Below are 57,671 nucleotides of genomic sequence, written 5' to 3' on the forward strand. Positions count from 1 at the left end.
CTTGTCAAATAAATTTAGTTGTTTGAAATCGACCATCTTTCTTATTTCTTCCGATAAAATATATTTATCTCCATCTTTATGAAAATATTTTTCAAGATAATTCTTGGGAAGATTCCTTATCGAATAATCCTTAAAGATTCCCCTCTGTGCGGAATCGATAGTCTGTGTATTTATGTCGCTCCCGATTATCTCGAATTTTATCTGTGGGAATGATGGCAGGATTTTTTCCGCAACGATCATCGCAACCGTGTAAGGCTCGTCACCCGTCGAACACGCGGCACTCCATATTTTCACCTTATTCGTGCCTTCTTGTTTGCGCTTCCTTGCCAGCTCAGGCAGTATTGTCTCCTCAAGTGCCTTAAATTGAGGCTCATTGCGGTAAAAGAAGGTTTCATTTATAGTGATCGAGTTGATAAGATGCGAGAGTTCGGCGGAGCTCTGTCCATTGGTCAGCGACCTGCAATAACCGTCGAAACTTTCCATGCCGAGCGCTGCAAGCCTGCGGCTTACTCTGCTTTCCAGAAGATATTTCTTGTTGTCGGCAAAGAATATCCCAGTTCGGGTATATATAAACTCCCTCAAGGTCCTGAAGATGTTGTCGGGCAGCTTTTCGCCCTGTGAAGGAATTATACTTGTCTGAGAAAGATAGCTCATCTTACTATTGTTGTTTTTGAGTGCCGGCTTTGAACCGGGCTAATAGCTTGACTGCCGCATCCCGGATCTCCTCATCATAATCCTCTTTAAGCTTCTCGAGTTCTTTGTCGAAGAAGAGAGGTCCAATCCTTGCTGCTAAATCGAGAGCGTAACTCTTGACCGCAGACTCCGCATCTTCTAACCCCGCCTTGACGACCTTTACCGACCGGTGCGGGTTCTGTCCTTCACAAGTACTCAGTGCGGCAATCTTGGTATCCATGTCCAGATCTGAAAAGTTCGTTGAAATGAAATCCGCTATCTCGTCCATGACTTTTGCACTCAAGCTGAGATTGTACGTTTGAAGAAGATTCTGTATGAGCCCGATTATCATTTTGACTTTGGAGGTTCTGTCTTTCCCGTTCTTGGCCGACTCTAATATGATGCCGATTGATTTCTCTGCATGTTCTTTTAAAACTGAAAAGATCGCGTCGTCGATGGATTCGGATCTTCCGAGGCAGCCGACCAGAGTCTTTATGACATCCTCGTCGATAAAATTGCGCAAGCCTCTGATCGCAGCGCGGACGTAAACCGGCTCGCTGTCGTTCATCATTTCGATAAGGTGATGTTTCAGGGCGCGTGGAACTTCCCCGTCAAAAGTGGCCGGATCCAAGAAAGATACCACCGAATGAAGTACGACCGGTTTTGCCAAGTCGGATAGCGAGTCCAGTTTTTTTATAAGTGCGTTTACGACTTCCTTGTCCTTGCGAATCGCAAGAGCTTCTGCTGCAGCCAGCTGAACCACCGGGTCCTGATCGGAAAGTGCGCCGAGGAAAAATTGTGTGCTCACTTTATCGGGGAATTTCGCTGCTGCGTTTACAATGTTAGGTTTTGCAAATTCGAGCTTGTTAAACAGTTGAATGACCTCCAATATCGATTTCTCAGAATGCAGAGCGCCGAGCGCATCGATGCACGCGCAAACAACGTTCTGATCGGGGTCAGAAAGGTGAGACTTTATTTTTGCAATTATCTCCGGTGTCGAAGAAAGCTGGGCGAGGATGTCGATCGCGAACTTTCTAACATCTTTGTTAGGCGAATCAACGTAAGGCAGAGTAACCTTGGTGGCGACCGCGCCCATCTTCACGAGTATATCGCCTGCGAGATTACGCACCGCAATATTGTGACTGAGGATGTGAATGGCGGCCAGCGACGCCGCTTTTTCATTCGAGCAGAGGATCAGCAATCTTGATGCGGCCTCGCGAACTCCGCGGTCTTCGGCATTGAGCATCGTGGCGGCGGCCTCCAATACGCGATTGTCACACGCAAAATCGGATAAAGCCTCCAGCATATCTCGGATTCCGGAAGGATCCGAAGCGTAAAGTTGTTCAATTAATTTTTCTATCATAGGCCTTCAGATGTTTTTAGTTCTGACAATTTCGTTTTTTGATTCTTCGAAGGTTACGTTGTTGAAACTCTGTTTGAGTCCGCAATGGACGCCACTGATTTCCATGACCACGCTCGGATGAATCGTGCCGAGTACTATCAGCTTCGGACTTTTTCTTCTTGACATCTCTATTGAAGTTTCCTGCTTTTTCGAAGCCAGCGATTTAATTTGATCCGTGATTTCCTGGAGCTTGTTTTGTGATAGCTTCAAATTCTCAGCCTTCTCCTCAGTAAAATTGCTTCCATCTATCCTGTCGCGCACCAACAGGTAAATTTTATTTTTTATTTCTTCTATGATCTTTTTTTGAAATTCAATTTCCTTGTCGATGGCTAAAGCATCTTCAGTTGCCAGTTCTCTTATCCCAAGGCGAACTCTCGTTGTGGAATAGAGTTCTCCGCCGAGGGTCCGGACCTCGATTTTGTTTCCGGCAGTCACGACGCCCCCCATTATAACCGCATGCGGTGCATAAACTGTATCTGCCGCAACTAAGCGGCCGTTGACGCTTTCTTTGGTGATGGTTATGGATTCTCCTGCCTCCAACGTCTGGTTGAGGATCACGTGCGCTTCGATGTTTCCTTTGGAACGAACAATGCCGTCGCCGCGCCCTACGAAGCTTCCTTTTACAACCACATCTCCGCCGGATATTATCTTTGCATCTTCGACCGAACCTTGAATGAATACGTTGTGCTTTACGTTCAGGTTACCGCTTCCTTTGACGTCTCCCATTATACGTAGTGACCCTGCGAACTCGATCTCGCCGTCCGAGTAATCTATGTCCTGGCGTATTGTATGTTCGGTGATGACTTCAATGCTTGCATTTCCGATTTTTAGATTTCCGTCGGCTGCTGCCTCGAGAGTTATTTGAGTTTCCGTCTCCGTTCGCTTGATGTTGGGACTTGTAAAGAAATTTATCCTTTTGCCCTGCTTTGGCTGAATTTTCTTTCCGAACACATCAACACCGACGCTTCCCTGCGTCGGTTTATGAACAATCCCTATGATTTCACCTTCACAGATATTACATATTCCAAATTTTTTTTCTGCTTCGGTTTGAGGATGATTTTCTACCCTTTCAAACCAGCCGTCTTTTCCATCTGTGTGTCTGGAACCGATTGCGGCAAGTGTCCGCATTCCCTGATTTTTGAGAGCTTCAAGGAGTGCGTTGTCATCTATTCCATAAACCACGCTGTTTGCTTCAAGAGAAGCTCGAACTTCTGAAAGTTGAGCATCGGGCTCGTCAACTATGATGTAAGCTTCGTAATTATCGCCCGACACTTCTGTCTGGATTTTCTTTTTGATCTCTTCTCTGTGGTATGTCTGGCCGCTTTCCTCGACGTGAAGCATCAGTTCATCCCCTTGGATACTTCATGGGTTCGAAAGGTTTGTTGGGTCCCATCGGGCCCTTTCCTGACTGCGCATTTCCGTGAGAACTCTCCGAGAGGGAGGCAGAATGATCGGCGTTTTTATCTTTAATCAGCTTGAACTTTGTGATGAGTGTCTGGAGATTGGTCGTCATCCTGTTAAGATTGTCTGCCGCTCTTGCTATTTGTGAAATCCCTCCCGCGGACTCAGACGAAACGGTGGAAATCAGCGAGATGTTTTTCGATATTTCTCCGCTCGTCGAGGACTGCTCCTCATTCGCCGCCGCAATCCGTGCGATCATGTCCACGATGTCATGAGCCTTGCCGACAATGTTATTCAGTGAAGAACCCGCCTGGTCTGCAAGCGTAAGTCCCGTTGTGACTTCTTGAATCCCTGCCCGCATTGCATTCACTGCTTCGCTCGTGCTGGCCTGGACATTTTTTATCATGTGAGAAATCTGCTTTGTTGCCTGCGTTGTCCGTTCTGCAAGCTTTCGTACCTCGTCTGCAACAACTGCGAAGCCTCTGCCTTCTTCGCCGGCCCGGGCAGCTTCGATTGCGGCGTTTAACGCAAGGAGGTTTGTCTGATCCGCAATATCGTCGATGACGGAAATTATTTCGCTTATCTGTTTGCTCAGGTCGCCAAGCTGGTTCACTGTTTCCGATGATTTCTTGACGACTTCGGCGATTTCTTTCATCTTTTGTACAGTCCTTTGGACTATCTCGCCGCCGTTTTGTGCAACGGTTCCATTTTCTCGCGCGGCGCGCTCCACGTTTGCTGCATTTCGAGCATTGTCCATGACGGATTTCGCCATTTGTTCAACCGAAGCCGCAACATCATTTGCTTGGGACGACTGTTCGCCTACTCCTGCCGCGAGTTCCTCTATGGAGCTGCTTATCTGAGCAGACGCACTCGCCGTAGATTCAACTGCCTCGATCAACTGCTCTATTATGCCCCTGATATTCCTGATCGATTTATTAAAGCCTGCATAAAGATTTCCAATCTCATCCGAGGTTCCCTCAGTTAATTCTATGGTGAGGTCTCCATCTGCGAAATCGGTCATCTTCTCGAGGAGCAAATTGACGCTTTCAGAAAGATACTTGCGCTCGGCGTCTATCTCGCCAGAAACTTTTTTCATCTGTGAGATGTCCGTGAGCACTTCTACGCCGCGGGAGACTTCTCTGTTTTCGTTCACCGCAGCCGCTTGATAGAGGATGGGTATCTGAATATTTCGTGGGTTTGCAGTGGTCTCACCCGTGATTATCCTCTGTTCTTTCCATGCTTTATTTACCGGACAATCTTCGGTTTGACACAACGGGAGCTTGAAAACTTCGTAGCATTTTTTCTTTGCTATCGCATCTTCTCTTTCTATTCCCGCGAAATTTAGAGATGCCGAGTTGGCAAAGTGAAGTGTAAATTCCCTGTCCATCGAATAGACCGGCGTACCGACAGCGTTAAGAGACGACAAGAGCCTTGCTGTAACCGAAGACATCTTGTTAAAGGATTCCCCTAACTTTCCGAATTCATCTCTCGAATTGAGCTCGACTCTTGTACCCCACTCGCCTTTTGATATTCTTCGAGCCGCTTCAGATAGGACATTTAAAGGTGAAATTACTGATCGGTACAGGAAAAATCCGGCAGCGGCAAGGATAATCGTACTCGCACAGGTTATATACCAAGGATTATTTCCGATCGTCAGCAGAATGAGGACTAATGCGGTTGCTCCGAAAGTTGCCGTTATTCGCATTGGATTCATCGAATTCATCTGTCGCCGATTTTGTCCTCAATCGATTCTTATGAATTTAGTTTCGCTCCGCTAGCAATATAATCAACCGGCCTTTTCCGTCCCTATGTCGGCCAAATGTTCCTGCTCGTCCGATGACAGGACTTTATCAAGATCAAGGAGAATCAGCAGCCTGTCTTGTAGTTTTGCAACGCCGGTTATGTAATTCGCATTTATGTTAGTTGTCAACTCGGGAGGCGGTTCGATTACACTCTTTTCAACCCGGATGACTTCTTTCACCATGTCGACAAGAAACCCGACCACTTTGTCGGGCAGCTCCACGACGATTATCCTGGTCTCATTGTCATGGGTTTTCTTTTCTATGCCGAAGCGCGTTCTCAGATCGATAACAGGGACTATCTTCCCGCGCAAATTTATTACCCCTTCGACAAAAACCGGAGACTTCGGAACACGAGTGATTTCGACTGTGCGAATTATTTCCTGTACCCTAAGTATGTCGACTCCAAACTCCTCGTTCTGAACCACGAAACTTACGAGCTGATAGATTGTTTCGTTCGTTTGTGAGTTCGCATTCATCTTGATTCTCCTCTTGGTGATCTCCTACGATTTATGCATGCCGTGAAGATTTACAAGTTTTCCGTTTTGTCGTACGGCATAGGAACTTTTCTGCTGAATCTTAGAATTAAGCTGGAACCGCTCGATCAACACTCTCAAATGTTCTGTGAGCTTGTTGAGGTCCTCCGCGGTATGTGCAAGGTCAACGGTTGCCTGTGACACGTTGGTTGCAACGGATGAAATACTTTCGACATTGTGTGAGATCTGCTCGCTTGCCGATGATTGTTCCTGCGCGGCGACGGCAATCTGGTTGATCATGTTGACGACGCCGTTTACGGAGGCGATAATCTCCGATAGCGATTCTGCTGCCTTGTCGGCAAGTCTCATTCCATTTTCAGCCTGTGAATTACTCTCCGTCATGGCGGACACAACCTGTGTTGTCTCCTGTTGAATTCGCTTGATCATCCCCGCGATTTCTTTCGTTGCGGATGTAGTACGCTCGGCAAGTTTGCGAACCTCGTCGGCTACTACGGCAAAACCACGACCCTGCTCGCCGGCTCTCGCCGCCTCGATTGCCGCATTGAGGGCCAGTAAATTCGTTTGATCGGCAATATCGTCAATGACTTGTATGATTTCCCCGATCTGTGCGCTCGATTTTCCGAGGGTATCGACAATTTCAGCCGACTTCTTGACAAGCTGGGCGATTTTTGTCATGCCGCCGATCGTTTCCTGGAAGACTTTCTCTCCGTCGTTTGCTAGTGTTGCGGCTTTCTTCGCCATGTCTGCCGCCTCTGTCGCGTTCTTAGACGAGTCTATAACCGTTCTTGACATTTGCTCGACTGCCGTCGCGACCTCGTGTGTCTGGTTGGCCTGGTCGGCGGCACCGGTCGACATTTCTTCCGCCGCTGTGGAAATTTGACTTGCCGCCTCCGCAAGAGAATTACCGGCGGTGTGCACTTCTCCGATGAGCGAATTAAGATCCTGGATCATCTGATTAATCTTAGACATCAAAAGCGCCACTTCGTCGCTCTTCTTGACATCGAGTTCCTTGGTCAGATCGCCTTTTGTCACAGCTTCGATCACTTCTGAAATTTTTCCAAATTCTTGTTTTAAATATTTCTGTTGCTGCTCTGATTCTTGTTGCATGCTTTCGGCAAGTTTTCGCGCTTCTTCCGCCTGGTGCGTCTTCAGCTTTATTTCATCGAGCGATTTTTTATTGTCCTCGACCATTATGTTGAATGCCGCTGCGAGTTCACCGATCTCGTCCTCGCGATTAAGTTCGACTCTCGTGTTAAAATCTCCGGCTGCAACTTTCTGGGCCGATTGCTTGAGTGATTCAAGCGGTAATATCAGAGTTTTTCTCATGAGGATCATCGCAATCCATCCGAAGATCGCAAAAATCAAAAAGGATGCGATTGAAATAAAAAGGCTGTTAGATTGTTCCGCGCGGAGAGACCTTGATGGAAGGGCAACAGCTACATAGCCGAGATTCTGATGGGTTGCCTGGTTGGTAATCTTTGCAATTGCAACGACCACGGGAGTTCCGTTGTTAGTCTCAGCACTTTGTACCAACTTTGTAGTCGACGATAAGTTAGGTGGATTCCAATCGAGAGAGCTCAGGTTCATCTCCGCAAGCTGCCTGCCGTTCGGATCATAAAATGCGCCAGCCACCGCATCGCCGGCGCCGATCACGTTCCTAAGTGCATCAGTAAGTCCGCCGGCATCGCTCATCATCAGTCCGAACTGCGATTGGGCTCCCATGGTTTGGGCAAGCAGGTTGGCTCTTTCATTGAACTCGTTTTCGGTCGTGCTCAAGGAATATCTTGAGTAAATGAAGAGCAAAGCCCATGCAAAAAGCATGATCACGGTCAACATCACAGAAAACTTTTTGCGAAGGCTTAAGTTCGCGAGGTTTTGGTTGACACTCATATTATTTGCCTCAGTTTGTTGCTATGAACTGTGTGTCTTGTAGATATTTATCGGGCACTTTTATCCCGAGTGCGTTAATGGTCTTTTTATTAACATATAGCTTCACAGTACTCCCGTCTGAAAGCAGAGAGGCACAAGCCCCTGCTGAAACCCAGTCGGTGTTCGGGGCGAAAAGGGCGATTCCATTTACGATAGTGTTCTTTATCAGGAAATCTTTTGCTATGTTGCTGTTAAGCGGGTCGCTATTGTCGAATACCCAAACTGCCTGGACATGGTAATTATCTTTGAGGTCCCTGAATTTCTGCGAGATATCGCTCAATTCCTCGACATCTTCAACTATGACTTTAACGCCCATCGAAGCCGACGCCCTCTCTATTTTCGGCAGATATTCGCCCGAATTAATTTTGGTTTGATTCCACAGCAATCCGAGCGCCTGCGTCTGAGGAATGAGCTGTTTAATCATGAAAATCATCTGAAGAGGAGTCACATTCGAGTCGACCGCACGCGGCGTTTTAACCGATATAAGGATAACAAAAATCACGACGCAGATCGGCTTAATGATGTTGTAGAAGAATCGCATCACTTTCTGCCTCGGATATTTATAGGAGTAGCGATCACGATTTTCAATCTGCTGAATGTAATTGGTGAATTCAACTGCATTGAAGTAGCTGTTGTGGCGTATTCCGCTGTCGTGGGCGAAATATTACCCGATCCAAGCCGATCCTCCAACGCTGACATGGCGTATCTACCTTCTGATGAACATGATCCACATGCGGCTAAAGGGTCATAGGCTTGTGTATATGCTGATACAGTGTTCATGGCATCATATTAAATGTCAATTGATGTGCCGCGCTGATTCTTCGGATTTCCTTACATTTTCCGTAATGAAATTTGCCGGTATGTGGTGAATGGGGAATATTGGCCACGCAATTGAGTAATAGTCGCCAGGGGATTTATGGAATTTTGCCCTTGATCTTATTGAGTTTCGAGTCGCCCCGAAGGACTTCAGCGGGTAAGTGTCGTGAACTATTTCATGCTGATCAAGATTCTTTTCGGTCACGAGATATTTCTCCATCATCATGAGCTGAGATATTAAAACCGTTTCTGTTACCGTTCACCCTCGCACACACGCCAACACCGACCTGCGTGCAAGCCTTCTCACCATCTCCTGTATCCTACTTGATCAGGGCTAAACCACCTAGAGGATATCAGCCCTCCACAATCTGGACTACAAAGGTAATACTTTGGCGAATAGTAAGCAACTGTGGAGAATATTAATCATTTCTTACGTTCTTACTTCGACGGAATTCTTGAATTTCTGCGATTTTCGACAAAATTGTACGATTTTTCTTGGCTGGCCAATTGGCACAAACGTTGACGCTCATCTGCGGAGTTAAGGAGCGTTGAGATGAAAAAGATTCTGATACTTATCGCAGCATTGCTGGCTGCGTCTGCGCTGGCAGCGTTGGTGACAGCCCGGCGGAATTCTAACGGAAACATCGTCGATCCCTTCGAAGATTCTTCGATGGATTGCTTGGGAGTGTAGCCATGAAAATAGATTTGTTTGACCGAAGCAGGATCCCGCTTCTTGAGAAACAGCTAGATGCGCTTTCCCTTCGCAACAAAGCGATTGCCAGCAACATTGCAAACATTGGAACTCCAAACTATAAGCGGCTTGACGTGAGTTTTGAGAATGAGCTTTCGGACGCTATCTCGGAAGCGAATAACTCGGTTGATCTCAGCAACAACGTGGAACAAGTTGAGCCGGAGATGGGAGTTGATCGGGCAAGCTTGTATTTCAATGGAGCGAACAATATCGATATAGACCACGAAATGGCGGAGCTCGCAAAAAATCAATTGCAATTCGGCCTGGTTTCAAAATTAGTCGCCGGAACATTTCAATCGATAGACAAAAGTATAAATGGTGAAGGTCAATGAAGATCGGGAAAATATTTTCGGCAATCGATATAAGCGCTTCCGGTCTCGCACTTCAACGAAAAAAAATGGACGCGATTGCGTCAAATCTTGCAAACGTGGATTCAGTTGGACCGGATGGGAAACCCTATCAGCGGCAGGAAGTTCTCGCTGTGCCCGGAAAAAGCGTTCCATTTGCCGATGAATTGAAAAATCAACTTATCCCTCTCGTTACGTCGGATCAAAGTCATATTGCGAGCCTGCCGGACAATTTCGTCGGCCGCGATTATACCGTGCGTGAAGTCGAGGGAAAGGTGGTGCAGGATTCTTCGGCAACGAAAACTGTATACGATCCATCAAATCCCAATGCTGACAAAGATGGATATGTGACTGAGCCGAAGGTAAACGTAGTTACTGAGATGGTCGATATGATTGCAACGACCCGCACCTACGAGGCGAACGTCACCGCAATTGACGCGTCGAAGAACATCATAAAAGATTCACTTGATATTTGAGGAAAGCATGAGAATAGATTCGATCTCCAATCCCCTGAACGGGACAGGTTTGACTCATGTACATAATGTTTCGAACACCAGCCGTGCATCAAACGCACAGCAAACTTTCCAGGGCAAAGATCAACAGGTAGAGATTGCTCCTCCTGAAAACGGACTGACCGGGGCAGAACGAGCTTACTTCGCCGGATTATTCCCCGGTTCAGTCCTTCAAATCAATACACACAAAACTTATTCCCCGACGGGCATCAGTGCAATGGTTGAGCCTGGGCAAATAGTGAATAGGAAGGGATAATATGCAGGTTGGCGATATTCAGTCGGCGATGAGTCAGATAAACACAGATATTTCTGCTGGCAAGAGCGCCGAAGACGTTACAAAGAGTTTTCAGGAAACTCTCGAAGGGTTCATAGGCAACGTTAACGATTTGCAGAACAGCGCTAACGACGCCATCGATAAGATGGCATCAGGAGAGGCAGCGGATGTCCATGAAGTCATGGTTGCCGTCGAGAAAGCTAAGGTAAGCTTCGACCTCTTGCTTCAGGTTAGAAACAAGATGCTGGATGCCTACAAACAAATAATGCAAATGCAAATATAGATTTTTGAGACATGGCTAATTCGGTTTCGGGCTACACTTCACAAGTGAATACGGTTTTGAAGAGGCTGACTCTCGGTCAAAAGGTCGGTATCGTACTTGCGGTAATCACATCGGTTGTTGCTCTCTATATGCTGATAACGTGGGCGAACAAGCCGACCTTTGGAGTCCTCTTCTCAAACCTTGATGCGCAGGACGCTTCAAAAATAATTGACAAACTGAAACAGAGTTCGGTGGAGTACCAGATCGGCGACGACGGGAAGGCTATACTTGTACCGAAGGATAGAGTTTATGAACTGCGTCTTCAGATGGCAGGTCAAGGACTTCCACAGACAAGCGTCGTAGGTTATGAGATTTTCGATAAGCCGTCGTTCGGCATGACAGACTTTACACAAAAGGTAAATTTCAAAAGGGCGCTTGAAGGCGAATTGGAAAAGACCATACTCCAGCTTGACGAGGTTGATGGATCGAGCGTCCACATCGTTATTCCGGAGAAGGCTCTTTTTGAAAGTGAACAGAAGAAAACTACGGCGTCGGTGTTTTTGAAACTGAAGGATGGAGCTCACATCAGCCCGGACGCGGTCAGCGGAGTCCAGCGATTGGTGGCAGCAAGTGTAGAGGGCCTCGATGCTAACGACGTTACCATTGTAGATTCAAGAGGGAATTTGTTGTCGACCAAGAGCGACGGTCTCGAAGGCATGTCGGCGTCACAGTACGACATACAAAGTAAAGTCGAATCTTATCTGGCAAATAAAACACAAACGATGCTGGACGGCGTTCTAGGATCGGGGAATGCAATAGTCAGGATCACAGCGCAACTCGATTTCAATCAAGTGGAGAAGACAACCGAGCAGTATGATCCCAACAGTGTCATCCTGAGTGAGCAAACCATGCAAGAACGCTCATCTGCACCCAGCGACAGCACCGCGAATAATTCGACCCGAACAAACTCAGTGACGAACTACGATGTCGGCAAAACCGTCGAAAAAATTGTCGGAAATACAGGGGGAATAAAGAAACTCTCTGCTGCAGTCCTGGTCAATGGGAAATACACGTCGATAGAAAAGAACGGCCAGAGCAGCGTATCCTACACGCCGAGAAGCGAAAGTGAAATTGTTCAGCTGACTAACATCGTAAAAACGGCGATAGGCTTTGATGCGACACGCGGAGATGACGTGTCATTGATAAATATTCCGTTCGAAAACAGTGAACAGGTTTTCACGCTTAAACCGAAACCGGGATTTCAGATTCAGGATTATGCGAACAAGCTGATTATCCTTGCAGCAATGATAGGGGCGGTGGCAGTGTTTCTTTCTATTTTCAAGAAGCTGCGAAAAAGTGAACTTGCGATACCGCAGCCGATCCTGTTGCATTCGAAGCCGACCTTGCAGGCTTCTCCGTCTGGCGCAGCTCATATCCCCGATCAAATGGAGAGAATCCAGGCAGCAGAGTATTCAGAAGATGTATTGCGGGCTAATAAAGTCAGAGAGGACGTCAGCGGCTATATTCAGAGCAAACCGATGGATGCTGCTAACCTTCTCAAGGTTTGGCTAACGGAAGGTGAATAAGGAACTGCACGGCACGTGACAAGAAGAAGAAGGCAGAATAATCATAATGTCTAGAGAAATTGCGCGGGCGATCACATACGAGCAGTTGACGGGAAGACAGAAGGCGGCTGTGTTGATGATCGCTTTGGACGTCGAAAGTGCAGCTCACATATTCAAACATCTCGATCAAACCGAGATCGAGAAGCTCACCGTAGAAATCACGAACATGCAGGGAGTTCATTCGAATGTCATAAACAAGGTAATGGAAGAATACCAGCAACTGGGTCTCGCACAGGAGTATATCGTCAAGGGAGGGATTGAGTATGCGCATTCTGTTTTGGAAAAAGCGTTGGGTTCGGTAAAAGCAGGTGAGATAATAGAAAAAGTGAAAGAGCTTACGACGATAAAAGGCTTTTCGGTTTTGAAGAAAGCGGAGCCCAAACAGCTTGCCAACTTTTTGCAGAAGGAACACCCGCAGACAATTGCATTGATATTGAGCAATCTTGCCTCCGAGCTTGCGGCGGACGTGTTAGAAGCGTTTCCGGAAGAGCTTCGCGCGGACGTCGCATTTAGGATTACCACGCTCGGAAGGGTGGCGCCGAGCCTTGTAGGAGAGATTGAAAACGTCGTAGACCAGGTTGCAGAAGAAGTAATAAATGAAAATAGTACTTCCAGCGGCGGCGCCAGGCTAATGGCAGCGATCTTGAACAAGGTTGGCGTCATTCAAGCAAAGTTTCTCATGGGTTCGATCGAACAGCGCGACCCGCAGGCTGCCACCGAGGTGAAGAGGTTGATGTTCATGTTTGAAGACGTCCTTTATATCGACGACCGGAGTGTCCAGAGAATCCTCCGTGAAGTTGACAAAAAAGACCTTACACTCTCGCTTAAGATTGCAGACGAGAAGCTGAAGCAAAAGATATTTTCGAACATGTCAGAGCGTGCTACCGACATGATAAAGGAAGAATTGCAGTTCATGGGCCCTGTCCGGCTTCGCGATGTTGAAGCTGCACAAACAAGGATCATAGAAGTAATTCGTCAATTGGAAGAAAACGAAGAGATAGTAATCGGCGGAAGAGGAGGGCCGGAAGATGTCTTTGTCTAAGGAAAAATACGACCGCAAAAATTTGAATGTCATAAAAGTAAATTCGGTACCGGCCAGGATGAAGATAGCGGACTATAGAAGCTTCCTGGAAGAAATCGACGCCGATAAAGTATTGAAGTTCGATGCTGAAAATTCTGTTGCCAGAGAAAGATCGGAAGATGATTTTGAAAAATTCGGCCGCGCTGACGGCTCTTCACGAAACGAAGTTACGATAGCGTACGAAGAAGGGTTCGAGGCAGGAAAAACGGAAGCTACGAAACTGCTCCAGGCCGAGTACGAAAAAAAGGTCGAAGGCATCGTGGGCGACTTCGTTGCCATGGTGCATGAGTTTTCCGGCGAAATCGAAAAATACAACAGAGAATACGACAAAGCGATCGTGACGCTTGCGCTGGCGGTTGCCAGACGACTCGTGGCACGTGAAATCGCCCTGGATGAAAGCGCCGTTCTGGCCCGCTCGCGTGAAGCGATCAGAAAAATCATCGGAGTTGAACGAATAAAGATTCACATTAATCCTTCCGATGAAGAATATATAAGAGAACATCGAAACGATCTCAGCAGCTATGCCGATTCCGTCAAGGAAATCGCTATAGAATCGGACAACAAGGTTGAGCGAGGCGGATGTATTATCGAAAGCGAGCTTGGAAATATCGACGCGAGAATTTCAACGCAGTTTGACCTCATAGAAGAGGCTTTTTCAGAACTGGCTAAATAATGAGCGCGGTTTTGGAACACATCGACAAATATATCGAGCAGCTGGACAGACTCGATTTGATCAAGGTGAATGGCCGAGTATCGGATGTAATCGGACTGGTAATTGAATCCGTAGGTCCGACATCTTCACTCGGTGATGTCTGCAGCATCAAATCGCGGGAGGGCGAGGATCTGTGCCTTTCCGAAGTTGTGGGATTCAGGAGTAACAAAGTTTTGTCCATGGTCCTCGGAAGTGCATCCAGCATAAGCCCCGGCAGCGAGATAGTCGCGAGCGGGAAGAGTTTTTCCGTCGGCGTCGGCATGGGACTGCTGGGCAGAGTCCTGGATGGACTGGGGAAACCGATGGATGCGAACGGACCGGTCGAACCTGAAGAGATTCGATCAATCCATCATGCTCCGCCAAATCCTTTAGAAAGGAAAAGAATAACCAATCCGATTTCGACTGGAATCCGTTCCATCGATGCACTTCTGACAATTGGGAAAGGTCAGAGGATAGGGATATTTGCAGGAAGCGGGGTTGGAAAAAGTGTCGCCCTTGGCATGATCGCTAGAAAATCGAGTGCCGATGTAAATGTGATTGCACTCGTCGGAGAGAGAGGAAGGGAAGTAAGGGATTTCATAGAAAAGGAACTTGGCGAGGAAGGTTTGAAAAAAAGCGTTCTCGTCGTGGCGACAAGCGATCAGGCATCTCTCATCCGCGTGAAGGCAGCAATGATCGCGACCACAATAGCAGAATTTTTCAGGGACAAAGGACTCGATGTTCTTTTGATGATGGATTCGGTTACTCGTGTCGCCATGGCACAAAGAGAAGTCGGATTGACAATTGGCGAGCCGCCGACCACAAAAGGCTACACGCCGAGCGTATTCGCACTTCTTCCTCGCCTGCTCGAACGGGCCGGAAACGCAAAAAATGGCAGTATCACCGGATTATATACCGTGCTGGTCGAGGGCGACGACATGAATGAGCCGGTCGCCGATGCCGCCCGTTCAATTCTGGACGGACATGTCGTTCTTTCGCGAAAGCTGGCATCGGCGGGACATTATCCTGCGATAGATGTCCTCGAAAGCGTCTCGCGCGTTATGCCCGATATTACAACCGCGGATCATCGAAGAGCCGCGGGCTGCATAATGGATCTCCTTTCAACTTACCGCGAAGCTGAAGATCTCATCAATATAGGAGCCTACGTGAAGGGAAGTAATCAGAAAATTGACAAGTCTATTTCTATGATCGAGCCGATCAGGTCGTTCCTTAAGCAGGGAATGGATGAATCGTCGGACTTGGACGGTGCGATAAACAAGCTGGCGGAACTTGCCACGCTTTGATTCGGGCCAATCATGGATGAGGAGCCGCAATGCAAGTGAACGGAATCAGGATGTGACCAAAATGGTGAGGATGATATAAAATGGCGCGATTCAAATTCAGGCTTCAATCAGTAATAAGAGTCAAAGAAATACAGGAAAAGAAAATTCAGCGTGAGCTTGCTCAGGTGAAGAAACGCATACTGCAGGAGCAGGAAAATCTTGAGACACTTGAAGATGAACGCGAGAGACTACTCTCTGCCTCTCCGCTGAACGGTAAAATAAAAGCCGCCGACATCGTAACACACCACGACTACATCAAGAAAATATCGGAAGAGATCCGGTTCGAGAATGCCAGGATCGATAGCCTGACGGAATTTGAGACAAAAAAGATAGACGAGGTTCTTGAGGTTAAGAAAGATCGTGAAGCGATTGAGCATCTGAAGGAGAAACGGCTGGAAGAAGCCAGAAGAGAACTAGATCGAAAAGAGCAGGTCCTAATTGATGCCATTGCCCAGCGAATGAGTGCCTAGATATGAAAACTGCCCTCGGATACGTTCTCGGATTTTCAATGACTTTCACTGTCATTACGGGTGGAATGTATTTCGTCTCCGAGAAATATCCATGGATGTTTAACGGAGGAGATTCTGACACTAATGATGGCAAGCTGAAGTCAACCGTGACGCCTCCACCGAGTGTACCAGCAGCGGAGACTCCTGTTGAGCCGAGTGATTCTACGAAGGGATCGAACGAAACCATAAATACTTTAAAAACAATGCTGGCGGAGAAGAATGACTCGATATCAATGAGGGACGATTCAATCAGGCAGTTGAATTCTGTGGTATCTCAACTTCAGAGGAAAAATACCGATGATAATGTGGTGATTACACAGCTTCAGGGTCAGGTCAATTCATGGAACAGCGAACGCCGAAAGGAGCTGGCAGGCGCTTATAGTGACATGGACCCGGCAGCCGTAGCGAAAATAATGAGAAATTTAGACGACAAAGACATCATATTCATCTTGTCGAGCGTTCAGAAAAAGCAGGCTGCGAAAATTCTCGGTGAGCTTGATCCAGCACGTGCTGCTAAACTTATGACCAGTTTGGGCAAGGGAAAATAAATATGCAGTCTCAAGCAATGTCTTCCTATGTTGATCCGGCTCAAAATCCATCAATGGCAATCTCGACCATGAAAAGCCAGTGCACTAATAACACCGTTGGCGATGGTTCCCCATCGGATCAACCGTTTGCAAAATTGTTGGACAATCTTCTGATAGGCACCTCCGGCTGCCCAATGGGTGTGATGAATGGAAAATCTCGACCTGGTGAATATGCTAACGTGTTCCCGCATAACGGATCACTTACCTCCGAGAGCGAAAACCCAAGAAATGAGAAGACAAATAACACAGACTACTCTGAGTTGGCATCGTTAATTCTCGGGATTTTTTCCGCAGAATCACCTGCACAAGTTGCCTGCAAGCCCGATGTCGGCACGGGTAACGATAAATCAGATTCCCCAGAGTCTTTTAAGGTTACTGCGAAGATAGAACAGCAGTTGGCCGCACTTCTGACAAGCTCGCGAGGTTATTTAGATGATAATTCTGCAAGTTCGTCCTCGCGATTTTCCGGAATCAGCTTCATGTCGATGCTTTCAAAGAAGGCAGGAGAAAATCCAGTGATGAAAGAAAGTCTCCTGAAAATCTTGTCCGACTCATTGAACAGTTCGGTAAATAAGAAATCGTCGAATGAGCTGGAAGAAATTTTAGCTGATCTTTCGCGTTCCGGATCGCAACCCAACAAAGGTAATCCGCAAACTGTGTCCTCGCGAACAGTAGCTGAAATCACTCCTCAAGCATTCAGAGTTCTGCAGACCTCAACAAAGAACGGAATTACTCAAGCAAAAGATGCTCAGCCGTCTCAGAGTTCAACTGGGAAGATACCCGCAGCGGAAATTCCTTCCGCGCTGGTTGGTAAAGATTTGTCGAATGCATCCGCATTGCAGCCAGCGGTGAAATCATCCGAGGAAGCAGGCAAACCTTCTATAGACCGTGACAATCAAACTGGCATTAAGGTCGAGAACATTTCTGCAAATCCCGACAAATCTCCCTCAAAGGTTTCACCTGACGCGGAAAGACAAGGGTCTTCAAAGGACAGTTTTGCTGACCTGACGAAGCATGACGGTACTGATATCTATGCTGGCATTTCAACGGATCCTAAGAACGATGTCCGGTTCAAGCAGGACTTTTCAAGCGCCGTCGAAGAAAGCCGTGATGCAGCCCCATCAAAGCCGGACATATCCCAAGTCGCACAGAATATTATACGCGAAGCAAAGATGATGGTGCAGGAGAACAAAACTGTCGTGAGTGTCAGGCTGGAACCGGAATCCCTTGGATCGGTTGTTCTCAGGGTTGCAAGTGACAACGGTAAGATCAGCGCAGAGTTTAATGTGAGGACCTCCGACGCGCGCACTTATTTGGAGTCGTCTATTCCCCAAATGAGAGAGATGCTCAACTCGAACGGCGTGTCATTGTCTCATCTGTCAGTGAATCTAACGGGAGGCGAATCGCAGAGGCAGCAGCAGCAGTCGAGAAAAAATCCTCAGAAATTTTCAGCTGAAGGCAATTCCGTAGAAGCGGCGAGGAGCTTCGGCTATAACACAATCGAAGTGAAAGTATAATATGATCGGAGACCGGAAAGTGGATGCGAGAAGTCTGAAAAATAAGTTGTCGGTTGCAGTCTCCGATCCTGCATATTCTATAAGAATGAGGAGTTGACATGATACTTAATCAAATCGATTCCACGACCGGCGCAGCTGCGTCAGCCACGGCAACATCGTCATCGTCTTCTTCACAATCGGCGGGGTTATCTTCGGCGGCAAATCTCAATGAGAATGATTTTCTTAACATGCTGATTACCGAACTGAAGAATCAGGATCCGACGAATCCTCTTCAGAGTACGGATCTCGCCGCTCAGCTTGCCCAGTTCAGTCAAGTCAGTGAGCTGCAGACGATGAATACGAATATCCAGAATGCAACGAACGCAAACCTGGTATTGACGCAATCCATAAACAATACCATGGCAGCAACATTGATCGGCAAACAAATCAAAGCGAACTCATCTACGATAGTTTACGACGGAACCGCTCTCCCGTCCGTAGGTGTTACGCTGAACGGAAACGCCGCCGACGTCAAGGTGCAAATTAAAGATTCCGCTGGCAACGTGGTACGTACGATAGACGCCGGCCCTAAGTTGGCCGGTGACAATACGATCTCGTGGGACGGAAAAGATGACTCTGGGAACAGTCTGCAAGCAGGTGATTACACCTTTTCTGTCAGTGCGACCGACTCCGCCGGGAACTCAGTTTCCACATCGTCCTATTCTCTCGGAGTTGTGCAAGGAGTCAAGTACAGTTCAAGCGGCACGGTGCTTATCGTGAACGGCGAGGAGATCAATTTATCCGATGTCGAAGAGATTTTCGGCAGCGGTAATTAAGAGTATAGGAAAGTCTTTATGGCACAGGAAATTGACGGCATAAAAGTTCCGTTCGTTCCGATTGGAGGAGTGGATGGACTGCGTTCGACCCCGCCAGTCGGACAGCCGACCGGGAAATCATTTGACGAAGTCCTGCGCGGGGAAATCGACCGGTTGAAGTTTTCTCATCATGCCCAATCCCGTCTGGAATCTCGAAATATCCAATTGTCCGATGATGACGTCAAGCAACTCGCAGATGCGGTCGACCGGGCAAGCCAGAAGGGCGCGCAGGATTCACTTGTCATCATGAAGAATGTTGGTTACATCGTCAACGTAAAGAATCGCACTGTCGTGACTGCCGTTGACGGGGATAGTCTAAGTGAAAATGTTTTTACGAACATCGACAGTGCAGTTTTAATTAACAAATAATAAACAATCGGGGCTGGACTCCGTATTCGTACGGAGGAGCCCTCTAGGCGCCGACTGACTGAAGCGCTTAAACAAAAAAACATAGGAGGGTTATAAAATGCCATTCAGCGGTTCTCTCACCTCAGCTGTTTCCGGTCTAACGAATCATCAAACAATGATGGACACGATCGCAAACAATATCGCGAACGTTGATACGATCGGTTTCAAGTCAAGCCGGGTCACGTTCAGCGAAGCGTTTGATCAAATCCTGCGAAACGCGACCGGACCGACCGCACTCAGCGGCGGAACAAATCCGATTCAAGTCGGTCTCGGAATGACCGTCCAATCTATTGACACACTAATGAGTCAGGGAAATCTCGAAACCACCGGCCAGACCACCGATCTTGCTCTACAAGGAGATGGTTTCTTCATCGTAAACTTGAACGGCGATCAATACTATACTCGCGCCGGTGCGTTCCAGTTCGATGGAACGGGAAGATTGGTCGATCCCGGTACAGGCGCCATCGTCCAGGGAAAGGTTGCCGATGCTCAAGGCGATTTGCCTGTCGGCTCTGCGGTCCAGGATATATCGATTCCTTTTGGACAGAAGTCACCTGCAAAAGCGTCGACCTACATAAAACTTACGGGAAACCTTGATTCCTCTCAGACGCCACTTGGGACAATCCTTAAATCAAATTCGGTCTTTGCTATCGACAACGGTAGTTATGATGTCGAAGGACTCTTAGCTGCGGACAACGGCGGTGGAAACAACCACATCGTAACCGGCATGGTGCCTGATTCAACCACCCTGACCGTGACTGTTGATGGAACAGCAAACACATATACCTATGTCTCCGTGGATTCCGGGAATGGGAAAGGGGACTTTCACACACTGCAGGATCTTGTGAATGAAATAAACTACAGCTTGAATCAGCAATTTGGTGGTACATCGCCTCTTACCGCTTCAGTTGATGCCGCGACGGGTACGATTAAAATAGTGAACGGTGATGCTACCAACACACATTCGGTACAGATAACAAGCACCAACCCGGTGCTTCAATCTGCAATGGAAGCTGCGAATCCGAAAACATTGGCGGTGAACGGCGGAACTCTTACCACGCAGGAATTCTCGCACGTAGCGACGTCCGCAGACCTTCTGACAGATTTGAGAAATGCTCTGGGTAAAAGCATGGGGATTCAAAACAACGACGATATCGACATTAATGCAAAAGTAAACGACACTTCCGTTACACAAGGCGTGCTGCAGGTAACCGGTGCGAGCACCACCTACGGTGACCTCGCTAAAAGTGTCAATGCCGCTTTCGGAATTTCAAATTCTACCGGCACGACGATAGATCCTGATACGGGTGCATTGACAATCAACGGAGATGGCGGCTCGGCTCATGCGATTACTAACGTCGATATAACCGACGGGACAACTCCTTCAACCGGATTCGACGGCGTTTTCAGCGCGAGTCCGGGAGACTGGAGCCAGACCCAGGCGGCGACAGACGTCCAGCAGAATATTTCCACGACGATCTACGATTCGCTCGGCGATCAATATAACGTTACACTTGCATTCACGCGCGACGTTACCCGTCCGAACACTTGGACGTGGAAAGCTTCCGTTAGTGATCCAGCAGAAATAACCGGCGGCGGAAGCGGCACAGCGGTCTTCAACAACGATGGTTCATTGAACACTTTCACATTTGACGACGGCTCTACAACTCTACAGATCAATCCCCGTAAAGTTGGCGATGCGGCAAACTTAAGTGCAGATCTGATAAGCCTTAGTCTTAATGTCGGTGCGAAAGGAGACTTTTCTGGCTTGACACAGATGAGCGGCGCGTCGACAACCGTTTCCGGTCAGCAGGACGGTTACGGGCTCGGCACGCTTACGAGCGAATCGATTGACCAGAACGGTAAGATCATTGGCGAATTCTCAAATGGAACCACAAGGACGCTTGGTGAAGTAATGGTCGCAACTTTCGACAACCCCGGCGGGCTCATCAGAAAGGGCGGAAACTTATACGGAGTCTCTGCGAGTACCGGCAATGCGATAATCGGTGAAGCAGGAACTGCCATACCGGCGCAGGTAGTCAGTGGCTCGCTTGAGCAATCGAACGTCGATCTGGCAACCGAGTTGTCCAACATGATCGTGGCCGAAAGAGGATACCAGGCAAACGCACAGGTGATAACGACAAGCAGCTCGATGCTGAGCGACTTGGTCAATAGTATAAGGTAAAATCTAAATGATAGACCTCACCCGACCCTCTCCTGAAGTAGGAGAGGGAAGGGCAAGGTCAATGGTGAGGTGCAACATGATTCGACTTACTCAGATAAATGGAGAGGAAATCGTCGTCAATGCGGAGCTGATAGAAACAATTGAAAAAGCTCACGACACAATTGTCACTCTGACGACGACACGGAGGATCAGGGTCAAGGATGAAGTCGATGTTATTATTGACAAGGTAGTTGAATACCGACGAAGAGTGGCATTGCCAAAGGTGGAAAACAAGTCGGAGAGTTAGAAAGCGGGGGACTCGCCGCAAGCTTATCCGCATCCACAGTTCAAGCACTCGATTCTTAGAACATATCAAGTTTCACAAGCCCTTTCCAGTCCTCATCACAATATTAACCACTTGCTCAATATTAAGCACTTCAAAGATCTGGACCTGTCCAAAAGCCTCTAATTTTTTCGAATTCGCGCAATCATATCGGCATACCGGTTGAGTTCAATGGTGCTGTGGATAATAAAACTATGAATACGAGGCTTAGTTAAAATGGCGGAAACAGTTCAACAAATCGCAGATGCTGCACGCGGGACGATTGCCGAAAAACCCGCGGCCAAATCCAAGAAGCCATTCATGATAATTTCCGTCGTGGCTTTACAATTGGTAGGTGCATATTTCCTTGTCGGATTCCTGCTTCGACATGGTGGCACGGACTCTCAAGGGGCGACGCCATCGACCAAGCAGGTGGCCGTTACTCAGAGAGGTGGAGCCGATCCAAGTTTTGATCATGTTTATATCGTGAAAGATCTGATCGTAAACCCCGCGGGGACAAACGGGTTGAGATTTTTATTGACCACGGTCGGATTGGAAGTAACTTCGGAGGAGACCGTCAAGGAATTGGAAAAGCGGGATGTTCAAATTCATGATTCGATCATAGGGATTTTGTCCAGTAAAACCTTGCCGGAGCTTGACGAGGCGGTATCGAGGGACAGCCTGAAGATTTCCATAAAGTCACAGGTCAACAAAGAGTTGATGACGGGTTCGGTGATCAATGTTTATTTCAGCAAGTTCATAATTCAGTGAGAAGAAAATGCCTGAAGTACTTTCGCAATCAGAAATAGATAGTCTCCTTGCCGGAATCGGGAAAGAATCTCCCGCAGAGACGAAGGAGGCCGTTCAGAAGGAGGAACATGAAGTCCAAGGCTTTGATTTTCGCAGACCGAACCGTGTGTCAAAAAATCAATTGAGGATTCTTCAAGCCGTACATGAGACATTCGCAGAGCTTTTCAGCTTTTACCTCGCTTCGAAACTTCAAACGCAAGTTTCTATTTCAGTAAGCTCCGTTGACCAGCTCTTCTATTCCGAATATCAACTCTCGATCGGCAGTCCTACCTGTCTCTATGTGTTCAACATGGAAAATGCTGAGGGGCGAGGGGTGCTGGAGTTTTCTCCCACGTTGGTTTTTGCGATTGTCGAAAGGCTGCTCGGCGGCGGTGCGGCGGAACCGAACAGAAAACTCCGCGCCGTTACTGAAATTGAGAAGAGCCTGGTGAAAACCACGATAGACAAAGCTCTCTCTGATCTGCAGAATGCCTGGAGGTCTATCAGCAACCTGAAGTTCAAGCTGGAGCGATTCGAGAGCGAAGCAGATTTCCTTCAAATTGCCCCCGCAAGCGAAATAGTCCTCATCGTTTCTTTCGATGTCCAGATTGCGAACACAGGCTACCTCATGAACGTGTGCTTCCCGACGTTTTCTCTGGAGGATATTATCCAGCGGCTGAATTTGCAGTATGTTGCTCCTCTCGCGGGCGGTGCGACCGGACAGAGAATGAAATCAGAGGCAACGTTGAAGAATATTTCCACGACGGAGCTTCCGGTAAGCGTAATTTTGGGAAAATCCATGATAACGCTGCGAGATTTGATCGGGCTCCAGATGGGAGACGTGATAATTCTGGACTCCAAGCGGGACGGCTTGCTCCCGGTGAAGATAGCTTCGCGTACAAAATTTTTTGCGAGAGTCGGCGTCCACGATGATCATAAGGCAGTTAAAATAGTCAGAACGGCTTCCGAAGAGGAACAAAACGGAGAATAATTAAATGGCAGACGAAAAAAAACAGGCATCCGAAATCGTAAAGCAACCCAAAGAAAGCAGTCCTTCCGCCAAAAGCATAAAGGACCCTGCATTTGAAAATTTGTCCGATGCAAACCGCGGTGACTCTAACGGTCCGAGCGGGAAGGAAAATAAGATCGATCTACTTCTCGATTTAAATCTCAACGTGAGTGTAGAACTCGGGAAGACCTCCATGGTCATTAAAGATATCCTTGAATTGGGACGCGGATCAATTATTGAGTTCGACAAGCTTGTTAGCGAGCCCGTCGACATCCTTGTTAATGGGAGGAAAATGGCGGAGGGTGAAGTTGTGGTAGTCGATAAACATTTTGGAATTCGGATAACCAGCATGGTTGATCCTGTCGAGAGGCTGAAAGGACTGAAGAAGTAGAAGAATGCAAGTAAAAGGAAAGATTGGATAGAATAATCATGGACTGGCTCATCTTGAAGACTTTTCTGACCCTTGTTTTTATTATTGCGCTCATGTTCGGAGTTCTGTTTGTCGTTCGGAAATATTTCCACGCCAGACCCCATTTTGTAAATAATAATTTGAAGGTCCTGACCTCTCTCCACCTCCAACCGAAGAAAGCAATTTATCTGGTAAGGGTGTTCAACAAAGTCATGCTGGTTGGCGTAAGCGACAATAATATTGCCACCCTCGGGGAAATAACCGACTCCGAAATATTGAATAAACTTGAAACTTCCGAGGCTGCCGGTCATGGAAAAGGCTTTGCAGAAATCCTGAAAGGGTTTTCGCTCAGATGAAAAAGATTATTGCCTTGTCCTTGATTCTTGTTTGCTTCTCGGTGGTCGTGCCCTCCTTACATGCGCAGACTTCCATCCCGATTCCCAAAGTCACGCTTGGAGTCGATAAGGCGACGAAGCCGCAGGACGTCGCGGTCACTCTTCAAATACTTTTCTTCATGACGGTACTTTCTCTTGCGCCGGCAATTCTGATTATGACTACCGCTTTTCCAAGGATAGTCATCGCTCTTTATTTCCTCAAACAGGCGCTCGGCACTCAAACTATGCCTCCTTCGCAGCTTCTGATCGGGCTGGCGATGTTCCTGACCTTCTTTGTCATGGCACCGACCTGGAGCAAGGTTAACGATTCGGCTTTCCAGCCTTATTTGAAGAATGAAATCTCAATCGACTCGGCTTACAATGCCGGCGTTAAACCTATCCGCGTTTTTATGCTCAGGCAGACCCGCGAGAAAGATCTCGCCATGATGGTACATCTGGCAAACTTGGACCGCCCGCAGACTCCCGACGATCTACCGACCTATGTGATAATTCCTGCGTTCGCGATCAGTGAAATGCGGATCGGATTTGAAATAGGCTTCCTGATTTTCATCCCTTTCCTGATGATAGACATGATCGTTGCAAGCATTCTCATGTCCATGGGAATGATGATGCTTCCGCCAATGATGATTTCGCTTCCCATGAAAATACTTTTGTTTGTCCTGGTCGACGGCTGGTATTTGCTGGTCGGCTCGCTTGTGCAGAGTTTCAAATGAGGAAGAAATGACAGAAGAATTTGTAATTGGAATAGCACGGGACGCTTTTTATACGGTTTTCATAGTGGCCGCACCGGCACTTCTGGTTTCCGTCATCGTCGGCTTAATGATCTCGATCTTCCAGGCTGCAACTTCGATCAATGAGATGACGCTGACGTTCGTTCCGAAAATCATAGCGATCGGAATTGTCTGCATCATTCTTCTTCCTTTCATGATGGAGAAGGTTCTTGATTTCGCTAAACACATATTCGAGATAATTCCGACATTGAAATGAAGACAAGAAGTTTACAGGTAGAGTGCCGCGAAAATAGAAAAGCAAAGAAACTAAGATGAATTTCTACGCAGAAAAATTCGTGATCTTCTTGCTGGTCTTTATCAGAACTGCATCGATGTTTGCCACTGCGCCGTTGTATGGTAACCAGGCAATCCCCGGACAACTCAAGATCTGGGCGGCGGCATTTTTCGCATTTGCAATTTTCCCGTTGATCGCATCCGCCAATCCGACGATATCGCTTGATCTCGGCTCGCTCATTATCCTGGGAATCCAGGAAGCCATCGTGGGCTCGGCAATAGGATTTTCCCTTGGAATTATTTTTCACGGCGTCGTTTATGCCGGAGACCTTTTCGGGATTGTCATGGGTTTTTCAATATCAAGCGTGATCGATCGCCAGAACGGGTTCAACGTTCCGGTCATCGGCCAGTTTGAGTACATCGTCGCGATATTCATCTTCCTCATTTTGGATGGGCACCTTTTCCTCGTGGAAGCATTGAAGATGAGCTACACTGCTGTACCAGTATCTGGATTGAAGATAAGCGAAGGGGTCGTGAGTACGTTTGTTCATCTGACGGGCATGGTTTTCCTGACGGCAATAAAAGTCGGAGCGCCGGTTATCGTTTCCCTGTTCCTCACCGATGTCCTGATGGGAATAATTTCAAGAATGGTTCCGCAGCTTAATGTGTTTTTTGTCGGAATGCCGCTCAAAGCCGGCATCGGGCTCTTTACGATTATGGCTTCGCTTCCTTTTTTCGTTTTTGTTTTTGGAAAACTGTTGGGCGCTTTCGAGAGAGATGTAATCGAAATGGTTAGGCTGATGTGAGGGTATCCGCAATGCAAATGACTATGCGAAATATGGACAATGACTAATGGCTGAGCAGAGTTTTCAAGAAAAAACCGAACCGGCAACGCCGAAACGGCGTCGGGAGTTGAAACGTGACGGCAGAGTTGCCAAGAGTATCGAACTCACCACAGCAGCAGTGCTTTTGATTGGAACGGTGATCATGTATATGCTCGGCAGACAATTTGTTGCACAGATTGCGGACATCATGAGAGATTTCCTCTCTCTTTCTCATGGATACGATCTGAACGAAGGTAATCTCGGTGCACTTGCATTTTCTCTTTTGCTGAGGTTTGTCTTGATCGTCGGGCCCATTCTTCTCGTGGTAATGATTGCGGGCGTCACAACGAACTTATTGCAGTCGGGCTTTCTTTTGACTTTGAAACCTCTCCGGCCCAAAGGAAACACTTTCAATCCGGCAAACGGGATTAAGAAATTGGGATTTTCTCAGCGGTCCATGATGGAATTGACTAAAAGCATTTTCAAATTAAGCCTCGTCGGATTGTTCGGATATTTTACCGTCAGGAATCTTCTATCAAGTTCCGTGAAACTCACGGACAGCTCACCTTCTGAAATTTTTGCGTTCATGGGGACAAGCGCATTTTCGGTCGCGATGAAGGTCTCATCGGCTTTCGTGGCGCTTGCAGGCGTCGACTATTATTTCCAGCGGAGAAAATTTGAGCGTGAGATAAGAATGACCAAGCAGGAAGTAAAGGAAGAGCACAAGCAGGAAGAAGGCGATCCGGCAGTCAAGGGAAGAATCCGCCGCGAGATGATTAAACGGCATCGGATGAGAATGATGCAGGCTGTGCCGAAGGCAGACGTTGTTGTGACGAACCCTACGCACTATGCAGTCGCTATCAAATACGACGCAAAGGAAATGCCGGCTCCAAAAGTCGTTGCAAAAGGCAAAGATTTTATTGCGCAGAAGATCAAAGAGATTGCGATCGAAAACAATGTTCCTATCGTGGAAGATAAACCGCTCGCCCAAGTTCTGTACAAGACGGTCGAGATCGACGGACAGATTCCGCCGGATCTGTTCAGGGCAGTGGCACAGATACTTGCTTATATATATCAAATGAAATCGCGTTCACCCGGAAATAGAAAACCAAGATTGAGAAGAAATTAGCATGTCGGCAGCAGTAGAAAGAATTTCGAACAGTAGAGCGTTTAAGTTTGTCGGAAGCAACACGGACCTTGTCCTTGCGGGTCTGGTGATTCTCATACTTTCCCTTATGATCGTCCCATTGCCACCGTTCATGCTCGATGTCCTGATCTCTGCTAACATAACATTTGCGATCGTCCTTCTTATGGTTGCGATGTACGTTACAAGCCCGCTTGAGCTTTCCGCCTTTCCGGGGCTGCTCCTCATTCTCACTCTTTACCGTTTGTCGTTGAACGTCGCTTCGGCCCGATCGATTCTCAGCCGGGGATATGCCGGTGAAGTCATCCACGCATTCGGATCTTTCGTGGTACAAGGAAATTATGTGGTCGGCGTGATCATATTCATTATTCTCGCGACCATACAGTTTGTGGTTATCATAAAAGGTTCGGGCAGAATAGCTGAGGTGGCGGCAAGATTTACTTTAGATGCGATGCCCGGAAAACAGATGAGCATCGATGCGGATCTGAACTCCGGTCTTATAAATGAACAGGAGGCGAGGCAGCGCCGTTCAAGATTGCAGAGGGAGGCCGACTTCTTTGGAGCGATGGACGGCGCGAGTAAGTTTGTGCGCGGCGATGCGATTGCAGGAGTAGTGATCATTCTCGTGAATATCATAGGTGGATTCATTATCGGAATGGTCCAGATGGATCTGACTTTCCAGGAATCGCTTGCAAGATATACGCTGTTGACGATCGGTGACGGTCTGGTGACACAAATTCCTGCGCTTGTCATTTCCACGGCGGCTGGCATGGTTGTCACAAGAAGTGGATCGGGAAATCAACTCGATGTGGAATTAAAGGCCCAGCTCTTTTCGCGGCCGAAGGCGCTGTACATCGCGGGCGGCACGCTAGGATTTTTCGCGATAATTCCGGGCCTGCCGACCGTACCATTTCTTGCGCTTGCTTCACTCATTACCGCCGCCGGATACATGCGTTCGCAGATTATGGCGAAGGAACCTCCGAAGGCTGCAGTTGAAGCGCAAGCCGCTCCCAAGAAGGAAGAAAAAATTGAATCTTATCTGCAGGTGGATCCTATCGAGGTGGAAATCGGTTACGGCCTGGTCTCCATGGTGGACGAAGAAGCCGGCGGCGATCTCTTCCAGCGGATCACAAATCTCAGAAAGCAAATTGCGCTCGAACTCGGTCTGATGGTTCCGCCGATTCGAGTCCGCGACAATCTTCAATTGCAGGCGAGCCAGTACGTGATCAAAATACGGGGAGTGCAGGTTGCTGAAGGCCAATTATACACCGACCACTATCTTGCAATGAGCCCGAATATGAAAGAAGATGATCTGCCGGGGATTTTCACTACCGATCCGACGTTTGGGTTGCCCTCAATATGGATTGAGAAATCACAGCGCGACAGTGCTGAAGTTCTCGGATTTACAGTCGTGGAAGCTCCGGCAGTCCTTACTACTCATCTGTGCGAAACGCTGAAGAGGAACGCGGACAGAATCCTAAGTCGCCAGGAGATCAAGATGCTCCTTGATAACCTCAAGAAAGAGTACCAGGCGCTCGTCGATGAGATCAATCCGGAGCAGCTGCCATTCGGCACGATCCAAAAAGTTTTGCAGAATCTTTTGAAAGAGCGAATACCGATTCGCGACCTCGTAACTATCATCGAATCGCTGCTGGATTATTCTAAAGTCACGAAGAACACAGAAGTCCTCACCGAGTATGTGAGACACGCACTTTCTGAAACCATCGCAGCGCTCTACGCAGATCATGCCGGAGTAATTCACGCTATCGCGCTCGACCCGAGCGTTGAACAAATTTTATCAAACTCGCTTCAAACACAGAAGGAAGTAACAACTACTCTTGGACTTTCGCCGGAAGTTACCAAAGTCATCAATGCCAGCGTGGCAAGTAATGCGGAGCGTGCGCAAACGCTGGGATATGACCCCATAGTCATCTGCTCCGCAACTGTCCGCTTGTATTTCTACCGGCTCGTCCACGTAAACTTACCGCAGGTTTCCGTAACGTCGTACACGGAACTTCCGGCCCGCACCGAGATTGACATCATCGGAAGGATAGTGGCACAATGAGAATAAAGAAATTTTTTGGAATAACGGCAAAGGAAGCGGCCGACAAGATGCGCGCCGAATTTGGAGAAGAGGCAATTATTTTGAACACGCGGAGACTCGCCAAAGGTGGGTTACTCGGTGTCGGCGGCGGCGAATATTTCGAGGTGACTGCCGCATTTGACGAAGGACTGACGCCGGAGTCTCCCGTAAAATCGAAGCCTGTTCCTGCTGATGCTCGCGAAGAGGTGTTGAACGGGCTGCGCCAGCTTACATCGCAATTCGAAGGGAAAAGGAAAAGTGATATCAATACCCCGAGAGGACAGGAGAAGCGCGCTGTTCGGGAAAGCGGCAGGACAATGGCAGGCGTCGGCGGTGAGATGCTTAAGCAAGAGCTCAACGATGTTAAGAGCGCGCTCGGTGAATTGGCACAGCATATCAAACACTCGAAGATGCCGATACTTCCGGAGACCTTGAAAAATGTTTATACAACGCTTGTCGAAAGCGAAGTCGAGGAAGATATCGCGCTCGAAGTTGTCCAAATCTGTAACCACAAGCTCAACGGGAACGAGCTGGACAATCAGTCCACGGTGGATACTTTTATCTATAATTCAATAACGCAGCGCATCATGGAGTCTCCGGTCCGGAGGCTCGACAGGAAGGGATATATCGTGGCACTGGTCGGACCGACAGGAGTCGGCAAAACCACGACCGTCGCGAAACTCGCTTCGATCAATAAATTAGTCAAAGGCGAAAAAGTAGCTTTGATAACTGCAGACACGTACAGGATCGGCGCGATCGACCAACTGAAGGCATTCGCAGACATCGCTTCGATTCCAATGTCGGTTGTTTATACGCCTGATGAAATGATCCTGGCTATAAGAAAATTTTCAGGATTCGACACCATTTATATAGACACGGTTGGGAGAAGCCAGCGAAGTGCAGACAAGATCCTCGAGCTGGGCCGCTTCATGGATGCCGCGGATCCAAATGAAGTACACCTTGTGATGAGTGCAAACTTTTCGTTGTCGGTTACACGGGATGTCTACAAAAAATTCAAGGGCTTGAAGCCGAACAGGCTGCTGATCACAAAAATCGACGAAGCGGTCTCATTTGGAACGATTCTCAGCCTGGCACGAGATTCAAGACTTCCGTTCTCATTCATGACTAACGGTCAAAACGTCCCCGACGATATCGAGCCTGTGTCGGCGAAGAAACTTGCAGGGATGATTTATCGTACCGGTGTCTCCGGCGTGTCAGCATTGGCACTCTTGGGAGAGACGCATGCTTGACCAGGCTGTAAAACTAAGGGAAGTTGTAAGCGCGCAGACGAAAGTCTTGCCTATCGGCAAATTGCCGTACAAGGTTGCGGTCGTCAGCGGAAAGGGGGGGGTTGGAAAAAGCAACATCGTTCTCAATCTCGGAATGGCGTTAGCCCGCGGCGGGGCGCGGGTCCTGTTAGTCGATGGCAACGTGAACTTGTCGAACCTGGACATTCTTTGCGCCGCCTCTCCCAAATATCGTCTCCTTGATGTCGTTGACGGCACAGCGCAGCTCAAAGATGCTGTTGCAGAAATATCACCTAACGTGTTTCTCCTTGCGGGATCCTCCGATGGGAGATTGAAAAAATTGAGCTCGGGTGATGCTGCTGTTCTTTTCAGGGAAGTTGGACTAATGGAGCCGGTGTTCCAGTATGCCTTGATCGATACGGCGGGTGGAATTGTGCAGGAATCCATTTCGCTTGCCCTGTTGTCCGATGAAGTGTTTGTGGTTGCGACGCCTGAACCGACGGCTGTAATGGATGCTTATGTCCTCGTGAAAGTGCTGAAGCGGATCAATTCCAACGCAGACTTGAAGCTACTCATCAATATGGCGAAAAGCGCCGAGGAAGCCGAAGAAGTGAAAGCGAAATTCGACCTCGTGAGCGAACATTTCCTCAATCTTAAGGTCGATTACGCAGGCTTCATTCCTTCAGATCAGGCCATTGAGCAAGCCGTGAGCGTTCAATCGCCACTGTTGCAGGAATTTCCTGATTCCCTGTCATCCAGCGCAATCAAATTGATCGCAGACGGAATCCTGGCAAGGCGAGAATCTGAATCCAGCGGAAGGAAAGAGTGATGGAAAAGTTAGCTATAAAAATACCAACGCTGATATTCTTTTTGGCGGTTATCTATTTCGTATCAAACGGATCCGACGCAATCGATTCAATAGTCAGATCCTTCTTGATTGCCTTCGGTACCGCACTGATCATTTTAATATTGACCATGATGCTGGTTTTCTTTTTGACTATTCGCGAAGGCAGACACGAAAACATAAAAACTCTCGGCGTCAAAGATACCGGGAAGAAAGTTGAGATGCAGGCATGACTACGCAGGCAAAGACGCAGGATGTTGAGTCTCTTTGGCAGAGATATTCAAAGCGCAAGACCGCCTCGATAAAAAAAGAGCTTGTGCTCTTTTATATGTATCTCGTAAAATTCGCCGCAAGGGGAATAAGCCTTCCTCCGCGATGCGTATTCAATAATGACGATCTTATGAGCATTGGGATCATCGGACTCAGCGAAGCGATCGAGAGATTCGACCCCTACCGTGGAGTGAAGTTTGAAACGTACGCCTCACAGCGAATCCGTGGGATCATGCTGGATGAGATAAGGAAAGTCGACTGGCTCCCGCGGTCGATCCGTGACAAATATAAGAAGGCCTGGAAATCGCTGAGCGAGCTTGACATGGATAGAATCGACGGCGAGCAGTATGCCCAGGCCATTAACATGACGGTCAGAGAGTTTGATCGGATAAAAGGTTACCTTGCGAATTCGGAAGCGGTATCACTCACGAAGAGCATCGGAGACGACATGACTCTTGAAGATGTGGTAAGCGGTGACAGCGAAGTCGTCGAACAATATGAAGACGACGAAACGAAAGAGCAGCTTGTCGAGATATTGAAGCAGCTTCCTGAGAGAGAGCGTATGGTGATGACTCTTTACTATTACGAAGAAATCACTTTCAAAGAAATCGGAAAAATCCTAGGCATAAGCGAATCGAGAGTCTCTCAAATCCATTCCGAAGTTCTCGATAAAGTCAAGGATCTCTTCAGAAAGGCAGTCGAACTATGATAGAGGTTGGACAATTGACTGACAAATTATCATCGATAAGAGAGCTCCCCACCTTTCCGACTACGGCGTTGGAAGTGATGAGGCTCGCAAGCGACGCGGAAACGAGCGCAGCAGAACTTTCTCGAATAGTTTCAAGAGATCCTGCGCTTTCGGCGAGAATACTTCGAGTTGCAAACTCGCCGTATTACGGCTTTGCTAAGAAGATTTCGACGATCGAATGGGCAATAGTAGCCCTTGGTTTCGAGACGCTTCGCGAGACCGTGCTGTCCCTGACCTTGATCGATCTCTTCAGAGGCGCGGCAATGAAAAACTTCGATCCGCGAAAATTCTGGAAACATGCAGTCGATACCGCATGCGCAGCGAGGTCGCTCGCGAAGGAAATGAAGAATAGAGTTCCCGGCGAGGCTTATGCTGCCGGTTTGCTCCATGATATCGGAGTCCTTGTCCTGTATAGGTTTTTCCCGGACGATTTCGCCGAAATTCAAAAATTGGTCGGTCGTGACGCCATGACACTTTCTCAGGCAGAGCTCGTGGTGGTCGGAACATCTCATGCCGACATCGGAGCATGGCTTGCAGAAAAATGGAATTTTCCTCTGAATTTTGTTGAGGCGATACGATATCATCATGCGCCGGGCTCTGCCCAAATCAATCCCGAGTTGACCGCGATAGTCCATGTGGCAAATCAGATTGCTTGCTCAGATGGTTATTCATGCTCTGATGATCCGTCAAAATTTGATCCTGCCGCGGTCCAAATAGTGGGCATCGACAAGCTTGGAGTCTCGGTCGCCTCGCTCGCCGATAAGTATATAAATGATGACTCTTCTTTGGCTGTGAGTATCAAAGTTCCAATCATGGACTATGCTCTTGGAGATGACGGCCATGACGGGAAAAGAAAGCATAAGAGATCTCTAACGGAAGACACGACCGAAGAGACACTCCGGAATTTTTTCAAGGCGGCGATTAAGCTCCTCCCGACGACCGAGAGACTCGTGCTGACTTTGAAGCTCTTTGAAGGCTTGGATATGAAGCAGGTTGCAATAGTGCTGGGGTATGATGAGGCAAGAGTTGCGGAGTATTACAAGAACGCCGTTTCGGTTCTTCAACAAATGGCAGAACGTGCGATACTTACAAACAGGTTGGACCAATGGAAAACGAGATACTAAAAGAGAAAGTTCAGAATATTATCCAGCTTCCCGCTCTCCCGGCGATTGCGGTGGAGGTGGCTTCGCTCATCGACAACCCGAACACGAGCGTCTCGAGGATCACGCAGGTAATTTCCGCTGATCAGGTATTGACAGCGAAGGTGCTTAAGATCGCGAATTCTCCATTCTATGGATTCCAGAAAAAAATATCGACACTCGATTTTGCCATCATGGTACTCGGCTTCGATTCTCTCAAGGAAATCCTCATCAGCGTCTCGTTGATAAGTGCATTCAAGAAAAAACAGGACAAGTATTTCGACTCGCGTGAATTTTGGGAGCACTCGCTAGCATCTGCCATTGCAGCACGTACTCTGGCGAGGCAATTGGGATACAGGATAAGCGGTGAGTCGTTTGTCGCGGGGCTTCTCCACGACATCGGCATCCTCGTCACCCACCAGTATTTCTACGAGGATTACAAGAGAATTGTCGAAGCGGTTACGGACGGGAAAGCAACGTTCCAGGATACGGAGCAGGAAGTGTTGTTTGCTACACATGGAGAGATAGGCGCATGGCTTGCCGAAAGATGGAATCTCCCCGACCAGCTTATCGAAACGATAAAATTTCATCACAAGCCCGAACTTGCGGAAAGAAATCCCCAGCTGACCGCACTGATCCATTTTGTCGATTACTTGTGTCATAAACTTCAGATCGGCATGTTCTCTTACGAAAGGGTTGAAACCTACAATCCTCAAGCTCTGAAAACTCTGAATTTGTCCGAGTCGGAGGTCACCCAATCTTTCCTGGATACATTCGGGTCGAGACTGCGTCAAGATCTGGAAAAAACTTTTGTCGGGATAATCTGATTCATTCGTGGAGCGTTGGCAATGAAAAAAGAAGTTGTTGAACAGGAATGTGTGAAGACGAGCGTCACTGATGCCGTCGAAGTCGTCGAGCGGTTCATGGAAACGCGCGAAAGTTATGTCCGCGCACTGGAAACTGCCGTTCAGGCATTAAAAAACAAAATCGACTTTCATGAAAAAACGGAAAGCACGATAAAGCAATCGATCGATGAATTGCTGGCTGTCCAACGGCTCGGCAATATCATTAGCACCTCGAGCGATTCTGTCTCGGTCTTCGATTCATTGCTTGATCTCACCCGTCAGGTCATCCCCGTCGAAGAGAGCATGATTTTCGAAGTCGGAAATTCCAGATCGCGTGTCAATCCGTTTCTTCAGATATGCACGGAATATATGATGAAAAGTTGTCAGCATTTGTTGGAGGAAGGAATTCTCGATTGGGTAATCGAACAGAAAAAGACGACTGTGGTTCCCGATTTAAATTCTTCGGTGGGGGAAATAGGCGAGCGGAATTTTGTCGTGGTGCCGCTCGTACTGAGGAGCGAAGCGATTGGAGTTTATGTGATTCATACCGAAAGAGTCAGCAAGGCTCTTTCCGAACACGATTTGGCACTTCTCGGCGTGCTCGCAAACCAGGCGGCGGTCGCCATAGAGAACCTCAGAAATGTTGAAAAACTCCGGAATGCAGCCGATGAATTGAAGAAATCACAATCGCAGATGGTTCACGCTGCAAAGCTTGCTTCGCTTGGCGAACTTGCCGGTGGCGTGGCACACGAGATAAATAATCCTCTCCAAATTCTGCTCGGCCATGTCGCCCTTCTTTCGCAAGGCAAGGATGTCGAGCACAGAATCGAAATCATACGAAACCAGGTCCAACGGATCGCACAGATTACCAGGCAGCTTGTTTCATTCTCACGAAGCGTTCCGGACGAGCTTGATCACGAGCCCCTGAACGTCAACTGGGCGATCGATGAAATAATCGCTTTGGTGGACTACCAATTCAAAAATCGCGGGATTGAGTTTGACTTGAGATATTCGGATGATCTTCCGCCGCTCGATTCCAATAAGAATTATCTGCAGCAGGGTTTTCTCAACTTACTCTTGAATGCCAAGGACGCGATGCCTAACGGCGGCAAGATGCTGATCTCTACGGAGTATCATGACGGAAAGATATTCATCCGTTTTTCAGATACCGGTGTCGGGATCAAGAAAGAAAACATGGCAAAGATATTCGAGCCTTTTTTCACGACAAAAGAACCTGGCAAAGGGACAGGATTGGGACTTTCGATAACGAGAGGAATCATAAGGAAACTCAGTGGAGAAATTAAAGTTGACAGCGTCGAAGGTCGTGGTACGACATTTACGATTTTCATACCTGTAAAGAAGAGTTTAGAGACAACCAACGGAGGAAATAGATAATGTTTGGGATGATATTATGTTTGCTTTCGGATTCAACTGCGGTGGACATTAGGGCGCTGGTGTCCCGGGACATTGACAAGGCGACTAACGCATCCGGAAGTGCAAGTCAGAGTTTTGTCCAGAGGGTTTTAGAAGTGCCCGAATTTGTGCTGATTACCGAGCTTGCTATGATTCTGATAATGGCCGGGCTGTTTGTTGCTCTGGTAATTCGATTCCGCAAGATAGCAAAGGAACAGAATCGCAGAATCGCCTACGTGCAGAAGATAAAGGCGAAAATGCAGCCCTCCATCTCGCGGGCGGAGGTCGAGAGAATTCTCAATCAAATTGCGACCGAAAAATTTAAGGCTTACGAGATGGCACACGGAAATTATTATGTTGACTATGATGGCAAGCTCGACTCTGATGAGGCGATCCACGAGATGGCAAGGTCACACAAAATGGAATCCGAACGCCTGAACTTCGCGCTGTCCGCCGCCTCACAGTCGGCGAGGCAAGGCGGGGCGAAATTTAAAGAGGCGTTCGCTCTTGTGAGCGAAGATTCTAACCTGACCGTCCTCGCACGTCAACTAAACATGGGAAAGGGTGAGCTTGAGCTTATACTTGCCCTCAAGAGAAGCAAGATCGCAAATTCAAAACATTTGTCCGGGAGCACCGAAAGGAACGGGTTATGATCAAAGGAATTTACACGAGCGCGCTTGGACTGCTGCCGCTTCAAAAGAAACTTGAAGTGATTGCAAACAATCTTGCCAACGTGAACACGACGGCGTTCAAAAGGGACGACGCCTTTGCAAACGAGTTGATCTCTGCAAAGACTCTCCTGCATAATGGTACAACCGATCCCGTTGAGAAAGACGTCGATGAACAAACCACCACTGATTTTTCGCAGGGCACGCTTCGCGAGACAGGCAATACTCTAGATGTAGCAATTGACGGTCAGGGTTTTTTTGCGGTAGAAACAAATGATGGAGTAAAGCTCACGCGTGACGGTTCGTTTACGATCTCGACCGATGGAACTCTTGTTACAAGAAATGGCGATGCCGTCATGGGAACCGGCGGATCGATCAAAATTGACGACATACAGGATCTGCAAAAGAGCCAGCTCGTAATTGAGCGCGACGGAGTGGTCAAGGCAGGGAACAAAATCTATGGACAAATTCAAATTGTGTCTCCTGAGAATTTGAATCAGCTTTCGAAATCCGGAGAAAATTCGTACACGTTCAAGACCGATAGTGCCTTAAAGCAAATCGATCCGTCAGCATATACGGTCAGGCAGGGATTTTTAGAAGGCTCGAATGTCAACCCGATCGATGAAATGGTCGCGATGATCCAGATTCAACAGAATTTCGAAGCCGGCCAGAAGGCAATCCAAAGTCAGGATACATCGCTCGGGCAATCGAACGATGTCGGCAAGATATAGGACCATGAAAACGGGAAGTCAGAATTTTAGAATTAGCGTTTTAATTCGGAGGGAAAAATGGAACGAGCATTGAAAACGGCGGCAAGCGGAATGTACGCCCAGCAGCTTAACGTCGATGCGATAGCAAACAACCTGGCAAACGTAAATACGACCGCGTTCAAGGATACAAGAGTCGAATTTCAGGATTTGATGTACGAGACCTTGCGCGCTACCGGTGTACCCGATCAGCAAGGCGGCACGCCACCGGCTGAGCTTCAGGTTGGAGATGGGACTGTACCATCATCCACGACGAGAGATTTCAGCCAGGGAGGCCTAACGCCGACACAGAACCAGCTCGACTTCGGCATACAGGGCGACGGCTTTTTCAGAATCAGGATGCCCGACGGAACCGATTCGTATACCCGTGACGGCTCCTTCAAGATTTCCAGCGATGGAAATCTTGTGACCTCCAACGGTTATATCGTGGAGCCAGGACTTACGATTCCGCAAGACACGACAGGTCTGGCCGTCGGGAGCGACGGAACTATCCAGGCAACTCTTTCCGGTCAGACAAATCCCGTGACCCTCGGACAGCTTCAGCTTGCAAAGTTCGTAAACCCTGCGGGACTGCATGCTGTCGGAAGCAACTTGTATCAAGAAACTGTCGCATCCGGGACGCCAATTCTCGGCAATGCGGGTTCCACAGGCTTCGGCATGATTCAACAAGGTTATCTGGAATCGTCTAACGTCTCAGTAGTAACCGAGATGGTCAACATGATTCAAGCCGAAAGAGCTTATGAGATAAACTCAAAGGCAATTCAAACCGCAAACAACATGATGCAGCAGGCAAATAATCTCAAGGGACAATAACAACATGGAATATTGGAGTGATCAAGCATTGGGTCATTCGATGGATGCCGGTATAGATCGAGGCGTTTCATGGCGCTTAAGAAAGAAAAGACTTGCCAACATGAGGAAGCGATCACTTAGTTCACCCCACGTCCCCTTTCTTATTGTAGCCGCAATCGTCACGGTATTTGCGACCGTCCCTGTGGATTTGCTCGCACAAAGCATCACCGGCGAATCAGTGAAGTCAGCCGTGGAAAACTACGTAAGAAAATCTGTACCGCCGTCGGTAGATGCAGTAATCGAATTCAAAGACTTGAAGCAGAGTTACTCATCGCCACAGGTAAACTGTAGCCTCGTTGTTTCCTCGGCAAATTCCGTCAACATGAAAGGGCTTGTCACTTTTTTGATAAAGGCCGTCTCCCCGCAGGATAATGTTGTGACAATCCCAGTAACGGTCAAGATCAGGACTTTTCAGAATGTTGTCGTGGCGGCTCAAACAATACAGCCGCATTGCGTGATTGAAGCGGAGCAAGTAACTGTAGTGAAGACGGAATCGACTGAAATGTCGAATCCCGTTACAAATCTAAATCAATTGAAGAGCAAATGGACCTCAAGATGGATACAAAGCGGAAAGGCGCTGACGCTCGATATGTTTGATGATGAACCGATGGTCAAGCGAGGAGACGACGTGGTGATCATCGTTAAGACCAAAAATGTCGTGGTGCGTGAACAGGGCAGCGCGATGCAGGATGGGAAGCTGAACGATGTAATAAGCGTCATAAATGAATACAGAGACAATCTTCACGCGAAAGTTACAGGCAAAGGCGAAGTCGCTTTGGTGAATTGAGCATGGAGCAGCAGGTAAAAATAGTTAGAATAGCAAAGGCACAAATTGGCACGTTCCTCGGCGCGCAGTTGCCTCATTAGAATGGAGTTGAGATGATGAAAACATTCTTTATAGTAATATTATTTTCGGAAATCGCGTTCGCTCAGGTGATGCAAAATCCGAGCAACTCACTGTTTGCGGACTATAAGGCGTCGAAAATCGGAGATGCGGTCACGGTCATCGTGATGGAACAGAATTCCGCCTCGAAGGATGCCTCGACCAACACGAGCAGACAAAGCACAATAAGTGGAAGCGGTCAGGCCACCTACGGGAGTAAGAATCTTCCTTCTGGCTCACTTCAACTCGGTACAGACAATGAATTCAAAGGGAGCGGCTCGACTAGCGAAGCCGGGACCATGCAAGCCGTCATCAGTGCGCGCGTAGTGAAAGTCGACGAGTACGGCAATCTCGAAATCACGGGAAGCAGGTTCATCTCCGTGAATGGTCAGGATCAGATCATGAAAATCAGCGGCATCATCCGTCCCTCGGATATTCAGCCGGACAATACAATTTCTTCATCATACATTTCCGACGCGAAAATAATCTTTGAAGGGTCCGGCTCTATCGACCGAGCGCAAAGTCCCGGCTGGCTGACCAAAATTTTCCACTGGCTTTTCTGAGGTGTACCATGAAAAAGATTTTTCTTATCCTGACAGTGTTGACGTCTCTTGCCGATGCGACTCGTATAAAAGACATTGCATACGTCAAAGGCGTAAATGATTATCAGGTTATAGGTTACGGACTCGTAGTCGGGCTCAATGGGACCGGCGACTCGCAGATTTCAACCTTCACAGAGCAATCGGTCGCGAGCATGTTGAAAAGGTTCGGCATAACCGTGACTCAATCGCAGATACGGATGCGAAATGTCGCAGCAGTTATGGTGGTGTCGTCGATTCCAGCATTTGCAAGCAGCGGGGCTGCTGTCGATGTGACAGTCTCTTCGATGGGTGATGGGACCAGCTTGCAAGGTGGCACGCTCCTCCTCACGGATCTCATCGGGCAGGACGGCAAAATCTATGCGACAGCTCAAGGTCCGCTCGCAGTCGGCGGCTTCGACATTCGTGCCGCCGGCACGATGGTACAGAGGAATTTCACGACAACCGGAAGAATCCCTAACGGCGGACTTGTGCAGCAGTCTCCTCCGATCGAATTTGTTGATAACTGGATGCTGTCACTTGTTCTTTCTCAGCAAGACTTCACGACAGCCAACAGGGTGGCGGACGCCATCAATCAAAACACAGGATCCAAAATCGCCGATGCCATAGACGGTGCCACAATAAATGTCCAGGTACCGCAGCCTTACCAATCCAAAGACAAGCTGGTACAGTTTATCGCGCAAATCGAATCTCTGCAGGTGGTTCCGGATGTCATGGCACGCGTCGTCATCAACGAGAGAACCGGTACGGTTGTGGTCGGACAAAACGTTACCGTGCTCCCGGTAGCGATTTCGCACGGTAATTTGAATATAGAGATTCAGGCATATCCGGTCATTTCACAGCCTGCGCCGTTTTCGCAAGGACAGACTGTGGTAACTCAAGAAGCAACCGCTGCAGTGAATCAAGAAGAAAGCTCCATGGTCGCAATCAACAGCGCCGCTACCGTCCAGGACATTGCATCCGCATTGAATTCACTGAAGGTTAAGCCCCGTGACATCATCGCGATATTCCAGGCGCTGAAAGCGGCAGGTGCATTGAAGGCGGAACTAGTCATACTGTAACATGGAAAAGATAGACCCGAACATTTCGCAAATCCATCCGCAGTTCACCGAACAGCAGAAAACAAAACTCATGGCAGCTGCCAAAGACTTTGAGGCGGTTTTCATGCAATACATGCTGAAGTCTATGGAGGAGAGTGAAAAAATTTCCGGACAAGATGACAGTGAACAGGGCTACGGAAAAGATATCATGACCGGACTCTTCGATACGGAGATGGCGAGGTACGTTACGGACAAGTCCAATCTCGGAATCGGCAACATGCTCTACAAGCAGTTCACCGGTGAAGACATGGATTCAGGAATATCGGGCAGGTCAAATTCAATACCTGAAATGCTAAGGCAAATCCTTCCTGATGAACGAACTCGGGAGCGTGTTCTTCAAAAAATCGGCTCTTATAGCTCCGGCTCGGTGTTGGAGAATGTGGGACAATACTCCGATATAATAAATGAAGCGGCAGGTAAGTACGACGTGAAGCCAAGTCTGATAAAAGCCGTGATTGCTGCGGAATCTGGAGGAAATGCAGATTCTGTCTCGACCAAAAACGCCAAAGGATTGATGCAGCTTGTCGATACAACGGCCGAGGAGGTCGGAGTGAAGAACGTTTTCGATCCGCGCGAGAATATCATGGGCGGGACAAAATATTTAAAGAACTTGATAGAAAAGTTTTCCGGCAACATTGAACTGGTGCTGGCATCTTACAATGCAGGCACTGAAGCAGTCGAACAATACAAGGGCGTTCCGCCATTCAACGAAACTCAAAACTATGTGAAAAGAGTAAAGAGCTATCTTCAGATGTTCGATGGCGAGGATTCAATTGCTGGAATGGTAAGCGGGGCAGATGATGAACGATAAGACGAAACGTTTGATGGAATTGACGGAGCAGGAGACCGCCGAGTTAGACAGGATGGCGGTCATTTTGAATGCAAAACATGAAGCCATCTCGAAGCTGCATTCTAAGATGGTACAACAGATCTTGGTCGAAGAATTGGAGAGGCTCAAGCGGATTCAAACCATCGAAAAAGAGCGTGCCATGATATTGAAGGATTTGTCTTTGTCCGGGAAAGATTTGAACGACTCGGTGGTCATCAGGAAAAAATTTGGGGAAGAAGACTCGAAAATTGTTGCGTCTCTTCATTCGAATTTAAAAGAATCTTTCGCGCGCGTCGTTTCTCTGAATGGTATCAGCCGCGCCTTGCTTAGACACTCGCTCGCCTTTATAAGGCAAAACATCAACATACTGACCGAGGGCGGCAAAAGAAAACTTATCGACAGGAAAGCATAAGCTGGAAAATTTATGAGCGGTATTTCATCGTTATTGAACATAGCTCGCGAAGCACTGATGACCTCACAGGCCGAGCTGGACACGACCAGCCACAACATTGCAAATGCGAATACCGATGGTTACACCAAACAGAAAGTGGTCACGGAAGCGGCAACGCCGATTCAAACCACTTACGGTTTCCTGGGATCGGGCGTTCAAATTCAAACTATTATGCGCGTCAGAGACGCTTATGTCGATGAGCAGGCAATGAGTCTAAATTCCGACCTGAGCAAAGCCACGACGCAGCAGCAGACGATGTCGAATGTCGAAAGTATTTTTAATGAGACATCTGGTGACGGGCTCTCCGATCAGTTGAATAATCTTTTCGCGGCATTCCAATCACTTGCGCAGAATCCTGAAGACACAGGAATTCGCCAAACCGTCATGCAGGCAGGCCAGCAAGTTGCCACTACGTTCAACATCATGAACAATAAGCTCCAGAACATTCGCTATCAGGTTGCACAGGAGGTAGATTCGGACGTCGAGAAGATCAACGGGCTCGCTTCGACGATCGCAAGTATAAACTCAGAAATTCTATCGGGTCCATCCGGGAGCAAAACTTCTCCGGATTTGCAGGACCAAATGGATAGCGCCGTCTCCCAATTGAGCCAGCTTGTTAATGTAAAAGTGACGACCGATCCAACCGGGATAACGAACGTAACGGCGGGCGGAACTGTCGTAGTAGCCGCTGGTACGGCTTACACTTTCAAGACTACTCAGACATCCGGAGGCATTACGATCGGACGTTCGGATTCCTCTCTCCCTGCCACGGTCACCTCGGGTGAAATATCCGGGCTTCTTGATTCTTACAACGGGAATGTCTCCTCCTTCGCAACCCAGCTTGACAACATCGCCGATACGCTCATACAGACCGTGAACGCGTTTCATTCGGCGGGTTATACTCTTTCGACAAACGGGACACCTGCACAAACCGGAAAATCTTTCTTCGCTGGAAATTCTGCCGGGAGCATAGCAATGTCTCCCGACATCGTTTCGAATCTGAACAACATTGCGGCTTCATCGTCCGGAGATCCTGGAGACGGTCAGAATGCCACCGCAATAGCGAACGTGATGAATGCCCCGGTGATGAATAACGGCCAGTCGATCGTGAATTCGTACCAGGGGCTTATCGGGCAGGTGGGGATTGCATCTCAGCAATCCAGCGACAGCGTGCAGACTCTCCAGATCTCCCAAAACCAGATGAAATCATTTCAGAGTTCTATTTCGGGAGTTTCATTGGATGAGGAGCTCACGAACATGATTCAATACCAGCATTCGTTCGAAGCCGCCGCGAAAGTCGTTACCACTACGGACCAAATGTATCAGACAATAATTGGAATGGTATCGTAAAATGAAAATCAACGAAACACAGGTTGTGAGCGATCTGCTCTATTCAATCGGACAGAGCCGCGAATCGGTCGACAAATTGCAGGAACAAATCTCGACCGGCAAGCTGGTAAACACGCCTTCGGACAATCCGGTCCTCGCTCAGAGATTGATGCTGCTGCAGAATCAAGTCAACCAGAACAATGTATACACTCAGAACACTCAGTATGCGTCGAGCTTTGTCACGGAACAGAGCAGTGCGCTTGGAAGTGCAGTCAATGTCTTGACGAATATCAAGACCATGATACTTTCAGCGGCCAACGATCAAACTCCTCAGGACATGCAAAATTACGGGACGCAGCTTGACCAGTACATCAATCAACTTCTCGATCTCGCCAACACGAAATTCGGCGACAAATACGTATTTGGCGGTACGCAGACAAACGTCCAGCCGTTCTTCATGAATTCAAATCGAAGTGCCGTTACAGCGAACCCCGAAGGTGTGGGCGGCGCGCTGAAGTTAGACGTCGGCTTCGAGATCAGCGACCAATATAACATCACCGGGCAGGAAGCCTTTGCGGGCGGCCAAATGTTTACTGACCTTATTGCTATTCGAGACGAATTGAACGGCGGTACAGTTCCGAGTCAGGCAGACGTGGCGACCGTGGACAATTATCTCAACTCGATGATAAACACGAACGCCAAAGCCGGGGCAATGGGAAACCGGTTTCAGTTGATCCAACAGCAGCTGAGCTCCCAGACACAATCATTGCAGACGACTATGTCGAATCTTGGCGACACTGACATAGCGGCAGCAACGATAAAATTAGAAGAACAGCAAACCGCCCTTCAAGCCGCTCTACAAGCCGGTGCGGGAGTCGTTCAACTCTCGCTCGCAAATTATCTTTCAACTGGCGGTTAAGAGATGAAGAAAACCATAGAGATAGGCACGCTTGCCGGTTTAGTTTTTGGAATAGTTTCCATTTTTGGCTCGTTCATGATGGAAGGTGGAAAGTTAGGCGCCGTTATAATGGTTCCAGCGATGACAATCGTATTTGGCGGGACGTTTGCTACGGCCATGATAGGAACGTCGTTCAAGCAGTTCGCGAGAATCTGGAGGTTCGCCCTGGTCGCTGTCATGCCGCCAAAGCACGATGTGGATAGAATCATAGAATTGATCGTCCAGTATTCCACGAAGGCCAGAAAGGACGGCTTGCTTGCTCTCGAGAAAGAATTGAACAACATCCCCCATGCGTTTTTGAAAAAGATGCTTCGGTTTGCAATAGATGGAACCGATCCGCAGACGATGCGCTCTGTCGCCGAAGCGGAGATGGGTTTCTTAAACGAGAGACATGTATCTAATGCCGCGGTGTTCCAGAAAATGGGCGGCTATTCGCCGACAATGGGAATCATAGGTACGGTTATGGGTCTGATAGTGACCCTTGCAAATGCCGGCGGAGATCCGAATGAACTGATCCATCATATAGCCACAGCGTTCATCGCGACACTCTGGGGAATTTTCATGGCAAATATTGTGTGGCTTCCGATTGCCGACAAGTTGAAGACGATCCATGGCGAAGAAAATCTCATAATGGAAGTTACGTTGGAGGGAGTCCTGTCTCTTCAGGCGGGAGAAATTCCGGCAATAGTGAGAGCTAAGTTAAGATCGATGCTGCCGAGCCGCGAACAGGGAGAAGTCTGATGAAGAAAAAAGCAGAAGGCGTACACGACAATCTTGAGCGCTGGCTCCTGACCTACGCTGATTTGATTACTCTTCTCCTCGGTTTGTTCGTGATATTGTACGCGAGTTCACGCGTCGACATAGCAAAGTACAAAGAAGTAATGTCGGCCTTCGTTAATTTGTTCGGTGGCGGGCCTGCGGCCACCGGGAATCTCATGGGCGAGAAGGGCGTCATGAACAACCTGTCGCCGGTATCTCATGAAAAAGAGTCGGTCCAGTTGGAAAAAAAAGTTGAAGCGGCTGTCGGTGAAGCGCTGAAAGGCGGCGGGGCTATAATTACTCATGATGAACGCGGAGTAACCGTACACTTTCTCGAAAAGTTTATGTTTGAGGTGGGGAAATCGGAGATACACCGGAACGCGTACCCCGTTCTCGACACGCTCGGCTTTTTGCTGCAGTCAATTCCGAATCGAATTTATATCGAAGGCCATACCGACAATACACCGATTCACACGCCTCAATTTCCTTCCAACTGGCATTTGTCGGTCGCGCGCTCGCTGAATGTCGGTTATTACCTTTTGCAGAATTATCAAATTAGACCCGAGAAAGTGTCCATCATGGGTTACGGTGAATTCCACCCGCTTGTTCCGAACGACACGCCGTTACACAAAGCAGAAAATAGGAGAGTCGACATTGTCATACTCAACAGCACAGCAAAGGATTAAGGTGAAGACAGAAGTGAAAACGAAGCTAAAGACTATACAGTTTGGCGAACTGGAATTTGAGCCGAGCATTGTTTATCATTTTCCCGGCGGTTTGCCGGGATTTGAAGAATTCCACGAGTTTATCGTGATCGACGATAAAGATACCGAGCCATTAAAGTGGCTGTTGTCGGTTGACGAGCCGAATATTGGCTTCCCGGTTTTGGAACTCCTGCAGGCTGCTCCTGAGCTGAAGAGCGAGATTCAGAAAGAAGAATTGAATCTGTCAAGCACCTTAGTCGTCGTCACGCTGCATCGCGATCCGGAACCGCTGACGGTGAATTTGAAAGCTCCGATTATTCTTAACAACTCTTCCAAAACCGGCAGGCAGGTAATATTGGATTCGGATAAATATTCCACCAAATACGAAATTAAATGACCAAGGAAGGACAAAATGCTAGTCTTAACAAGGAAGTTAGGGGAAGCCATCAAGATAGGCGACAAGGTAAAAGTCGTAGTCGTCTCAATCGATGGTACAAGTGTAAAGTTGGGGATCGAAGCTCCAGAAGAAATTCCTGTTCACCGGGAAGAAATCTACAAGAAGATAGCTGCGGAGAACGTGGCGGCATCATCGGAAATTGATAAAGAGAAGCTGAAGATTTTAAAAAATATTTTGTCGAAAAATCGCGGCTCGGGTTCGGGCGGGCGGTCTTCTTCGGGAAAGAAAAATGGCTAAGCCGCAGCGGAAAACGGTTCTTGTCATAGACGACGACAAGATGGTACAACGCTATATTGAAGAATTCTTTAAAAGACTCAAATTCGTTTTCTATGCCGCTTCCGATGGATATGAAGGGCTGAAGTTCGCACTGTCTTCAAAACCTGATTTGATATTCCTGGACATCATGATGCCGCGCTTCGACGGATTCAAGACGCTCCAGGTTCTTAAGTCAAATGATTTGACGAAAAATATCCCGGTCGTGGTGATGACCGCATATTCCGACAGAATAAATGTGGTTTCCGCATGCAAGCTTGGCGCCGCTGCGGTAATTACGAAACCCTTGACGGAAGAAATTTTTTTTGAAAAACTGAAGCAGATCTTCGGAGAGAAGTTTGTCCGGTCCGTGATTCCGCGCGATCCAAAGGAAACTGAAAATCCATTCGGCGTAAAGGAGGACGAGTACAATGAGGTCGTTCGCGGAATGGTCGAGGAATTCTTGAAATACTATTCGGCAGAAGTAGAAGACCTCGAGCGGGCAGTTCACGAAAAAAACGTCGATGTGATTCGAAGGATTACGCACAGTCTCCGCGGGACCGGCGGATCATTCGGTTACGGCGGGGCGGCGGCGCTCGCAGTCAGGCTCAACGAACTGGTTCACACATCGCCGATAGACTGGGAAGAGGCAGAGGAGGTTTTAATCATGCTAAAAAATAAGTTGCAAAGATGAAAGCACTAGTAGCAGACGATGTCCCGATGATCCGGAAACTTGTCGAGTTCCATTTGAAGCAGATAGGATTCGATATATCAAATGCCGCTGATGGAGCAGAAGCGTTGACGCTCGCAAGCAACTCGAAATATGATTTGATAATCTTGGACATAATGATGCCCGAGATGGACGGGCTTGAAGTTCTGCACCGCATTCGCTTGGACTCAATAAACAAGGCTACGCCGGTTATTATCATGACGGCTTACAGCGATTATTCGAACGTCAAGAAAGCGGTGGAATACGGAGCAAATGATTTTATTGTAAAGCCCGTCGAGCAGGTTTCTTTCAGAAAAAAGGTGATCGATGCGGTCAGTGTGAAGCCGCCGGAGTCGGTAAAGTGAAACTCTCGTTATCCATGATCGTTAAGAACGAAGCGAGATTCCTGCCGGGGTGCCTGGAAAGCGTAAGGGATCTCGTGGATGAGATAGTAATCGTGGACACCGGCTCGACGGACGAAACAAAATCCATCGCCGGAAATTTCGGCGCGAAAGTCTTTGATTTTGAATGGAAGAACGACTTTTCACTTGCACGAAATGAATCGATGCGAAGAACAACCGGAGATTGGGTCCTCTACCTCGATGCGGATGAAAGAATCGAAAAATGTCATCACGAGAAGATCAGGAAACTCATTTCGTCCGGAGGCGGAGATGCACTCCTGCTGAATCTAAAAAGCAAAATAGGCGTCAAAGAGGATTCGCAGTACCATCTTGTCTCTTATCCGCGGCTGTTCAGGAAAATGAAGGGAGTTGCATTTACAGGAAAAGTTCATGAGCAGATTAACAATTCGCTCCTTGCCGCGCGTGCAAGGATTGTCCAAACCGACGTAACCATTATCCATCTCGGCTATGCGCAAGATGAAGATGTCATTCGCGAGAAGGCGAAGCGAAATTATCTTCTGCTCCTCGAACAAATTGAACGACGGGAAAATTACGGCTATGCTCTCTATCAGCTTGGCCAGACGGAGATGGTCCTTGGTGATGTCGAAAAGGGAATCGCGCATCTATACGAGGCGATTGCCGCCGGAGGTTTTGGCAAACCTGTTGAGGCTTCGATTTACGGAATCATCGCAGAGAAGAAATTCAATCAGGGAGACACAGAAGGCGCGTTGGAAGCATGCGATAAGTCTCTCGCCGCTGCTCCGTCGCAATCATTTGCTTTGATAATGAAAGGCGATATTTATCTCAAATACGGCAGGTATCGCGAATCTGTCGATTCATTTATGAGAGCACTTGAAGAATATCGTTCCAGCGTTCTTCTGGGGAAAGCTGCAACGGCAATCGAGCCGGTATTCGATATCGACGTTCTTTATTCGAAAATCGCTGCGGCTTCTTCCCTTGGCGGAGATTTGGAAGCGGCAAAGAAGTACTATGGGCTTGCCGCCGAGACGAAAGGGAAGCCCGAAAAGGTGGCGAGGTATTTTGAATTTTTGGTGAAAAATAAAATGTGGGATGATGCCGTTGAGGCTTCGAAGAGATTTGGTGATTACGAAAACGAAGGCTGGTATTTAAGGATCGTCTCCTCTGCCTGCATTGATACTGGAAATTTCCTGGAAGCGGCGAGGCTGCTTGAAAAAATTGCGGACCATGATGCTGTTTCGTTGTCGAGTCTGGCTAATTGTAAGATGAAAGTCGGTGATTTCGAAGGTGCGGAATGTGCATTTCGCAGTGCAATGAATTTAGGATATGACGATATGCAGGGTTTGGAACTCTTTGGACTGATTCAGTTTAAGCTCGGGAAATTTTCTGACGCAGCCGAGACTCTCGGAAGAATTGTCGAAGCGAATCCGGAAAATGCGAAAGCGCGGAAGTTTGTTCAGGCGGCCAGGGAACGAATAAGAAATCTTGCTGCAGTATGAAGTTTAGAAGGATGCAGATCTGACATCGCCAGTCTGCAAAGATAAAACGAGTGAACCAATCGATGTGCCGCCATATCGCAGGCCCGGCAAAGCCCGCGGGGCTCCGCAGGGCGCGCGTCCCGTCAAAAAAATCGGTCTCCGCCGCATAATTCGCGTGCCATTGTGTTCAAATAATGTCAGGTCAATTCCGATTTCTTGATTGGCACCGGTTCATATCCTAACTTACACGATGTAAAAATTAAGAATGCATTATGGCACGAGAAGAACCTTTAACTGAAATTTTCAACATTAAGCACGATAAATCAAAATCAGAGCGGGCAGGATACATAGCAATCGTCGGTGGCGGACTAATGGGAAGAGGGATCGCTGAATGTGCCTCGACGGCGGGAATCGATGTATTGATAATAGAACTTGCGGAAGATATGGCAGAGAAATGCCGCCAGAAACTTTCCGAGATGCTTGATCAGGAGATTGCACGCTGGGCACTCACAAAAAATGAAAAGAAATCTATCCTCTCTCGGATAAAATTCTCTACCGATCTGACTGAGGTTGTGGAATGTGACCTCGTCATCGAAGCGATCGAGGAGGACTTTGCCGCGAAAAAGGCGGTCTTTAGGGACCTCGATAAGATTTGCCCGCCCGAAGCGATTTTCGTATCGAACACGGCTACTCTGAGCCTGACAAAACTTGCCGAAGCAACATCGCGGCCGGACAAAATCATCGGGATGCACTTTCTCAATCCGGTCTCGCGGGTGCCGCTTGTCGAGATTGTCCGTGCGCTCAAAACAAGTGACGAAACATTTAAGAAGACGAAGAAATTTGCCGAGGATTTGGGCAAAACGGTCGTCGAGGTTTTTGAATATCCGGGCTTTGTTACAACAAGGGTCATCTTGCCGCTGTTAAACGAAGCGATGCAGGTTTTGCTTGAAGGTATCGCCACCGCTGAAGGAATTGACACCGCGATAAAGCTGGGATACGGGCTGAATGTCGGTCCGCTCGAGATGGCCGATTCAATGGGATTGGACGAAGTTTTAACATGGCTCGATACTTTGTTCCATGAGCTCGGAGGTCCGCAGTACCGCGCAAGTCCTATACTTCGACGCAAGGTCCGGGAAGGCCATCTCGGGAAAAAAACCGGCGAAGGCTTTTTCAAATACGACGAGTCAGGGAAAAAAATAGACAATCAAAAGTAGTAAGCGTAACCGCCACCATCGGAATAAATGCCTGGCAGGTGAGAGCGCGCATCAGAAAAGAAAATTGAAATGAAAATTCTCGTACTAAATTCCGGAAGTTCATCGGTAAAGTATCAATTCATAAATGCCAGAGACCGTTCGGTCCTGGCGAAGGGGATCATCGACAGAGTAGGCATGAGCGATTCCGTCGTGACTCACGAGCGCTTCGACGGCGACAAAGTAAAAATCAGCGCCGAGGTGCTCGACCACCAAACGGCAATAGAATACGTTCTGGCAGTTCTTCTCAGCCAGAACCATGGCGTTATCAAGGATAAGTCCGAGATCGATGCGGTCGGGCACAGAGTGGTGCACGGCGGAGAGAGTTTTTCGGAGAGTGTGCTCATTGACCAAAAAGTAATGGATGATATACGCGAGAACATAGAGCTTGCCCCGCTCCATAATCCTCATAACCTTCGCGGCATTCAGGCTGTGTTGAAACATTTGCCGGGAACTCCGCAAGTTGCAGTCTTCGATACAGCGTTTCATCAGGGAATGCCCTCGTATGCTTTTTTATACGGCATCCCGTACCTTCTTTACAGACGGTATAAAATTCGCAGATACGGTTTCCATGGTACCTCACATTATTATGTCTCGCATCGCGCGGCGGAGTTACTCGGGAAACCCATTGAAAAATTAAAAATCATAACGGCACATCTTGGAAACGGATGCAGCATCGCCGCAGTTGACAGAGGCATCTCGGTTGATACTTCGATGGGGTTTACTCCGCTTGAAGGACTTCTGATGGGAACGCGCAGCGGCGATCTTGATCCCTCAATAATATTGCATATAGTCGGACGCGAGGGGTTATCGCTTGCAGAGGCGAACACTCTTCTTAACAAACACAGCGGTCTGCTGGGAATTTCCGGGTTGACGAGCGACATGCGTGAAATCATTTCGGAGAAGAAAAACGGAAACAAGCAGGCAGAGCTCGCGTTTCAGGTTTTTACTTACCGGATTAAAAAGTACATAGGTTCGTATGTTGCTGCCATGGGCGGCCTGGATGCAATTGTTTTCACGGGCGGGATCGGCGAAAACAGCCCGGATGTTCGTGCCGCAAGCTGCAGCGGACTGGAATTTTTGGGAATCGAGATCGACGAGGCGAAAAATAATTCTCAAGAGAAAGAAAAAGTCATAAACAGTGATGCGTCTAAAGCCAAAGTCATGGCGCTGCCGACGAATGAAGAGCTCGTGATCGCAATGGATACGATGAGAATCGTCGGGAAGGATTTTCATGACTGAATATCGGTCGATATATGACGGTCCATTCTGCGATCCTTACCGCGGGAATCATGGTGTACTTGCAAGTCGTATGAATCGTGGTTAAAATATTTCGTAATCGAGTTTCGATCAAGTAACTCCTGTTGAGAATGAAAAAGCTCCTTGTAATAATCAGCGCTGCGGCTTTTGCTGCGGGAATCGCGTACCTCGTCATTAAGGCGGTCGAAGAGCTGGATTTCGTCGATGAAGAAGAGGATCTTACATCCGAGGATGTAGAGTCTCAATTGCTCCAGCACGAATAGTAAGTCCGGCGTCTCACCGGTTTCCCGAACCCGTTGCGCACTCATAATCGATTTTCTCCGTCTGAGCGGACTCATACTCCGTTCGACTTGCGCTTCCGTAATAATCCCCTTATCTTGGGACAAGATGGTCGACCTGAATACAGTAGATCCTTTCGTGAAAGTACTCATCTATCTGATAGCCATCTTAGCTACAGCTAAGTTGGGGGCAGAAATTTTTGAAAGAATGAAGCAGCCGGCAGTCCTCGGTGAATTGATTGCCGGCGTCATTCTTGGAAATCTTGTCCTCGTAAGCCATAATTGGAATTTTTTTGAGCCGATGAGATCCGCGATTCTGTCAGATCATGCCGCCGTCAACATAGACATGCTGGCAAAACTCGGAATCATAATTCTACTTTTCGAGGTTGGATTGGAATCAAGCGTCCGCGATATGAGGCGCATCGGATTTTTGTCCTTCTTCGTCGCAACCGTTGGCGTCGCTGCCACATTTGTTTTAGGTTACCTTGTCTCGACCATTTTTGTCAGAGAAGTGCCGAGCAAAATCCTGGCAGCATCTCCGAATTTTGACGTGCGTATTATCCATGTCTTTATTGGAGCAACGCTTTGCGCGACGAGTGTCGGCATAACGGCAAGAGTCTTTCGCGACCTGGGCAGGTCTCAATTAAACGAAGCGCGAGTCGTTCTCGGAGCCGCTGTCGTGGATGACGTTCTCAGCCTGATAATGCTTGCCGCCGTTTCTGCGATAGTCACGTCTAATGAAAATGGTGCGGGCATTTCTTCTTTTGTAATTGCAAAGCTGACACTGATCGCAGTCGGATTCTTAGCGGGGGCGCTGGTAATCGGGTCGCTTGTGATTCCGCATCTGGTCGAAGCGGCGGCCAAATTCAGAACTCGCGGTCTAATGCTGATCACGGCATTGGTAATCTGTTTCGGTCTTGCGTCGCTCGCAGGAATGGCGGGTCTTGCGCCTATCGTCGGGGCCTTCGCCGCAGGATTGGTACTCGAGGAAGTCCACTTTAGAAATTTCGGCAGCGATATTGGAATCAAAAACCTCCTCGGTGCCGTATCCACTTTGCTCGTGCCGATTTTTTTTGTCCAGATGGGAGTTCAAGTCCACCTGGAGAGTTTTCTGAACCCATCTGTCATTGGAATTTCCATGGGACTGATTGTTGCGGCAGTTCTAGGCAAACAGGCGTGTGGATTCATCGTAGGCAGGAAAGGAATTGACCGCCTGGTCGTCGGTATCGGAATGATTCCGCGGGGAGAGGTCGAATTGATTTTCGCGGGGATCGGGAAATCGCTTGGAATTATCAATGATGAAATATTTTCTGCAATTGTTGTTACAGTCATGGTGACAACTTTCGTCACGCCGCCGCTTTTGAAGTGGTCGATCGGGAGGGCGCGAAAACCGGAAGCGGCAAATCTGACTTGAGAAAAAAACGTAGAAAATAGGAGGAGAGAAATGGTCAAGCATATCGTGATGTGGAAATTGAAGGAGCAAGCTCACGGGAATTCAAAAATGGTAAATGCGAGATTGATAAAGGAGAAGTTAGAATCACTGAATGGCAAGATTCCAGGCATGTTGAAGTTGGAGGTCGGGGCAGATTTTTCCGGAACGAATGACAGTTTCGATGTGGCATTGTATTCGGAATTCAAATCAAAGGACGATTTGAACAATTACCAGAATCATCCTGAGCATAGGGCGATCATGCCGTTCGTCGCGGAAGCTCGGGAAGAAAGAAGGGTCGTCGATTACGAGAGTTGACAGGTTTTCAGGCCACATCATGCCTCGTAAATTTGTTTTTCCCGCGATATTGATGCTTAATGCCCGATCCAGCGCAGTTGGCTCACTCGTTCTTGTAAAACTTCCTTCCCTCTGTTATATTAACATGCTTTTTCAGCCGATTAAGAAATCATCCCGATAAAATGTGATTCTGAAGGGATTCGGCTCCTCCCGAAGGGACTTCTTCGGCACCGAACAAACGGTTCGAGCGTCTGCGAAGCGGTGCTCGGTTTATTTTTGAATAGCTGTACGGTTAATTCAGTTGGAAATAAATATTTCGAATCTCTCGGAAGGAGTTCATGAGTATCAGCTTGAGAGCGCTCCTTCTTCGATCGGACTGGACGAACGTTTTTCGAAGCAGGTCTTTGTTAAGGTTGAAGTTGAAAGGCGGCGGACACAGTTTTTTTTGACCGGACACATTAAAACTTCCGGTCGGTTTGTATGCGACCGCTGTCTCGATGATTTCGAAAGGGACTTGAGCATCGATTACAGGATGACTTATGTTTATGATCGCGACGATGCCGGAGAAGTCGATGAGGATGAGATCGCCGTAATTCATCACAGCATGAATCAGATTAAAATAGATGGCGACGTCAAGGAGTATATACTCGTCGCGGTTCCGCTGAAACTTTTGTGTAAGGAAGACTGTGCGGGATTGTGCGTGACCTGCGGCATAAATTTGAATCACAAGACGTGCAGCTGCGCCGCTGAATAGACTAGCCCGAAATGTGAGAACAAAATTAGAAAATTAAAATTGAAGGATCAAAAAAGCCGGTAGACACCGATTGAATATCAAAGGGACATAGCTTTGATTTCCAGGTTGCGGTTTTGACCTTTGAGTTTGCAAGAAATTTTATGAGGAAGAATAAAAATGCCAAATCCGAAACGACGACATTCTAAATCGAGAGGGGCAAAGAGAAGGACGCATTATAAAGCGACCGCTCCGACGATTTCCGAATGTCCGCATTGCCATGAACCAAAACTTCCGCATCGGGCCTGCCCAAATTGCGGCTACTACAGCGGAAGGGTCGCATTCATTCCGAAGAGCGCTTAGCCAGCAAAAATTTTGAGTTATGAATTTTCTCGGGATGATCCTTTAAGGGGACTTCCGAATTAGAATCCCAATTCAAAGTTTGAAATTAAAAATCAAGATTCCTTAATGCGAATTGCACTTGACGCGATGGGCGGCGATGAAGCGCCGCTCAGAATTGTTGAAGGCGGACTGCAGGCCCTCAGAGAATCCGGTAATCGTTTCGAGCTCGTCCTTGTCGGACGCAGGGAGGAGGTTCAAAAAGAAGTCTCATGCCATTCTCCCGAAGGTTTGAACTACTCTATCGTGGATGCGCCTGAAGTAATAGAAATGTCGGAAGTGCCGAACATCGCGATAAAGCAGAAGCGGAATTCATCGATAGTGGTCGGATTGAATCTTCATAAGGAAAGGAAAGTAGATGCTTTCATAAGCGCAGGAAACACGGGGGCGTTCATGGCAGCATCTACCTTGATTTTAGGACGCGTCGAGGGAGTAAGTCGCCCGGCGGTCGGAACGCCTCTTCCAACTGTAAATGATGGCACATGCTTTCTCATCGATTCGGGCGCTAATTCTGACTGCCGTCCGCAGCATATTGTGGAGTTTGGTTTCATGGGCGCAATTTACGCCCGTGAGATCTTGAAAAAGGAAAATCCTACCGTTGCCCTTCTAAACATAGGCGAAGAAAGCTCTAAAGGAAATGAGCTTGCCCTTTCGTCTTACCCGCTTCTGGAAAAAAGCGAGTTGAACTTCATCGGCAACGTAGAAGGAAGAGATATTCTGGCGGGAAAGGCCGACGTAGTTCTCGCAGATGGCTTTGTAGGAAATATAGTTTTGAAGTTTGCCGAGAGTATTTTGCCGACATTAAGGACGAGATTCAGACTTTACGCTTCCGGAAATATTTTCCGGAAACTGCAGGCTGGATCGATAGCGAAAACGCTGAGGAAAGTCCTGAAGGGTTTCAGCTATGAAACCTTAGGTGGTGCACCGCTCCTGGGTGTGAACGGAATCTCGATCATCGGACACGGTGGTTCAACTGCGCTTGCGGTCAAGAACATGGTGCTCCGCGCCGAAGAGATGGTGGATCATAAGATCAGCAGGCTGATAGAAGACTCAATTAAAAAACAGAAGTGAAAGTTCGTTAAATGTCAAAACATGCGATAATAACAGGCGTTGGTCATTACGTACCTGATGATCGTTTGACCAATGCCGATTTTGAAAAGATGGTCGACACGACGGATGAATGGATTAGAACGAGAACAGGAATTTGCGAAAGAAGGATTTTGAAAAAAGGTGCAACGAGCGACCTGGCGGCCGGGGCGATCAGGGATTTGCTGAAGAGGAGAAAAATTTCTGCGGAAGAAATAGATATGATCATAGTTGCGACCGTCACGCCCGATATGTTTTTCCCGTCGACCGCTTGCCTGGTCCAGGAAAAAATCGGGGCAAAGAAGGCGTGGGGATTCGATCTGTCGGCGGCTTGCTCGGGATTTGTCTTTGCGCTTGTCACCGGTGCGCAATTCATTCGAACCGGAGCTTATAAGAAAGTCATCGTGGTCGGTGCGGACAAGATGTCTTCGATAACAGATTATACCGACCGCGCAAACTGCATTTTATTCGGCGATGCCGGTGCCGCGGTTCTGCTCGAACCCGATGAAGAGGGGGAGTACGGAATTTTGGACCACCTCTTGTACTGCGACGGGGCAGGTGAACCATCCCTGAATATGCTCGGCGGCGGAAGCTTGAATCCCGCAACTCACGAAACTGTCGATAAGAGAATGCACTACTTGTACCAGGATGGGAAGGCAGTTTTCAAAGTTGCAGTCGTGGGGATGGCCGATGTGTCTTACGAAATCATGAAAAAGAATAGCCTCACCGGCAAAGATATCGACTGGCTTGTCCCGCATCAGGCGAACAAGAGGATTATCGACGCCACCGCCAACAGGATGGAGCTCGATAACTCGAAAGTTATGTTGAACATCGACCGGTATGGAAACACCACGGCAGCAACGATACCACTGTGTCTTTCTGAGTATTACAGGAGCGGACGGTTGAAAAAAGGACAAGTGCTCGTGCTGTCTGCGTTTGGCGCCGGCTACACGTGGGGAGCGGTTTTGGTTAAATGGTCGATGGAAAATTGTCCTGGGCGAGAGTAAATCCACGATGTCTGAGATAAATTCTTCCTGCAAAATCGCTTTCATTTTTCCGGGGCAAGGTTCTCAATACGTCGGCATGGGAAAAGACTGGCACGATAATAGTCCGAAAGCAAAGGAAATGTTCGGTCGTGCAAGCGAGATCCTCGGATTCGACATTGCCGCAATTTGTTTCCGCGGCCCTGAAGATAAATTGAGACAGACGGAAGTCACCCAGCCCGCAATATTTCTTCATAGCGCAATCGCGTTCAGTTTATTGGATGAAAAAAATTTCGGTGCCGCTGCCGGACATTCGCTCGGCGAATATTCCGCATTGTTTGCGGCCGGAGCTCTTGAATTCGAGCATGCACTCATGCTGGTCGGGTTGCGCGGCAGGTTGATGCAGCACGCCGGAGAAGTGCGCCGTGGCACCATGGCTGCGGTTGTCGGACTTGAAGACAATTTAGTCGAGGAGATCTGCAGGGAGGCGTCAAAAGATGGAATCGTCCAGCCGGCGAATTATAACTCTTCGGGACAGATTGTGATTTCCGGCGATGTGGAAGCTGTTCACGGTGCCATGGAGCTTGCAAAAGTCCGGGGTGCGAAAATCGTCAAGGAGCTCGTCGTAAGCGGCGCATTTCATTCATCTCTCATGGAAGCCGCTAAAGAGGAATTGAAAAAGGCGATAGATGCTACGCCGTTCCACGATGCAAATGTCCCGGTTTATGCAAACGTCAGCGGAAAGCCCCTCAAGGACGCCGATGAGATCAAGGACGCTCTCGTCCGGCAGTTGACGAGTCCGGTTCGATGGCAGGAATCGGTTGTCAAAATGTTCAACGATGGGATTGCCAAATTTGT

The 57,671-nt window shown here is 48.1% G+C and carries 65 protein-coding genes (1 of these 65 running past the window's edge); 58 read left to right on the top strand and 7 right to left on the bottom strand.

Going from position 1 to position 57,671, the window contains the following annotated elements:
• From VLX91_05930 to VLX91_05960, 7 genes are all read right to left on the bottom strand, one after another.
• A partial coding sequence (locus VLX91_05930) for a CheR family methyltransferase (GenBank protein HUI29736.1) occupies positions 1-654 on the bottom strand: 654 nt, incomplete at its 3' end.
• 4 nt (positions 655-658) lie between these two features.
• Complete coding sequence (locus VLX91_05935; GenBank protein ID HUI29737.1) at positions 659-2,035, bottom strand: HEAT repeat domain-containing protein; 1,377 nt, start codon at positions 2,033-2,035, stop codon at positions 659-661.
• A gap of 6 nt (positions 2,036-2,041) precedes the next feature.
• Positions 2,042-3,415, bottom strand: coding sequence for a FapA family protein (locus VLX91_05940; GenBank protein ID HUI29738.1), 1,374 nt, complete (start codon positions 3,413-3,415; stop codon positions 2,042-2,044).
• 4 nt (positions 3,416-3,419) lie between these two features.
• A complete protein-coding gene (locus tag VLX91_05945; GenBank protein HUI29739.1) occupies positions 3,420-5,189 on the bottom strand; it encodes a methyl-accepting chemotaxis protein in 1,770 nt (589 codons plus the stop codon).
• A 72-nt stretch (positions 5,190-5,261) separates the two neighbouring features.
• A complete protein-coding gene (locus VLX91_05950) occupies positions 5,262-5,753 on the bottom strand; it encodes a chemotaxis protein CheW (protein HUI29740.1) in 492 nt (163 codons plus the stop codon).
• Positions 5,754-5,777: 24 nt separating this feature from the next.
• Positions 5,778-7,661 carry a methyl-accepting chemotaxis protein gene (locus VLX91_05955; protein HUI29741.1) on the bottom strand — a complete coding sequence of 628 codons (1,884 nt, stop codon included), beginning with the start codon at positions 7,659-7,661 and terminating at the stop codon, positions 5,778-5,780.
• 10 nt (positions 7,662-7,671) lie between these two features.
• Positions 7,672-8,241 (bottom strand): ABC transporter substrate binding protein, encoded by a 570-nt coding sequence (locus tag VLX91_05960; GenBank protein ID HUI29742.1) that lies wholly within the window; start codon positions 8,239-8,241, stop codon positions 7,672-7,674.
• A gap of 828 nt (positions 8,242-9,069) precedes the next feature.
• Here VLX91_05960 and VLX91_05965 point away from each other — a divergent pair.
• The 58 genes from VLX91_05965 to fabD all read left to right on the top strand — a co-directional run.
• Complete coding sequence (locus VLX91_05965) at positions 9,070-9,207, top strand: hypothetical protein (protein HUI29743.1); 138 nt, start codon at positions 9,070-9,072, stop codon at positions 9,205-9,207.
• Between the two features lie 2 nt (positions 9,208-9,209).
• Positions 9,210-9,599: a flagellar basal body rod protein FlgB gene (flgB, locus tag VLX91_05970; protein HUI29744.1), complete on the top strand. Its 390-nt coding sequence runs from the start codon at positions 9,210-9,212 to the stop codon at positions 9,597-9,599.
• Positions 9,596-10,090 carry a flagellar basal body rod protein FlgC gene (flgC, locus tag VLX91_05975; protein HUI29745.1) on the top strand — a complete coding sequence of 165 codons (495 nt, stop codon included), beginning with the start codon at positions 9,596-9,598 and terminating at the stop codon, positions 10,088-10,090. The genes flgB and flgC overlap by 4 nt, the downstream gene beginning before the upstream one ends.
• 7 nt (positions 10,091-10,097) lie before the next feature.
• Positions 10,098-10,382: a hypothetical protein gene (locus tag VLX91_05980; GenBank protein HUI29746.1), complete on the top strand. Its 285-nt coding sequence runs from the start codon at positions 10,098-10,100 to the stop codon at positions 10,380-10,382.
• A 1-nt stretch (position 10,383) separates the two neighbouring features.
• Positions 10,384-10,683: a flagellar hook-basal body complex protein FliE gene (gene fliE, locus VLX91_05985; protein HUI29747.1), complete on the top strand. Its 300-nt coding sequence runs from the start codon at positions 10,384-10,386 to the stop codon at positions 10,681-10,683.
• An 11-nt stretch (positions 10,684-10,694) separates the two neighbouring features.
• Complete coding sequence (gene fliF / locus VLX91_05990; protein HUI29748.1) at positions 10,695-12,248, top strand: flagellar basal-body MS-ring/collar protein FliF; 1,554 nt, start codon at positions 10,695-10,697, stop codon at positions 12,246-12,248.
• Positions 12,249-12,294: 46 nt separating this feature from the next.
• The gene (gene fliG / locus VLX91_05995) at positions 12,295-13,329 is read left to right on the top strand and encodes a flagellar motor switch protein FliG (GenBank protein HUI29749.1); all 1,035 of its coding nucleotides are present in this window, start codon (positions 12,295-12,297) and stop codon (positions 13,327-13,329) included.
• Entirely contained in the window at positions 13,316-14,041 is a 726-nt protein-coding gene (locus tag VLX91_06000) for a FliH/SctL family protein (protein ID HUI29750.1), read from the top strand. The genes fliG and VLX91_06000 overlap by 14 nt, the downstream gene beginning before the upstream one ends.
• Entirely contained in the window at positions 14,041-15,363 is a 1,323-nt protein-coding gene (gene fliI / locus VLX91_06005; protein ID HUI29751.1) for a flagellar protein export ATPase FliI, read from the top strand. The genes VLX91_06000 and fliI overlap by 1 nt, the downstream gene beginning before the upstream one ends.
• A gap of 80 nt (positions 15,364-15,443) precedes the next feature.
• Entirely contained in the window at positions 15,444-15,872 is a 429-nt protein-coding gene (locus VLX91_06010) for a flagellar export protein FliJ (protein ID HUI29752.1), read from the top strand.
• 2 nt (positions 15,873-15,874) lie between these two features.
• The gene (locus VLX91_06015; protein HUI29753.1) at positions 15,875-16,459 is read left to right on the top strand and encodes a hypothetical protein; all 585 of its coding nucleotides are present in this window, start codon (positions 15,875-15,877) and stop codon (positions 16,457-16,459) included.
• A 2-nt stretch (positions 16,460-16,461) separates the two neighbouring features.
• Positions 16,462-18,015 (top strand): flagellar hook-length control protein FliK, encoded by a 1,554-nt coding sequence (locus VLX91_06020; GenBank protein HUI29754.1) that lies wholly within the window; start codon positions 16,462-16,464, stop codon positions 18,013-18,015.
• A gap of 98 nt (positions 18,016-18,113) precedes the next feature.
• Positions 18,114-18,830 (top strand): FlgD immunoglobulin-like domain containing protein, encoded by a 717-nt coding sequence (locus VLX91_06025; GenBank protein ID HUI29755.1) that lies wholly within the window; start codon positions 18,114-18,116, stop codon positions 18,828-18,830.
• A gap of 18 nt (positions 18,831-18,848) precedes the next feature.
• Positions 18,849-19,238 carry a TIGR02530 family flagellar biosynthesis protein gene (locus tag VLX91_06030; protein HUI29756.1) on the top strand — a complete coding sequence of 130 codons (390 nt, stop codon included), beginning with the start codon at positions 18,849-18,851 and terminating at the stop codon, positions 19,236-19,238.
• Positions 19,239-19,335: 97 nt separating this feature from the next.
• A complete protein-coding gene (locus tag VLX91_06035) occupies positions 19,336-21,462 on the top strand; it encodes a flagellar hook-basal body complex protein (protein ID HUI29757.1) in 2,127 nt (708 codons plus the stop codon).
• A gap of 76 nt (positions 21,463-21,538) precedes the next feature.
• On the top strand, positions 21,539-21,748 hold the full coding sequence (locus VLX91_06040) for a flagellar FlbD family protein (GenBank protein HUI29758.1): 210 nt from the start codon (positions 21,539-21,541) through the stop codon (positions 21,746-21,748).
• 252 nt (positions 21,749-22,000) lie between these two features.
• On the top strand, positions 22,001-22,534 hold the full coding sequence (locus VLX91_06045; protein ID HUI29759.1) for a flagellar basal body-associated FliL family protein: 534 nt from the start codon (positions 22,001-22,003) through the stop codon (positions 22,532-22,534).
• 7 nt (positions 22,535-22,541) lie between these two features.
• Complete coding sequence (gene fliM, locus VLX91_06050) at positions 22,542-23,543, top strand: flagellar motor switch protein FliM (protein ID HUI29760.1); 1,002 nt, start codon at positions 22,542-22,544, stop codon at positions 23,541-23,543.
• Between the two features lie 4 nt (positions 23,544-23,547).
• Positions 23,548-23,952 (top strand): flagellar motor switch protein FliN, encoded by a 405-nt coding sequence (gene fliN / locus VLX91_06055; protein HUI29761.1) that lies wholly within the window; start codon positions 23,548-23,550, stop codon positions 23,950-23,952.
• A gap of 38 nt (positions 23,953-23,990) precedes the next feature.
• Positions 23,991-24,326: a flagellar biosynthetic protein FliO gene (fliO, locus tag VLX91_06060; GenBank protein ID HUI29762.1), complete on the top strand. Its 336-nt coding sequence runs from the start codon at positions 23,991-23,993 to the stop codon at positions 24,324-24,326.
• On the top strand, positions 24,323-25,078 hold the full coding sequence (gene fliP / locus VLX91_06065) for a flagellar type III secretion system pore protein FliP (GenBank protein ID HUI29763.1): 756 nt from the start codon (positions 24,323-24,325) through the stop codon (positions 25,076-25,078). Before fliO ends, fliP begins: the two co-directional genes overlap by 4 nt.
• A 7-nt stretch (positions 25,079-25,085) precedes the next feature.
• Positions 25,086-25,352, top strand: a complete 267-nt coding sequence (fliQ, locus tag VLX91_06070) for a flagellar biosynthesis protein FliQ (protein HUI29764.1) — start codon at positions 25,086-25,088, stop codon at positions 25,350-25,352.
• Positions 25,353-25,407: 55 nt separating this feature from the next.
• Positions 25,408-26,175, top strand: coding sequence for a flagellar biosynthetic protein FliR (gene fliR / locus VLX91_06075; GenBank protein HUI29765.1), 768 nt, complete (start codon positions 25,408-25,410; stop codon positions 26,173-26,175).
• Between the two features lie 46 nt (positions 26,176-26,221).
• Positions 26,222-27,322, top strand: a complete 1,101-nt coding sequence (gene flhB, locus VLX91_06080; GenBank protein HUI29766.1) for a flagellar biosynthesis protein FlhB — start codon at positions 26,222-26,224, stop codon at positions 27,320-27,322.
• Position 27,323: 1 nt separating this feature from the next.
• Complete coding sequence (flhA, locus tag VLX91_06085) at positions 27,324-29,402, top strand: flagellar biosynthesis protein FlhA (protein ID HUI29767.1); 2,079 nt, start codon at positions 27,324-27,326, stop codon at positions 29,400-29,402.
• Positions 29,399-30,670 (top strand): flagellar biosynthesis protein FlhF, encoded by a 1,272-nt coding sequence (gene flhF / locus VLX91_06090; protein ID HUI29768.1) that lies wholly within the window; start codon positions 29,399-29,401, stop codon positions 30,668-30,670. Before flhA ends, flhF begins: the two co-directional genes overlap by 4 nt.
• The gene (locus VLX91_06095; GenBank protein ID HUI29769.1) at positions 30,663-31,496 is read left to right on the top strand and encodes a P-loop NTPase; all 834 of its coding nucleotides are present in this window, start codon (positions 30,663-30,665) and stop codon (positions 31,494-31,496) included. The genes flhF and VLX91_06095 overlap by 8 nt, the downstream gene beginning before the upstream one ends.
• Positions 31,496-31,744 carry a hypothetical protein gene (locus VLX91_06100; protein ID HUI29770.1) on the top strand — a complete coding sequence of 83 codons (249 nt, stop codon included), beginning with the start codon at positions 31,496-31,498 and terminating at the stop codon, positions 31,742-31,744. Before VLX91_06095 ends, VLX91_06100 begins: the two co-directional genes overlap by 1 nt.
• Positions 31,741-32,490, top strand: a complete 750-nt coding sequence (locus tag VLX91_06105) for a FliA/WhiG family RNA polymerase sigma factor (protein HUI29771.1) — start codon at positions 31,741-31,743, stop codon at positions 32,488-32,490. The genes VLX91_06100 and VLX91_06105 overlap by 4 nt, the downstream gene beginning before the upstream one ends.
• Positions 32,491-32,504: 14 nt before the next feature.
• Positions 32,505-33,653 (top strand): HDOD domain-containing protein, encoded by a 1,149-nt coding sequence (locus VLX91_06110; protein HUI29772.1) that lies wholly within the window; start codon positions 32,505-32,507, stop codon positions 33,651-33,653.
• The gene (locus tag VLX91_06115) at positions 33,635-34,495 is read left to right on the top strand and encodes an HDOD domain-containing protein (protein HUI29773.1); all 861 of its coding nucleotides are present in this window, start codon (positions 33,635-33,637) and stop codon (positions 34,493-34,495) included. The genes VLX91_06110 and VLX91_06115 overlap by 19 nt, the downstream gene beginning before the upstream one ends.
• 21 nt (positions 34,496-34,516) lie before the next feature.
• The gene (locus tag VLX91_06120) at positions 34,517-35,908 is read left to right on the top strand and encodes an ATP-binding protein (protein HUI29774.1); all 1,392 of its coding nucleotides are present in this window, start codon (positions 34,517-34,519) and stop codon (positions 35,906-35,908) included.
• Positions 35,908-36,579 (top strand): hypothetical protein, encoded by a 672-nt coding sequence (locus VLX91_06125; protein HUI29775.1) that lies wholly within the window; start codon positions 35,908-35,910, stop codon positions 36,577-36,579. Before VLX91_06120 ends, VLX91_06125 begins: the two co-directional genes overlap by 1 nt.
• The gene (flgF, locus tag VLX91_06130) at positions 36,576-37,325 is read left to right on the top strand and encodes a flagellar basal-body rod protein FlgF (GenBank protein ID HUI29776.1); all 750 of its coding nucleotides are present in this window, start codon (positions 36,576-36,578) and stop codon (positions 37,323-37,325) included. The genes VLX91_06125 and flgF overlap by 4 nt, the downstream gene beginning before the upstream one ends.
• A gap of 57 nt (positions 37,326-37,382) precedes the next feature.
• Positions 37,383-38,174: a flagellar basal-body rod protein FlgG gene (flgG, locus tag VLX91_06135; protein HUI29777.1), complete on the top strand. Its 792-nt coding sequence runs from the start codon at positions 37,383-37,385 to the stop codon at positions 38,172-38,174.
• A gap of 4 nt (positions 38,175-38,178) precedes the next feature.
• Positions 38,179-39,000, top strand: coding sequence for a flagellar basal body P-ring formation chaperone FlgA (gene flgA / locus VLX91_06140; protein HUI29778.1), 822 nt, complete (start codon positions 38,179-38,181; stop codon positions 38,998-39,000).
• A 95-nt stretch (positions 39,001-39,095) separates the two neighbouring features.
• Positions 39,096-39,659, top strand: coding sequence for a flagellar basal body L-ring protein FlgH (locus tag VLX91_06145; protein ID HUI29779.1), 564 nt, complete (start codon positions 39,096-39,098; stop codon positions 39,657-39,659).
• Positions 39,660-39,667: 8 nt separating this feature from the next.
• Positions 39,668-40,756 (top strand): flagellar basal body P-ring protein FlgI, encoded by a 1,089-nt coding sequence (locus tag VLX91_06150; GenBank protein ID HUI29780.1) that lies wholly within the window; start codon positions 39,668-39,670, stop codon positions 40,754-40,756.
• Between the two features lies 1 nt (position 40,757).
• Positions 40,758-41,606 carry a transglycosylase SLT domain-containing protein gene (locus VLX91_06155; GenBank protein ID HUI29781.1) on the top strand — a complete coding sequence of 283 codons (849 nt, stop codon included), beginning with the start codon at positions 40,758-40,760 and terminating at the stop codon, positions 41,604-41,606.
• Entirely contained in the window at positions 41,596-42,036 is a 441-nt protein-coding gene (gene flgN, locus VLX91_06160) for a flagellar export chaperone FlgN (protein HUI29782.1), read from the top strand. The genes VLX91_06155 and flgN overlap by 11 nt, the downstream gene beginning before the upstream one ends.
• Before the next feature lie 12 nt (positions 42,037-42,048).
• Positions 42,049-43,425, top strand: coding sequence for a flagellar hook-associated protein FlgK (gene flgK / locus VLX91_06165; GenBank protein HUI29783.1), 1,377 nt, complete (start codon positions 42,049-42,051; stop codon positions 43,423-43,425).
• 1 nt (position 43,426) lies between these two features.
• A complete protein-coding gene (gene flgL, locus VLX91_06170; GenBank protein HUI29784.1) occupies positions 43,427-44,323 on the top strand; it encodes a flagellar hook-associated protein FlgL in 897 nt (298 codons plus the stop codon).
• Positions 44,324-44,326: 3 nt separating this feature from the next.
• Positions 44,327-45,103: a motility protein A gene (locus tag VLX91_06175; protein HUI29785.1), complete on the top strand. Its 777-nt coding sequence runs from the start codon at positions 44,327-44,329 to the stop codon at positions 45,101-45,103.
• Entirely contained in the window at positions 45,103-45,807 is a 705-nt protein-coding gene (locus VLX91_06180) for a flagellar motor protein MotB (protein HUI29786.1), read from the top strand. The genes VLX91_06175 and VLX91_06180 overlap by 1 nt, the downstream gene beginning before the upstream one ends.
• Before the next feature lie 13 nt (positions 45,808-45,820).
• Positions 45,821-46,222, top strand: a complete 402-nt coding sequence (gene fliW, locus VLX91_06185; protein ID HUI29787.1) for a flagellar assembly protein FliW — start codon at positions 45,821-45,823, stop codon at positions 46,220-46,222.
• 15 nt (positions 46,223-46,237) lie between these two features.
• Positions 46,238-46,519: a carbon storage regulator CsrA gene (gene csrA / locus VLX91_06190; GenBank protein HUI29788.1), complete on the top strand. Its 282-nt coding sequence runs from the start codon at positions 46,238-46,240 to the stop codon at positions 46,517-46,519.
• Entirely contained in the window at positions 46,512-47,228 is a 717-nt protein-coding gene (locus VLX91_06195; protein ID HUI29789.1) for a response regulator, read from the top strand. The genes csrA and VLX91_06195 overlap by 8 nt, the downstream gene beginning before the upstream one ends.
• Entirely contained in the window at positions 47,225-47,608 is a 384-nt protein-coding gene (locus VLX91_06200) for a response regulator (protein ID HUI29790.1), read from the top strand. Before VLX91_06195 ends, VLX91_06200 begins: the two co-directional genes overlap by 4 nt.
• The gene (locus tag VLX91_06205; protein ID HUI29791.1) at positions 47,605-49,122 is read left to right on the top strand and encodes a glycosyltransferase; all 1,518 of its coding nucleotides are present in this window, start codon (positions 47,605-47,607) and stop codon (positions 49,120-49,122) included. The genes VLX91_06200 and VLX91_06205 overlap by 4 nt, the downstream gene beginning before the upstream one ends.
• Before the next feature lie 251 nt (positions 49,123-49,373).
• A complete protein-coding gene (locus VLX91_06210) occupies positions 49,374-50,315 on the top strand; it encodes a 3-hydroxyacyl-CoA dehydrogenase family protein (GenBank protein HUI29792.1) in 942 nt (313 codons plus the stop codon).
• Between the two features lie 69 nt (positions 50,316-50,384).
• Positions 50,385-51,593 (top strand): acetate kinase, encoded by a 1,209-nt coding sequence (locus VLX91_06215; GenBank protein ID HUI29793.1) that lies wholly within the window; start codon positions 50,385-50,387, stop codon positions 51,591-51,593.
• Positions 51,594-51,721: 128 nt separating this feature from the next.
• Complete coding sequence (locus VLX91_06220; GenBank protein ID HUI29794.1) at positions 51,722-51,874, top strand: hypothetical protein; 153 nt, start codon at positions 51,722-51,724, stop codon at positions 51,872-51,874.
• Positions 51,875-52,028: 154 nt separating this feature from the next.
• Entirely contained in the window at positions 52,029-53,303 is a 1,275-nt protein-coding gene (locus tag VLX91_06225) for a cation:proton antiporter (protein ID HUI29795.1), read from the top strand.
• 30 nt (positions 53,304-53,333) lie between these two features.
• Positions 53,334-53,636: a Dabb family protein gene (locus tag VLX91_06230; GenBank protein HUI29796.1), complete on the top strand. Its 303-nt coding sequence runs from the start codon at positions 53,334-53,336 to the stop codon at positions 53,634-53,636.
• Positions 53,637-53,916: 280 nt separating this feature from the next.
• Complete coding sequence (locus VLX91_06235; protein ID HUI29797.1) at positions 53,917-54,369, top strand: DUF177 domain-containing protein; 453 nt, start codon at positions 53,917-53,919, stop codon at positions 54,367-54,369.
• Positions 54,370-54,813: 444 nt separating this feature from the next.
• On the top strand, positions 54,814-55,815 hold the full coding sequence (plsX, locus tag VLX91_06240) for a phosphate acyltransferase PlsX (protein ID HUI29798.1): 1,002 nt from the start codon (positions 54,814-54,816) through the stop codon (positions 55,813-55,815).
• Between the two features lie 11 nt (positions 55,816-55,826).
• Positions 55,827-56,837 (top strand): beta-ketoacyl-ACP synthase III, encoded by a 1,011-nt coding sequence (locus tag VLX91_06245; protein HUI29799.1) that lies wholly within the window; start codon positions 55,827-55,829, stop codon positions 56,835-56,837.
• 7 nt (positions 56,838-56,844) lie between these two features.
• Positions 56,845-57,671, top strand: the 5' portion of a protein-coding gene (gene fabD, locus VLX91_06250) for an ACP S-malonyltransferase (protein ID HUI29800.1). It continues 127 nt past the right edge of the window; 827 of the gene's 954 nt are visible here — the first part of the coding sequence; it begins with the start codon at positions 56,845-56,847; its stop codon lies beyond the right edge, outside the window.

This window comes from Candidatus Acidiferrales bacterium (assembly GCA_035515795.1).
Taxonomy (GTDB): domain Bacteria; phylum Bacteroidota; class Ignavibacteria; order Kryptoniales; family JAKASW01; genus JAKASW01.

Coding starts and splice junctions, on each gene's coding strand:
- VLX91_05935 (HUI29737.1), bottom strand. CDS start 2,035: ATGATAGAAAAATTAATTGAACAACTTTACGCTTCGGATCCTTCCGGA.
- VLX91_05940 (HUI29738.1), bottom strand. CDS start 3,415: ATGCTTCACGTCGAGGAAAGCGGCCAGACATACCACAGAGAAGAGATC.
- VLX91_05945 (HUI29739.1), bottom strand. CDS start 5,189: ATGAATCCAATGCGAATAACGGCAACTTTCGGAGCAACCGCATTAGTC.
- VLX91_05950 (HUI29740.1), bottom strand. CDS start 5,753: ATGAATGCGAACTCACAAACGAACGAAACAATCTATCAGCTCGTAAGT.
- VLX91_05955 (HUI29741.1), bottom strand. CDS start 7,661: ATGAGTGTCAACCAAAACCTCGCGAACTTAAGCCTTCGCAAAAAGTTT.
- VLX91_05960 (HUI29742.1), bottom strand. CDS start 8,241: ATGCGATTCTTCTACAACATCATTAAGCCGATCTGCGTCGTGATTTTT.
- VLX91_05965 (HUI29743.1), top strand. CDS start 9,070: ATGAAAAAGATTCTGATACTTATCGCAGCATTGCTGGCTGCGTCTGCG.
- flgB (HUI29744.1), top strand. CDS start 9,210: ATGAAAATAGATTTGTTTGACCGAAGCAGGATCCCGCTTCTTGAGAAA.
- flgC (HUI29745.1), top strand. CDS start 9,596: ATGAAGATCGGGAAAATATTTTCGGCAATCGATATAAGCGCTTCCGGT.
- VLX91_05980 (HUI29746.1), top strand. CDS start 10,098: ATGAGAATAGATTCGATCTCCAATCCCCTGAACGGGACAGGTTTGACT.
- fliE (HUI29747.1), top strand. CDS start 10,384: ATGCAGGTTGGCGATATTCAGTCGGCGATGAGTCAGATAAACACAGAT.
- fliF (HUI29748.1), top strand. CDS start 10,695: ATGGCTAATTCGGTTTCGGGCTACACTTCACAAGTGAATACGGTTTTG.
- fliG (HUI29749.1), top strand. CDS start 12,295: ATGTCTAGAGAAATTGCGCGGGCGATCACATACGAGCAGTTGACGGGA.
- VLX91_06000 (HUI29750.1), top strand. CDS start 13,316: ATGTCTTTGTCTAAGGAAAAATACGACCGCAAAAATTTGAATGTCATA.
- fliI (HUI29751.1), top strand. CDS start 14,041: ATGAGCGCGGTTTTGGAACACATCGACAAATATATCGAGCAGCTGGAC.
- VLX91_06010 (HUI29752.1), top strand. CDS start 15,444: ATGGCGCGATTCAAATTCAGGCTTCAATCAGTAATAAGAGTCAAAGAA.
- VLX91_06015 (HUI29753.1), top strand. CDS start 15,875: ATGAAAACTGCCCTCGGATACGTTCTCGGATTTTCAATGACTTTCACT.
- VLX91_06020 (HUI29754.1), top strand. CDS start 16,462: ATGCAGTCTCAAGCAATGTCTTCCTATGTTGATCCGGCTCAAAATCCA.
- VLX91_06025 (HUI29755.1), top strand. CDS start 18,114: ATGATACTTAATCAAATCGATTCCACGACCGGCGCAGCTGCGTCAGCC.
- VLX91_06030 (HUI29756.1), top strand. CDS start 18,849: ATGGCACAGGAAATTGACGGCATAAAAGTTCCGTTCGTTCCGATTGGA.
- VLX91_06035 (HUI29757.1), top strand. CDS start 19,336: ATGCCATTCAGCGGTTCTCTCACCTCAGCTGTTTCCGGTCTAACGAAT.
- VLX91_06040 (HUI29758.1), top strand. CDS start 21,539: ATGATTCGACTTACTCAGATAAATGGAGAGGAAATCGTCGTCAATGCG.
- VLX91_06045 (HUI29759.1), top strand. CDS start 22,001: ATGGCGGAAACAGTTCAACAAATCGCAGATGCTGCACGCGGGACGATT.
- fliM (HUI29760.1), top strand. CDS start 22,542: ATGCCTGAAGTACTTTCGCAATCAGAAATAGATAGTCTCCTTGCCGGA.
- fliN (HUI29761.1), top strand. CDS start 23,548: ATGGCAGACGAAAAAAAACAGGCATCCGAAATCGTAAAGCAACCCAAA.
- fliO (HUI29762.1), top strand. CDS start 23,991: ATGGACTGGCTCATCTTGAAGACTTTTCTGACCCTTGTTTTTATTATT.
- fliP (HUI29763.1), top strand. CDS start 24,323: ATGAAAAAGATTATTGCCTTGTCCTTGATTCTTGTTTGCTTCTCGGTG.
- fliQ (HUI29764.1), top strand. CDS start 25,086: ATGACAGAAGAATTTGTAATTGGAATAGCACGGGACGCTTTTTATACG.
- fliR (HUI29765.1), top strand. CDS start 25,408: ATGAATTTCTACGCAGAAAAATTCGTGATCTTCTTGCTGGTCTTTATC.
- flhB (HUI29766.1), top strand. CDS start 26,222: ATGGCTGAGCAGAGTTTTCAAGAAAAAACCGAACCGGCAACGCCGAAA.
- flhA (HUI29767.1), top strand. CDS start 27,324: ATGTCGGCAGCAGTAGAAAGAATTTCGAACAGTAGAGCGTTTAAGTTT.
- flhF (HUI29768.1), top strand. CDS start 29,399: ATGAGAATAAAGAAATTTTTTGGAATAACGGCAAAGGAAGCGGCCGAC.
- VLX91_06095 (HUI29769.1), top strand. CDS start 30,663: ATGCTTGACCAGGCTGTAAAACTAAGGGAAGTTGTAAGCGCGCAGACG.
- VLX91_06100 (HUI29770.1), top strand. CDS start 31,496: ATGGAAAAGTTAGCTATAAAAATACCAACGCTGATATTCTTTTTGGCG.
- VLX91_06105 (HUI29771.1), top strand. CDS start 31,741: ATGACTACGCAGGCAAAGACGCAGGATGTTGAGTCTCTTTGGCAGAGA.
- VLX91_06115 (HUI29773.1), top strand. CDS start 33,635: ATGGAAAACGAGATACTAAAAGAGAAAGTTCAGAATATTATCCAGCTT.
- VLX91_06120 (HUI29774.1), top strand. CDS start 34,517: ATGAAAAAAGAAGTTGTTGAACAGGAATGTGTGAAGACGAGCGTCACT.
- VLX91_06125 (HUI29775.1), top strand. CDS start 35,908: ATGTTTGGGATGATATTATGTTTGCTTTCGGATTCAACTGCGGTGGAC.
- flgF (HUI29776.1), top strand. CDS start 36,576: ATGATCAAAGGAATTTACACGAGCGCGCTTGGACTGCTGCCGCTTCAA.
- flgG (HUI29777.1), top strand. CDS start 37,383: ATGGAACGAGCATTGAAAACGGCGGCAAGCGGAATGTACGCCCAGCAG.
- flgA (HUI29778.1), top strand. CDS start 38,179: ATGGAATATTGGAGTGATCAAGCATTGGGTCATTCGATGGATGCCGGT.
- VLX91_06145 (HUI29779.1), top strand. CDS start 39,096: ATGAAAACATTCTTTATAGTAATATTATTTTCGGAAATCGCGTTCGCT.
- VLX91_06150 (HUI29780.1), top strand. CDS start 39,668: ATGAAAAAGATTTTTCTTATCCTGACAGTGTTGACGTCTCTTGCCGAT.
- VLX91_06155 (HUI29781.1), top strand. CDS start 40,758: ATGGAAAAGATAGACCCGAACATTTCGCAAATCCATCCGCAGTTCACC.
- flgN (HUI29782.1), top strand. CDS start 41,596: ATGAACGATAAGACGAAACGTTTGATGGAATTGACGGAGCAGGAGACC.
- flgK (HUI29783.1), top strand. CDS start 42,049: ATGAGCGGTATTTCATCGTTATTGAACATAGCTCGCGAAGCACTGATG.
- flgL (HUI29784.1), top strand. CDS start 43,427: ATGAAAATCAACGAAACACAGGTTGTGAGCGATCTGCTCTATTCAATC.
- VLX91_06175 (HUI29785.1), top strand. CDS start 44,327: ATGAAGAAAACCATAGAGATAGGCACGCTTGCCGGTTTAGTTTTTGGA.
- VLX91_06180 (HUI29786.1), top strand. CDS start 45,103: ATGAAGAAAAAAGCAGAAGGCGTACACGACAATCTTGAGCGCTGGCTC.
- csrA (HUI29788.1), top strand. CDS start 46,238: ATGCTAGTCTTAACAAGGAAGTTAGGGGAAGCCATCAAGATAGGCGAC.
- VLX91_06195 (HUI29789.1), top strand. CDS start 46,512: ATGGCTAAGCCGCAGCGGAAAACGGTTCTTGTCATAGACGACGACAAG.
- VLX91_06200 (HUI29790.1), top strand. CDS start 47,225: ATGAAAGCACTAGTAGCAGACGATGTCCCGATGATCCGGAAACTTGTC.
- VLX91_06210 (HUI29792.1), top strand. CDS start 49,374: ATGGCACGAGAAGAACCTTTAACTGAAATTTTCAACATTAAGCACGAT.
- VLX91_06215 (HUI29793.1), top strand. CDS start 50,385: ATGAAAATTCTCGTACTAAATTCCGGAAGTTCATCGGTAAAGTATCAA.
- VLX91_06220 (HUI29794.1), top strand. CDS start 51,722: ATGAAAAAGCTCCTTGTAATAATCAGCGCTGCGGCTTTTGCTGCGGGA.
- VLX91_06230 (HUI29796.1), top strand. CDS start 53,334: ATGGTCAAGCATATCGTGATGTGGAAATTGAAGGAGCAAGCTCACGGG.
- plsX (HUI29798.1), top strand. CDS start 54,814: ATGCGAATTGCACTTGACGCGATGGGCGGCGATGAAGCGCCGCTCAGA.
- VLX91_06245 (HUI29799.1), top strand. CDS start 55,827: ATGTCAAAACATGCGATAATAACAGGCGTTGGTCATTACGTACCTGAT.